This window comes from Mucilaginibacter limnophilus (assembly GCF_004005815.1).
Taxonomy (GTDB): Bacteria; Bacteroidota; Bacteroidia; order Sphingobacteriales; family Sphingobacteriaceae; genus Mucilaginibacter; species Mucilaginibacter limnophilus.
Window position 1 is genome coordinate 57672 of record NZ_SACK01000010.1, and the last position, 49125, is coordinate 106796.

General features: G+C 42.7%; 50 protein-coding genes and 1 pseudogene (1 of these 51 cut by a window edge). 34 read left to right on the top strand and 17 right to left on the bottom strand.

The features are described 5' to 3' along the window. On the bottom strand, window positions 1–254 hold the start of the coding sequence (locus EOD41_RS18390) for a lysophospholipid acyltransferase family protein (RefSeq protein WP_127707698.1). Its footprint begins 478 nt before the window's first position; the window shows 254 of its 732 coding nt (coding positions 1–254); the start codon lies at window positions 252–254; the stop codon falls past the left edge of the window. A 38-nt stretch (window positions 255–292) separates the two neighbouring features. Here EOD41_RS18390 and trpS point away from each other — a divergent pair, with 38 nt between their 5' ends. The 9 genes from trpS (at window position 293) to EOD41_RS18435 (ending at window position 10978) form a co-directional block, all read left to right on the top strand. Continuing rightward, on the top strand, window positions 293–1288 hold the full coding sequence (gene trpS / locus EOD41_RS18395) for a tryptophan--tRNA ligase (protein ID WP_127707700.1): 996 nt from the start codon (window positions 293–295) through the stop codon (window positions 1286–1288). A 130-nt stretch (window positions 1289–1418) separates the two neighbouring features. Beyond that, a complete protein-coding gene (locus tag EOD41_RS18400; protein ID WP_127707703.1) occupies window positions 1419–2033 on the top strand; it encodes a deoxynucleoside kinase in 615 nt (204 codons plus the stop codon). 45 nt (window positions 2034–2078) lie between these two features. Beyond that, the gene (gene kdsB, locus EOD41_RS18405) at window positions 2079–2873 is read left to right on the top strand and encodes a 3-deoxy-manno-octulosonate cytidylyltransferase (RefSeq protein WP_127707705.1); all 795 of its coding nucleotides are present in this window, start codon (window positions 2079–2081) and stop codon (window positions 2871–2873) included. 11 nt (window positions 2874–2884) lie between these two features. Then, on the top strand, window positions 2885–3430 hold the full coding sequence (locus EOD41_RS18410) for a hypothetical protein (RefSeq protein ID WP_127707707.1): 546 nt from the start codon (window positions 2885–2887) through the stop codon (window positions 3428–3430). Between the two features lie 65 nt (window positions 3431–3495). After that, on the top strand, window positions 3496–4827 hold the full coding sequence (locus EOD41_RS18415; RefSeq protein WP_127707709.1) for a M23 family metallopeptidase: 1332 nt from the start codon (window positions 3496–3498) through the stop codon (window positions 4825–4827). A 278-nt stretch (window positions 4828–5105) separates the two neighbouring features. Continuing rightward, entirely contained in the window at window positions 5106–6716 is a 1611-nt protein-coding gene (locus EOD41_RS18420; RefSeq protein WP_127707711.1) for a CTP synthase, read from the top strand. An 18-nt stretch (window positions 6717–6734) separates the two neighbouring features. Further along, window positions 6735–8558: a membrane protein insertase YidC gene (gene yidC, locus EOD41_RS18425; protein ID WP_127707713.1), complete on the top strand. Its 1824-nt coding sequence runs from the start codon at window positions 6735–6737 to the stop codon at window positions 8556–8558. A gap of 183 nt (window positions 8559–8741) precedes the next feature. Next, the gene (locus EOD41_RS18430; protein WP_127707715.1) at window positions 8742–10145 is read left to right on the top strand and encodes an exonuclease domain-containing protein; all 1404 of its coding nucleotides are present in this window, start codon (window positions 8742–8744) and stop codon (window positions 10143–10145) included. 296 nt (window positions 10146–10441) lie between these two features. Then, window positions 10442–10978 (top strand): pyridoxamine 5'-phosphate oxidase family protein, encoded by a 537-nt coding sequence (locus EOD41_RS18435; RefSeq protein WP_127707717.1) that lies wholly within the window; start codon window positions 10442–10444, stop codon window positions 10976–10978. A gap of 90 nt (window positions 10979–11068) precedes the next feature. Here the strand turns inward: EOD41_RS18435 and pyrF are convergent, their stop codons facing one another. Continuing rightward, a complete protein-coding gene (gene pyrF, locus EOD41_RS18440; RefSeq protein WP_127707796.1) occupies window positions 11069–11899 on the bottom strand; it encodes an orotidine-5'-phosphate decarboxylase in 831 nt (276 codons plus the stop codon). Between the two features lie 256 nt (window positions 11900–12155). Here pyrF and rho point away from each other — a divergent pair, with 256 nt between their 5' ends. From rho to purS, 3 genes are all read left to right on the top strand, one after another. Continuing rightward, window positions 12156–13772 (top strand): transcription termination factor Rho, encoded by a 1617-nt coding sequence (gene rho / locus EOD41_RS18445; protein ID WP_127707719.1) that lies wholly within the window; start codon window positions 12156–12158, stop codon window positions 13770–13772. Between the two features lie 88 nt (window positions 13773–13860). Next, on the top strand, window positions 13861–14586 hold the full coding sequence (gene pssA / locus EOD41_RS18450; RefSeq protein ID WP_127707721.1) for a CDP-diacylglycerol--serine O-phosphatidyltransferase: 726 nt from the start codon (window positions 13861–13863) through the stop codon (window positions 14584–14586). After that, window positions 14567–14821 (top strand): phosphoribosylformylglycinamidine synthase subunit PurS, encoded by a 255-nt coding sequence (gene purS, locus EOD41_RS18455; RefSeq protein WP_205780592.1) that lies wholly within the window; start codon window positions 14567–14569, stop codon window positions 14819–14821. The genes pssA and purS overlap by 20 nt, the downstream gene beginning before the upstream one ends. A 6-nt stretch (window positions 14822–14827) precedes the next feature. On the opposite strand, the gene EOD41_RS18460 is transcribed toward purS, so the two are convergent. Continuing rightward, window positions 14828–15196 carry an Hpt domain-containing protein gene (locus EOD41_RS18460; protein ID WP_127707723.1) on the bottom strand — a complete coding sequence of 123 codons (369 nt, stop codon included), beginning with the start codon at window positions 15194–15196 and terminating at the stop codon, window positions 14828–14830. A 37-nt stretch (window positions 15197–15233) separates the two neighbouring features. Then, window positions 15234–15713 (bottom strand): 2-amino-4-hydroxy-6-hydroxymethyldihydropteridine diphosphokinase, encoded by a 480-nt coding sequence (folK, locus tag EOD41_RS18465; RefSeq protein ID WP_127707725.1) that lies wholly within the window; start codon window positions 15711–15713, stop codon window positions 15234–15236. Between the two features lie 88 nt (window positions 15714–15801). On the opposite strand from folK, the gene sppA reads away from it, so the two are divergent. The 10 genes from sppA (at window position 15802) to EOD41_RS18515 (ending at window position 25190) form a co-directional block, all read left to right on the top strand. Further along, entirely contained in the window at window positions 15802–17589 is a 1788-nt protein-coding gene (gene sppA / locus EOD41_RS18470) for a signal peptide peptidase SppA (protein WP_127707727.1), read from the top strand. Window positions 17590–17658: 69 nt separating this feature from the next. Continuing rightward, on the top strand, window positions 17659–19332 hold the full coding sequence (locus EOD41_RS18475) for a helix-hairpin-helix domain-containing protein (protein ID WP_127707729.1): 1674 nt from the start codon (window positions 17659–17661) through the stop codon (window positions 19330–19332). Window positions 19333–19348: 16 nt separating this feature from the next. Next, entirely contained in the window at window positions 19349–20332 is a 984-nt protein-coding gene (gene rfaE1 / locus EOD41_RS18480) for a D-glycero-beta-D-manno-heptose-7-phosphate kinase (protein WP_127707731.1), read from the top strand. 1 nt (window position 20333) lies between these two features. Beyond that, window positions 20334–20888, top strand: a complete 555-nt coding sequence (locus tag EOD41_RS18485; protein ID WP_164849982.1) for a D-sedoheptulose 7-phosphate isomerase — start codon at window positions 20334–20336, stop codon at window positions 20886–20888. Between the two features lie 18 nt (window positions 20889–20906). Then, window positions 20907–21416 (top strand): D-glycero-beta-D-manno-heptose 1-phosphate adenylyltransferase, encoded by a 510-nt coding sequence (gene rfaE2, locus EOD41_RS18490; RefSeq protein ID WP_127707735.1) that lies wholly within the window; start codon window positions 20907–20909, stop codon window positions 21414–21416. Window position 21417: 1 nt separating this feature from the next. Beyond that, entirely contained in the window at window positions 21418–22395 is a 978-nt protein-coding gene (locus EOD41_RS18495) for a glycosyltransferase family 9 protein (protein ID WP_127707737.1), read from the top strand. 71 nt (window positions 22396–22466) lie between these two features. Further along, window positions 22467–23204, top strand: a complete 738-nt coding sequence (locus tag EOD41_RS18500) for a porin family protein (RefSeq protein WP_164849983.1) — start codon at window positions 22467–22469, stop codon at window positions 23202–23204. Between the two features lie 38 nt (window positions 23205–23242). Beyond that, a complete protein-coding gene (locus EOD41_RS18505) occupies window positions 23243–23962 on the top strand; it encodes a porin family protein (protein WP_127707741.1) in 720 nt (239 codons plus the stop codon). A gap of 44 nt (window positions 23963–24006) precedes the next feature. Continuing rightward, window positions 24007–24651, top strand: a complete 645-nt coding sequence (locus tag EOD41_RS18510; protein WP_127707743.1) for a porin family protein — start codon at window positions 24007–24009, stop codon at window positions 24649–24651. Window positions 24652–24710: 59 nt separating this feature from the next. Next, on the top strand, window positions 24711–25190 hold the full coding sequence (locus EOD41_RS18515; protein ID WP_127707745.1) for a SixA phosphatase family protein: 480 nt from the start codon (window positions 24711–24713) through the stop codon (window positions 25188–25190). Here EOD41_RS18515 and dprA read toward each other — a convergent pair. Then, window positions 25182–26279, bottom strand: a complete 1098-nt coding sequence (gene dprA, locus EOD41_RS18520) for a DNA-processing protein DprA (protein ID WP_127707747.1) — start codon at window positions 26277–26279, stop codon at window positions 25182–25184. The genes EOD41_RS18515 and dprA overlap by 9 nt on opposite strands. A gap of 130 nt (window positions 26280–26409) precedes the next feature. Between dprA and EOD41_RS18525 the strand changes: the two genes are divergently transcribed. Both EOD41_RS18525 and EOD41_RS18530 read left to right on the top strand, forming a co-directional pair. Next, window positions 26410–26787, top strand: coding sequence for a BlaI/MecI/CopY family transcriptional regulator (locus tag EOD41_RS18525; RefSeq protein ID WP_127707749.1), 378 nt, complete (start codon window positions 26410–26412; stop codon window positions 26785–26787). After that, window positions 26784–28094: a M56 family metallopeptidase gene (locus EOD41_RS18530; RefSeq protein WP_127707751.1), complete on the top strand. Its 1311-nt coding sequence runs from the start codon at window positions 26784–26786 to the stop codon at window positions 28092–28094. The genes EOD41_RS18525 and EOD41_RS18530 overlap by 4 nt, the downstream gene beginning before the upstream one ends. Window positions 28095–28096: 2 nt before the next feature. On the opposite strand, the gene rsmG is transcribed toward EOD41_RS18530, so the two are convergent. The 3 genes from rsmG to EOD41_RS18545 are packed head-to-tail and all read right to left on the bottom strand — an operon-like array spanning window position 28097 to window position 30427. Further along, window positions 28097–28723, bottom strand: a complete 627-nt coding sequence (rsmG, locus tag EOD41_RS18535) for a 16S rRNA (guanine(527)-N(7))-methyltransferase RsmG (protein WP_127707753.1) — start codon at window positions 28721–28723, stop codon at window positions 28097–28099. After that, window positions 28713–29318 (bottom strand): RNA polymerase sigma factor, encoded by a 606-nt coding sequence (locus EOD41_RS18540; protein WP_127707755.1) that lies wholly within the window; start codon window positions 29316–29318, stop codon window positions 28713–28715. The genes rsmG and EOD41_RS18540 overlap by 11 nt, the downstream gene beginning before the upstream one ends. Continuing rightward, entirely contained in the window at window positions 29309–30427 is a 1119-nt protein-coding gene (locus tag EOD41_RS18545) for a glycosyltransferase (protein ID WP_240663491.1), read from the bottom strand. Before EOD41_RS18545 ends, EOD41_RS18540 begins: the two co-directional genes overlap by 10 nt. Window positions 30428–30539: 112 nt before the next feature. Between EOD41_RS18545 and tgt the strand changes: the two genes are divergently transcribed. From tgt to EOD41_RS18560, 3 genes are read left to right on the top strand one after another with little or no spacing between them, the layout of a single operon-like run. Continuing rightward, window positions 30540–31670, top strand: a complete 1131-nt coding sequence (gene tgt, locus EOD41_RS18550) for a tRNA guanosine(34) transglycosylase Tgt (RefSeq protein WP_127707759.1) — start codon at window positions 30540–30542, stop codon at window positions 31668–31670. Then, window positions 31671–32777 carry an LptF/LptG family permease gene (locus EOD41_RS18555; RefSeq protein ID WP_127707761.1) on the top strand — a complete coding sequence of 369 codons (1107 nt, stop codon included), beginning with the start codon at window positions 31671–31673 and terminating at the stop codon, window positions 32775–32777. It begins immediately after the preceding gene. Then, a complete protein-coding gene (locus EOD41_RS18560) occupies window positions 32778–33683 on the top strand; it encodes a DMT family transporter (RefSeq protein WP_127707763.1) in 906 nt (301 codons plus the stop codon). A gap of 604 nt (window positions 33684–34287) precedes the next feature. On the opposite strand, the gene EOD41_RS18565 is transcribed toward EOD41_RS18560, so the two are convergent. Next, the gene (locus tag EOD41_RS18565) at window positions 34288–34521 is read right to left on the bottom strand and encodes a hypothetical protein (protein ID WP_127707765.1); all 234 of its coding nucleotides are present in this window, start codon (window positions 34519–34521) and stop codon (window positions 34288–34290) included. On the opposite strand from EOD41_RS18565, the gene EOD41_RS18570 reads away from it, so the two are divergent. After that, window positions 34520–34798 (top strand): hypothetical protein, encoded by a 279-nt coding sequence (locus tag EOD41_RS18570; protein ID WP_127707767.1) that lies wholly within the window; start codon window positions 34520–34522, stop codon window positions 34796–34798. The two genes, EOD41_RS18565 and EOD41_RS18570, sit on opposite strands and share 2 nt — an antisense overlap. A 6-nt stretch (window positions 34799–34804) precedes the next feature. Beyond that, entirely contained in the window at window positions 34805–35695 is an 891-nt protein-coding gene (locus EOD41_RS18575; protein WP_127707769.1) for an NAD(P)-dependent oxidoreductase, read from the top strand. A gap of 127 nt (window positions 35696–35822) precedes the next feature. On the opposite strand, the gene ispE is transcribed toward EOD41_RS18575, so the two are convergent. Then, window positions 35823–36626: a 4-(cytidine 5'-diphospho)-2-C-methyl-D-erythritol kinase gene (gene ispE, locus EOD41_RS18580; protein ID WP_127707771.1), complete on the bottom strand. Its 804-nt coding sequence runs from the start codon at window positions 36624–36626 to the stop codon at window positions 35823–35825. A gap of 6 nt (window positions 36627–36632) precedes the next feature. Further along, window positions 36633–36866, bottom strand: coding sequence for a hypothetical protein (locus EOD41_RS18585; RefSeq protein ID WP_127707773.1), 234 nt, complete (start codon window positions 36864–36866; stop codon window positions 36633–36635). 6 nt (window positions 36867–36872) lie between these two features. Here EOD41_RS18585 and EOD41_RS18590 point away from each other — a divergent pair, with 6 nt between their 5' ends. The 4 genes from EOD41_RS18590 to EOD41_RS18605 all read left to right on the top strand — a co-directional run bounded on the left by EOD41_RS18590 (window position 36873) and on the right by EOD41_RS18605 (window position 42848). Next, window positions 36873–37694 (top strand): thymidylate synthase, encoded by an 822-nt coding sequence (locus EOD41_RS18590; protein WP_127707775.1) that lies wholly within the window; start codon window positions 36873–36875, stop codon window positions 37692–37694. 204 nt (window positions 37695–37898) lie between these two features. Then, window positions 37899–38381, top strand: coding sequence for a dihydrofolate reductase (locus EOD41_RS18595; RefSeq protein ID WP_127707777.1), 483 nt, complete (start codon window positions 37899–37901; stop codon window positions 38379–38381). Window positions 38382–38499: 118 nt separating this feature from the next. Further along, window positions 38500–41442 (top strand): protein translocase subunit SecDF, encoded by a 2943-nt coding sequence (gene secDF, locus EOD41_RS18600; protein WP_127707779.1) that lies wholly within the window; start codon window positions 38500–38502, stop codon window positions 41440–41442. Between the two features lie 89 nt (window positions 41443–41531). After that, on the top strand, window positions 41532–42848 hold the full coding sequence (locus tag EOD41_RS18605) for an NAD(P)/FAD-dependent oxidoreductase (RefSeq protein ID WP_127707780.1): 1317 nt from the start codon (window positions 41532–41534) through the stop codon (window positions 42846–42848). A 199-nt stretch (window positions 42849–43047) separates the two neighbouring features. On the opposite strand, the gene EOD41_RS18610 is transcribed toward EOD41_RS18605, so the two are convergent. From EOD41_RS18610 to fbaA, 3 genes are all read right to left on the bottom strand, one after another. Continuing rightward, window positions 43048–43479, bottom strand: coding sequence for a GNAT family N-acetyltransferase (locus tag EOD41_RS18610; RefSeq protein WP_127707782.1), 432 nt, complete (start codon window positions 43477–43479; stop codon window positions 43048–43050). Next, window positions 43439–43957 carry a low affinity iron permease family protein gene (locus tag EOD41_RS18615; RefSeq protein WP_127707784.1) on the bottom strand — a complete coding sequence of 173 codons (519 nt, stop codon included), beginning with the start codon at window positions 43955–43957 and terminating at the stop codon, window positions 43439–43441. Before EOD41_RS18615 ends, EOD41_RS18610 begins: the two co-directional genes overlap by 41 nt. A gap of 87 nt (window positions 43958–44044) precedes the next feature. Continuing rightward, window positions 44045–45124, bottom strand: coding sequence for a class II fructose-bisphosphate aldolase (gene fbaA / locus EOD41_RS18620; protein ID WP_127707786.1), 1080 nt, complete (start codon window positions 45122–45124; stop codon window positions 44045–44047). Between the two features lie 236 nt (window positions 45125–45360). Between fbaA and accD the strand changes: the two genes are divergently transcribed. Continuing rightward, on the top strand, window positions 45361–46206 hold the full coding sequence (accD, locus tag EOD41_RS18625) for an acetyl-CoA carboxylase, carboxyltransferase subunit beta (protein ID WP_127707788.1): 846 nt from the start codon (window positions 45361–45363) through the stop codon (window positions 46204–46206). Between the two features lie 172 nt (window positions 46207–46378). On the opposite strand, the gene EOD41_RS18630 is transcribed toward accD, so the two are convergent. The 3 genes and pseudogenes from EOD41_RS18630 to EOD41_RS18640 all read right to left on the bottom strand — a co-directional run. After that, window positions 46379–47020 carry a hypothetical protein gene (locus EOD41_RS18630; protein ID WP_127707790.1) on the bottom strand — a complete coding sequence of 214 codons (642 nt, stop codon included), beginning with the start codon at window positions 47018–47020 and terminating at the stop codon, window positions 46379–46381. A gap of 118 nt (window positions 47021–47138) precedes the next feature. Then, window positions 47139–48278 (bottom strand): cysteine desulfurase family protein, encoded by a 1140-nt coding sequence (locus EOD41_RS18635; protein ID WP_127707792.1) that lies wholly within the window; start codon window positions 48276–48278, stop codon window positions 47139–47141. Between the two features lie 98 nt (window positions 48279–48376). Next, window positions 48377–49125 (bottom strand): annotated as a pseudogene (locus tag EOD41_RS18640) (phosphoglucosamine mutase); the annotation flags it as partial.

Genomic DNA, 49125 nt, shown 5'->3' on the forward strand with positions numbered 1-49125 from the left:
TCGAGGTTTGAAGTATGGTTTGGGCAAATTATGTAGGCTTTGCTCCAGTCGATACGCTGTTCGTAGTCAATATTATATGTAATACCGGCCACCATTGAACTAATAAAGCCCCATACCCGGCGTACCTTGTTCATGCTTTTGTAACGACCAGGGTTACGCGAATAGTAATACAAAAACGGCCAGAAAATGAAGTAAAAAAGACCGACGCTATACCTGTAAATCTGGGTGTGGACCTTTTTCAATATCAATTTCATCGGCACCAAAAATATAAAAAATACTTACTTTCGCCCCTATGGAAACAGTTGTTAGTGGTATCCGGTCGACCGGAAATTTGCACTTGGGGAATTATTATGGCGCTATACAAAACTTTATAAAAATGCAGCATGAGTATAACTGCTACTTTTTTATAGCCGACCTGCATTCGCTTACCACACATCCTACTCCTGCCAACCTGCACAACAATGTAAAGCAGGTGCTTATTGAATATCTTGCCGCGGGTATCGACCCTGAAAAGGCCACCATATATGTACAAAGCGACGTTCCGGAAATATCAGAGCTTTACCTGTACCTGAACATGAACGCATACCTGGGCGAACTTGAGCGCAGCACATCTTTTAAAGATAAAGTGCGCGCAAATCCTGAGAACGTAAACGCCGGCCTGCTTACTTACCCGGTTTTAATGGCTGCCGATATCATTATTCATAAAGCTACCAAAGTACCTGTTGGTAAAGACCAGGAACAACACCTGGAAATGGCCCGCACTTTCGGCAACCGTTTTAACCGATTGTATAACCATGAATATTTCCCTGAACCGTATGCATTTAGTTACGGCGAAAGCCTGGTAAAAATTCCGGGGCTTGATGGTAAAGGCAAGATGGGAAAATCGGAAGGTGAAGGCAACGCCATCTTTTTAGCTGATAGTCCTGAAGTGATCCGCAAAAAAGTAATGCGCGCCGTTACTGATAGCGGCCCGACTACGGAAAACCAGACCAAACCCCAGGAGATACAAAATCTGTTCGATTTAATGAAGGTGGTATCGTCAGAAGATACCGTAGCACACTTCGATAACCTTTACAACACCATGCAGGTACGTTACGGCGATCTTAAAAAACAACTTGCCGAAGACATGATCATCGCCACGGCCCCTATCCGCGACCGGATAAACGACATTGCCAACGATGCCGAATACCTGCGTAAAGTAGCTAAACTGGGTGCTGAAAAAGCCCGGGAAAGCGCGTCGAAAACGCTGAGGGAAGTAAGGGAGATCATCGGGTTCAGGAGTTTTTGATTGGCTTATAGTTGATAGTTCATCGTTCATGGTGTATATTAGCTGTCCATGGTTGATATTTCGTAGTTCATAATTAAAAACAAGAATTGAGCGGCCATGAACTATCAACAATTAACCATAAACCCAAAATATGCACATAGCAATTGTAGGCAATATAGGCGCTGGCAAAACTACTTTAACCGAACTGCTGGCAAAAAATTACGGTTGGGAACCGCTGTTCGAAGCGGTTGATAATAACCCCTACCTTGAAGACTTTTACAGCGACATGAAACGCTGGAGCTTCAACCTGCAAATATATTTTTTAAATAGCCGCTACCGTCAAATCATCGAGATACAAAAAAGCGGGCGCAATGTGATACAGGACCGTACCATTTACGAGGATGCCTACATTTTTGCCGAGAACCTGCACGATATGGGTTTGATGACCACCCGTGATTATCAAAACTATCAGTCGATTTTTGACAATATTACCTCGTTCATAAAACCGCCTGATCTGTTGATATATCTTAAGGCTTCGGTACCAACGCTTGTAAATAACATACAGCGCCGCGGCCGCGAATATGAAAGCGGCATCAGACTTGATTATCTTTCAAAGCTGAACGAAAAATACGAGAAATGGATAAAGGGCTACAAGCTGGGTAAGCTGCTTATTATTGATAAAGACAACCTTGATTTCGCTAACAATCCTGAAGACTTAGGTAACATTGTTCAGATGATTGAACGGGAAATACACGGGTTGTTTTAACCCCACCTAACCCTCCCTAAAGGATAGGGGCTTTATAATTATTGTATGGTGGATAACACAATATCAAATATATCTCTCCCCTCTGGGGAGATCAAGAGGGACATCCTCGGCATCATTCCGGCCCGCTATGCCTCAAGCCGTTTCCCCGGCAAGCCCTTGGTCGACATCGGCGGTAAAAGCATGATACAGCGCGTGTATGAGCAGGCTAAAAAATGCACCTCGCTGGCGAAGGTTGTTGTAGCTACTGATGACGAGAGGATTTTTAACCATGTAACAACTTTTGGCGGCGAAGCGGTAATTACAGGTGAGCACCACCAAAGCGGCACCGACCGTTGTGCCGAGGTAGCAGCCGTGCACCATGAATATAATATTATCATCAATATACAGGGCGATGAACCTTACATCGATCCGGCACAGATTACCAAACTCGCCGGTTGTTTTGCAGATGGCAATACTGAGATAGCCACTTTGATAAAGCAAATAAAAACGCCTGAAGACTTGCTGAATACCAATTCGCCCAAGGTAGTGGTGAATGTTCTTAATGAGGCGATATACTTTTCAAGATCACCCCTGCCCCATTATCGCGGCGAAGAAATAACTAACTGGCTTGAGCATCACACTTATTATAAACATATTGGCATATATGGTTACCGCGCCGATGTATTAAAGCAGATAACCCAACTCCCTGTATCATCATTGGAAACGGCCGAAAAGCTGGAGCAGCTTCGCTGGATTGAAAATGGCTACCACATAAAGGTTGCCGAAACCGTGCTGGAAACACATGCTATAGATACGCCGGAAGATTTGCAATTGCTGTTTAAAAAGCAATCAGATAATTAATCAACAGAACGATGAAAATAGGGCGCCGCTTCAATCAGCTAACATTTAATGAGTATCTGCTCTGCATTGATAACTATAAAAAGTACTCAAACTTTAATACCCTTGGGTTGTATCGTTCTCTTTTAGAAAATGAAAATCTAACAATTGCCGAAAAAATTGAAGTGCGGGATTATGCACACAAAACATTTAAGAAAGCATTTAATTTTTTTCAATTAAAAGACCCACAAGTATATGTTGAAGTTTCTACCCTGGGCGAAACAATAACAGAAGGTGATAAGGAAAAACTTTGGGCTGACATCCGCAAAAACCAGCAGCAGATATTAGGTGACAAACGAATCAGGCACCGTAATTTTGGCACTTACTCTAAACATAATTGTCCTTATAATGACTGTATTTTTAATGGTATCATGATCAGGCAAGGGTCGGTGCTTTCACATGGCGGTATGCATTTTTATAGCGATAGAAGCAAGTATGGTCGGGAAGCAAAATTCCAAAAAAGGAAATTGGACAGGAAACAAAAAAGGCAAATTATTAACCACCACCTGCTTACCGAATAAAAGCACAAAGCATCATCAAACCATTAGCTTTACATATAGTTAAGTAGAAAAACACATTGCAGATAATGGCTGGCAAAAAAATTTACTATTTAGCTTTCACCTTACTTTCAATATCTGTACTGCTTGCCTCGTGCAGCGAGCAGGGTGGTATGGGCATATTCAAAAAACAATCGCCGCACGAGGCTTATGGCGATAAGCTAAAGAATGCCGGCCTCGACCGTACAGCCATGGGCAGCAAATGGTTTTTCAATGCTAATGATGTGTTGACCAAAACGCTTAACATCACCATCCCATATCGTGAAACAGGTTACTTTGCCGCCGATAAACCCGGGGTAACCGCTTTGCGCTTTGATGCCAAACGCGGCCGCAAGATCAGCATCAACCTGGTAAAAAAACCGGCGGTTAACTTTAGTATTTATGTTGATCTGTTTGAACTGAAAACTAATAACGAAACCAAGCTACTTGCATCAGCAGATACCACCGGAACCTTGCTTGAATACGAGATAAAAAAAGATGGCAGATACATCATCCGCCTGCAACCTGAGTTACTGCAAAGCGGTGAATATACACTTACCGTTTCAGCCGGACCGTCGTTGGCGTTCCCCGTATCGTCATCGGGAAAGCCTTACATAGGCAGTATCTGGGGCGACGCTCGTGACGCAGGCATACGCCGGCATGAAGGCATTGACATTTTTGCGCCGAAGCTTACGCCTGCCTTAGCAGCCGCAAACGGCACCGTGAGCAATGTAACCGAGAACGCCCTGGGAGGCAGGGTTGTATTCTTTCATCCTAATAATGCCGACTATACCCTGTACTACGCCCACCTTGATGTGCAATCTGTACAAGCCGGTCAGCAACTGCGCATAGGCGATACAGTCGGACTTGTTGGCAATACCGGCAACGCACGTAATACACCGTCGCACCTGCATTTTGGCATATATGCAGATGGTGGGGCAATAAACCCTTTAGCTTTTATCGAAAAAGAATCTGCCCAACCACCCACACTTACCGCCCCACTGGTTAACCTGAATGCTACCGTACGTACTTCAAACATTATCAATAAATTGTATGACAGTCCGGCAGAAAAAGGCCAAACGTTGTTAAACCTGCCTAAAAATGCCGCCCTTACGGTAGAAGCTGCGTCGGCATCGTTTTATAAAGTAAAACTGCCGAACGGCTTAAGCGGCTACATAAGCGCCCGGGCTGTCGACCCGGTAAGTACTTTGCGCACCATAACTTTAAAAAGTGAACAGCGTTTGCTTGAAACCCCGGATACATTAACTGCGCCAAGTAAAAAACTGCTGGCGGCTGGCAATAAAGTTGATGTGCTGGCGGCTTTCAAAAATTATTATCTGGTGAATGATGATGGGGTTACGGGATGGGTGCTGGCTGAGTAAGATTTTAGCTTCGTCATGTCGAACAAAGCACTTGATGGGCATATATCTTCATATCTGAAGATGACAAAAGAAAATCAGCGCAATCATCAAATCACAAAAATCAGGTTTAAACAACTACTTAACTACCACTGCTACAGCCACTGCCACTGCTCTCCTCTTTCCACATTCACTATTTTCTCAACAACACCGCAAAGCCTGAAATTTTTTCTTACTTTTGTACCCCGTACACAAACATTTGGCATCGGCTTTAAACCGCTTGTCAAAATTCAAAAAACAACATGACCAAGTATATTTTTGTTACGGGCGGCGTTACTTCGTCGTTAGGGAAAGGCATTATTTCCGCATCATTAGCTAAACTTTTACAGGCGCGCGGCTACCGCGTAACCATCCAAAAGTTCGACCCTTATATCAACGTCGATCCGGGAACGCTTAATCCTTATGAGCATGGCGAGTGCTATGTAACCGAGGATGGTGCCGAAACCGACCTTGACCTTGGCCACTACGAGCGTTTTTTGAACACGCCTACCTCGCAATCAAATAACATTACCACCGGACGTATTTACCAGAATGTGATCACACGCGAGCGTGAGGGTGCTTTTTTGGGTAAAACGGTACAGGTTGTTCCGCATATTACTGATGAGATAAAACGCAACTTCCGCATACTTGGTGAAAACGGCGAGTACGACATCGTGATAACCGAAATTGGCGGTACCGTAGGTGACATCGAGTCGCTGCCGTTTGTTGAGGCTGTGCGCCAGTTCAGGTGGGAAATGGGTTCGAGCAATTCACTGGTTATACATCTTACGCTTATACCTTTCCTTGCTGCGGCGGGCGAGTTGAAAACCAAGCCGACGCAACACTCGGTTAAAATGCTATTGGAATATGGTATTCAACCGGATATTCTGGTTTGCCGTACCGAGCATCACATTAATCAGGATATCCGTAAAAAGATCGCCTTGTTTTGTAACGTGAATATCAACGCGGTTATCGAGTCTATCGATGCGTCGACCATATACGATGTTCCCCTGCTGATGCTAAAAGAGCAGTTAGATAAAACTGTATTAACTAAATTAAAGCTTCCGCTTAAACATGAGCCTGATCTGGAAAGCTGGAAGGACTTTCTTGGCCGCCTGAAGAACCCTACGTCAGAAGTACGCATTGGCTTAGTAGGCAAGTATGTTGAATTACCTGACGCTTATAAATCAATCACTGAGGCATTTATACATGCCGGCGCTAAAAACGAATGCAAGGTACGTGTAGAGTTTATCCATTCGGAGCAGTTAACGCCGGGCAATGCGATTGAGCGCCTTAAAGGCCTGCATGGCGTATTGGTAGCGCCGGGCTTTGGCGAGCGTGGTTTCGAAGGGAAGATTGAGGCTATTCGCTATGTGCGCGAAAACAACATTCCATTCTTCGGTATATGTCTGGGTATGCAGTGCGCTGTAGTTGAATTTGGCCGTCATGTATTAGGCTTTGAAGATGCCAGCAGTACCGAAATGAATCCTGATACCAAGCACGCGGTGATCAGCATGATGGAAGAGCAGAAAAAAATCACTGCCAAAGGCGGCACTATGCGTTTGGGTGCTTACCCTTGCGATATTAAAAAAGGCACAAAAGCAGCCGCCATATATGGCAAAACCCACATTACCGAGCGCCACCGCCATCGTTATGAGTTTAATAATGAGTTTTTAAAGGATTATGAAGCCGCGGGAATGATACCATCGGGTATTAACCCGCAAAACAACCTGGTTGAGATAGTTGAGCTTAAAAATCACCCATATTTTGTGGGTGCACAATTCCACCCCGAATTAAAATCAACAGTTGCTAATCCGCATCCACTTTTTATTAACTTTGTCGCCGCTTCGCTGGCTTATGCCCGCAAGAATTAATTTGTTCGAATAATAAAAATGGATAGAAATACATTCACAGGGTTGTTCCTGATCATGATCATCCTTGTTGCGGGCTTCTATATCATAAGGCCATCGGCAGATGATATAAAGAAAGCCCAGGAAACGGCACATGCCGATTCGGTTAAAAAAGGCCTCATTAAAACTCCCGGTGATGCTGTAAAAACAAATCAAACAGCTAAAGCCGATACAAATCAAACTATTGATTCAGCCGTATTAAAAACACCTTTTGGTGCGGCTACCATAGGCAAACAGAATATTGTTGTTTTAGAGAACAGCGATATTAAAGTTAACCTTAACACACTGGGTGGTAAAGTACAAGCCGTTGAGCTTAAAAACTATAAAACCTTCGATAAAAAGCCGCTGGTGTTGTTTGATGGTGACGGCAATAAGTTCGGTTTCAGCTTTGCCGCAGCAAATAAGGATATTAATACCAACAACCTGTATTTTACGCAGGTTGCCACTTCTGATACTTCGATTACGCTGCGTTTAACTTACACTCCTCAGCAGTATATCGATTATGTGTACACCCTGCCTGCAAACGGCTTTAAACTTGGTTTAACCGTTAAAGCAACCGGGCTTGATAATATTATTGCCAACAGCAAGTCGCTTAACCTGCAATGGGCTGCCAGTCTGCACAAACAGGAAAAGGACATGAAGCAGGAACGCGAGTTTTCGACTGTATATTATAAATATGCCAACGATAACGTTGAACACCTGACGGTTAATGGCGACGAGCAGAAAGACGCCACCGACAAAGAAAAAAAGGTACAGTGGATATCATTTAAACAGCACTTCTTTTCAAGCGTGCTGATTGCTAAAAACGGCGTTGAAAAAACCAATGTTGAAGTTAAAACTGATGTAAACAGCCTGACTGACGTTAAGAATATGACCGCGAATGTTACGCTTATGCGTGATGCTGGTGGCGCTATTCCGCTGGAGTTTTACTTTGGCCCAAACCAGTTCAGCATCCTTAAAAAACAAGGATATGACTTGCAGGACCAGGTTGACATGGGCTGGGGGCCGCTTAAATACATTAACCGTTTTGTTGTATTGCCGGTATTTAACTTCCTTAACCAGTTTAACTGGAACTATGGTATAATTATCCTGGTACTTACCATTTTGCTTAAACTGGTATTATCGCCGCTTACCTACAAGTCGTACCTGTCAATGGCGAAAATGCGTGTGCTTAAGCCGGAGATGGATGAGATTAAGGCGAAAGTTGGTGAAGAAAACCCTACCCTGCTACAACAGGAATATCTGAAGCTGTACAAAAAAGCCGGTGTAAATCCGCTGGGCGGGTGTTTGCCTTTGGTATTGCAAATGCCAATCGTTATCGCTTTCTTCCGCTTTTTTCCAAGCTTGTTTGAGCTTAGAGGCGAGAGCTTCCTGTGGATGAAAGACCTGTCTACTTACGATGCAGTGATTACCTGGGGTTCAACCATACCGGTATTTGGTAACCACATCAGTTTAATGTGTTTACTGATGACCATTTCGACACTGATCTATACTTATTTCAACAATCAGGTATCGGGCGCTACAGGGCAAATGAAATATATCGGTTATATTACCCCGCTTATTTTCTTTGGTATGCTGAACAGCTACCCTGCCGGTTTGAACTATTACTACTTCCTGGCCAACATGTTAACTTTCGGTCAGCAGTACCTGATCAGGCTGATGGTTGATGACAAAAAGATCCATGCTAAAATCCAGGAAAACAAACAAAAACCTGAAGATCCTAAAAAGAAAAAATCAGGCTTTGCCGCTAAAATGGAAGAAATGATGCGCCAGCAACAACAAGCGCAGCAGGGAAAGAAGAAGTAGGTTAGAGGTTGGAGATTACTAATCAGAGGTTAGTTTCTGTTACAATAATTAAAGTCCGCATTACAATGCGGACTTTTTTGTTAAAGCGCTTTTTCTCAAAATTCTTAATCTCTAATTACTGACCTCTAATCTCAATTTTCAAAAAAATCGCTAACATAATTAGCAAATCGCTACATTTGAATTATGTATGCGATAGTGGATATTGAAACGACGGGTGGGCATGCCAATGCCAATGGCATAACTGAAATTGCTATATGCATACATGATGGGATGCAGGTTGTTAAACGCTACGAAACGCTTGTAAATCCACAGAAAGATATCCCCGTATATATTCGCGCGCTTACCGGTATCAGTAACGAGATGGTGCAGGAAGCACCGCTTTTTAAAGATGTCGCGCATGAAGTTTTTCAGTTATTAAGCGGAAAGATATTTGTAGCACATAACGTAAATTTCGATTACTCCTTTCTGCGTTATCACCTGGCGCAAGCCGGTTACGACCTTAACTGTAATAAGCTTTGTACCGTAAGGCTTGGCCGTAAAATAATGCCGGGCTTTCCATCGTATAGTTTGGGTAAGCTGTGCGTACAACTGGGCATCGAAAACCTGAGCCGCCACCGTGCCGCCGGCGATGCCGAGGCTACCGCGAAATTGTTTGGCATGTATGTCGCGGCTGATAAGGACGGGCATATCACTAAGGCGCTTAAGCAAAATTCAAAAGAGCAGTTGCTGCCGCCAAACCTTTCTAAAAAGGATATTGAACAATTGCCGTACATGCCGGGCGTATATTACTTTCATGATAACAAAGGCAAAGTAATTTATGTAGGCAAGGCCAAGAATCTTAAGAAACGTGTTTGCAGCCACTTTACCGGCAACAACCCGGGCAGGCAGCGGCAGGAGTTTTTGAAAAATATTTACAGCATTACCTACCAGCTTTGCGGCACCGAACTAATTGCCTTTGTGTTGGAAGCAATTGAAATAAAACGCCTGTGGCCAAAATATAACCGCTCACTTAAACGCTTCGAGCAAAAGTATGCACTGTATGATTATATAGATCAACGAGGATATGTGCGCCTGGCTGTGGATAAATATCACAAGCATCAGCAGCCTTTGTACACTTGCAATACCTTGTACGAAGGTTACACACTGGTAAACCGGCTGATTGAAAACTTTGGTCTATGCCCGAAACTTTGTTTTATACAAAAGGGGCTGAGTACGGTATGTAATGGAGTTCATGGTGAGAACTGCGCCTGCACCGGTACTATGCCGCCCGACAAGTATAACGAACTGGTAAATAACGCGGTTGAGTCGCTTAATGAGGCGCTGCCAACCTTCGCAATACGCGATGAAGGCCGTACGTTTGACGAGCACAGCTGCATACTGATAGAAAAAGGCCGCTTCTATGGCATGGGTTATGTGTCGCACTACTTTCAGGCTGATGGTATTGACCACCTGAAAACCCATCTTACCCCCTACCCAGGAAATGATTATATCCGCAATATTGTGTCAAACTACGCTGCCCGTTATCCGGAAAGGATGATGATGTTTGATACGAGGCTGGTTTCTGAACCTCTGATTGATGTGATTTAATGATCGATATGATTTAAATCTGCATCAGCGTAATCACCAAATCACATCAATCAGCGGTTCAACAAACTGCGTTAGGGATAACAGTGGATACCGGCCCTGTGGCTAAGGCCCTGCAGGCGTATGAATGTATAGCCCGACCCGAAGGGAACGTCCAAACCACTTTATGTCCTGACTGACACCTAAACAAGTTAGGTGATGACGCTGAATTTTAGGTAGCGTTTGCCAAATCCAAAATTCCTCCAACAATCTCCGCACCTGTTGGTTATTCATAATCATTACCTATAAAAAACATTATTATGGATAGCATAAATGCAAATCAACCGGAAGATAACATTGAGAACCTTGAAGGCAACGAAGCCTGGAAAAAACTAAAAGAATTGGCCGAAAAAGCCGATACCTGCTTTTTTTGCAGCAATATTAAAACCGGCCTGCCTTTTTCAACACGACCAATGTCGCCGCAAAAAATTGATGATAACGGCGACCTTTGGTTCCTAAGCTCGAATGACAGCCACAAAAACGACGAAATCAGCCACGACCCGTTTGTGCAGTTGCTGTTTCAAGGTTCAAGCTACTCGGGCTTTTTAAATATTTATGGCATTGCCGAAATCAGCGAAGACAAAGCCAAGATTGATGAGCTTTGGGATCCGGTTTTAAAAGTATGGTTTACCGAGGGTAAGGATGATCCGCGCATCAGCGTGATAAAAGTATCACCGACTCAAGGTCACTATTGGGACAACAAGCATGGCAACGCCATTGCTTTTGTTAAGCAGGTAGCGGGCGCTATAGTTGGTAAAACCTTTGATGATTCAATTGAAGGAGACTTAAAAGCGTAGTTTTTTTATTTCGAATTTCGAATGTCCAATTTCGAAGGTAACCATGTGGTTAAAATAAATCCGAAATTGAACATTCGAAATCCGAAATCATTATATCACTCCCGCTTTCTCCAACTCCGCTTGCATTTGCTGCTGTAATTTCAGTGCTTCGGCGCGGGCTGCTTCAGCGAAGTCTTCTCCGTTTGAAGCATAAATTATTCCTCGGGACGAGTTAACCAACAGGCCACACTCTTTAGTAATGCCGTATTTGCATACTTCTTCAAGGCTTCCACCTTGTGCACCTACTCCGGGTACCAGCAAAAAGTTATCAGGGGCATATTTGCGTATATCGGTAAACTCGGTGCTTTTGGTGGCGCCTACCACAAACATGAGCCTGTCGGCACCTGCCCAGGTATTGGCCTTTTTAATTACTGCTTCATATAATGTGCCTTCGGGGGTTCCGAGATATTGAAAATCCTTACTACCCACCGATGATGTAAGCGCCAGCAGGATGATCCATTTCCCTTCGAATTTCAAATATGGCGTTACGCTATCATTACCCATGTAAGGTGTTACGGTAATGGCATCGAACCCCATACCTGATGCTTCCTCATCAAAAAACGCGCGGGCATACATGTCAGACGTATTGCCAATATCGCCGCGTTTAGCGTCAATTATACTTAATATATTTTTTGGTATATACTTATAAGTATCAATAAGGCTCTGCAGTCCTTTCACACCGCGGCTTTCATAAAAGGCGGCATTGGGCTTGTAGGCCACGCACAGGTCAGCAGTGGCGTCGATTATCCGCTTGTTGAACTCGAAAACCGGGTCGGGATATTCTTTTAAAAACTCGGGGATCTTAGTGATATCGGTATCAAGGCCGACACATAAAAACGACTTTTTTTCTTTTATCTGCGCGATGAGGCTGCTGCGTGAGATCATTAAAAATAATTTTTTCGTCAAAAATATAATAAATAGCTGTGCCCGGGCCGATAAATATTTATATTAATTTGAAAATTAAAATTAAATAGGTAACATTGCAGTGTTATCCTTTTTGAAATTTTCTTGTACCAAAGAAATTTTTAAAATTCCCGTTATCTTTTTATAACAATTACGCAGTTTATATGTTGTATATGGGAATCCCGGACGACAGTCTTTCAAATAATAATTCTGTTTTTGAACTATAATCCAACACATGTCTGATACTATTGAATTGAACGACAAACTCGTTTCAGAGTTGCGCGAAATTGCAAAAAGTTTAGGTATTGAAGAAGCTGACGAATTGCGCAAGCCGCAACTTATAAGCCGCATAAAAGAGCAGCAGCAACTCATTGAGTTTGCACGCGCCCAGCAAGATACCGTTGAACAAGCTTATGCTGAAAAAAATAAACCGGCAGCTACCGAAGGTGGAGATAAACCCCGTAAAAGAACCCGTTCTGTAAAACCAGCACAACCGGTTTCACGCCGTCCTGAAGTTCCGCTTGACGATACTAAATTATTCGACCTGCCTGATGAAGAGCAGGTTTCAAACGAAGATACTGATGAAGCACCTGCTGAAATTGCTCCTGCACCTGTAGCTGAAGCACCTGAGCAACAACAACGCCCCGAACCTCCGGCAGAAACACGTCCGCAAAAATTTGAACGCCGTAACCCGCAAACACAGCAAAAAGCCCAGGAACCGGCAATCAATCTTGATTTTGATAATGTTATTGTAAACGAAGGTGTACTTGAAATTATGCCTGATGGCTATGGCTTCCTGCGCTCGTCTGACTATAATTACCTTACTTCGCCTGATGATATTTACGTATCACAATCGCAGATAAAACTGTTCGGCCTTAAAACCGGCGATACTGTGCGCGGCAGCATACGCCCGCCAAAAGAGGGTGAAAAATATTTTCCGCTGGTACGTGTTGAAGCCATTAATGGCCGGATACCTGCCGAAGTGCGCGACCGCGTACCATTTGACCACTTAACGCCGCTTTTCCCGTCGGAAAGATTGAACCTGTTTACGGACCCGAACAACTATTCAACCCGTATAATGGACCTGTTTTCACCTATTGGTAAAGGTCAGCGTGGTTTGATTGTTGCACAGCCAAAAACAGGTAAAACCATGTTGCTTAAGGACGTGGCTAACGCTATCGCGAAAAATCACCCCGAAGTATATCTGATCATCCTGCTGATTGACGAACGCCCTGAGGAGGTGACTGATATGGCCCGCAGCGTACGCGCCGAAGTGGTTTCATCAACTTTTGATGAGCCTGCCGAGCGTCACGTAAAGATCGCCAACATTGTACTTGAAAAAGCAAAACGCATGGTTGAATGCGGTCATGACGTAGTGATCCTGCTTGATTCAATTACCCGCCTTGCCCGTGCTTACAATACTGTAGCGCCTGCATCAGGTAAAATATTATCGGGTGGTGTTGATGCTAACGCATTGCACAAGCCTAAGCGTTTCTTTGGTGCAGCCCGTAACATTGAAGATGGCGGCTCACTTACCATCATTGCTACAGCGCTTACCGAAACCGGCTCGAAAATGGACGAGGTTATCTTTGAAGAATTTAAAGGTACCGGTAATATGGAGCTTCAGCTTGATAGGAAGCTGTCTAACAAACGTATATTCCCTGCTATTGATATTACCGCATCGAGCACACGCCGCGATGATTTGCTGCTTGATCGCGATGCCCTGCAGCGTATATGGATATTGCGCAACCACCTTGCCGATATGAACTCACAGGAATCGATGGAGTTTCTGCAAAGTCAGATTCGTGGCACTAAAACCAACGAGGAATTCCTTATTTCCATGAATTCTTAATACTTTCGTATCGCAGCGTTACAGTTTAGCATAATGTTAACCTGTAACGCTGTAATACTTAATAAACCCCTCATAACTTCATCCGTAAATGAAGAAACGAGTAAGAAAACATTTGCCCAATTTTATCACCTGCGCCAACTTGTTTAGCGGCTGCATAGGCATTGTACTTACTTTTACCAACGATGATCTGATACTTGCTTCGTACGCTATTTTCCTGGCGGCGATATTTGATTTTTTTGACGGATTGGCCTCACGCGTATTGCAATCATACTCAGGTATTGGTAAAGACCTTGATTCACTGGCCGACATGGTAAGTTTCGGCGTGTTGCCTTCGGCGATATTATATGAACTGTTTTTACAGGCCCCGCAAATTGACAAAGTTGGCAGCTATCTTAGTTTTATAGCCTTTCTGATACCTGTATTCTCGGCGTTAAGGCTGGCTAAGTTCAATGTTGATACGCGCCAGTCGGAAAGTTTTATTGGTCTTCCAACTCCTGCAAATGCTATCCTTATCGCTTCGTTTCCATTGATATTGCAACAGCATGGCACCATTTCACAGTACATATTAAACCCATACATTCTTACTGTTTTTGTTTTGGTGATGTGTACGCTGCTTGTGGCTGAGTTGCCCATGATGTCGCTGAAATTTAAGAACCGCGACTTCAATCAAAATATTTACCGCTATTTACTGCTGCTGTTTTCGGCAATATTGATACTATTTTTTAAATTTGCCGCAGTTCCGGTGGTGATATTGATATACATCGCCCTATCTATAATCCAATTCAAAATAGCACATGATAAAGTTCCAGGCTGAAATAGATGTAATGCCCAAAAAAGAAATACTTGACCCTCAAGGAAAAGCCGTAACCGGCAGTATGAAAAACCTGGGCCTTGCCGAAATACAAAACGTACGCATTGGCAAGCATATTACATTAGAGCTTGAAGCTGAAAGCGAAGAAGCTGCACATAACAAGGTTGACGAAGCTTGTAAAAACCTCCTAGCTAACCTGATTATGGAAAGCTATACCTTTACAATACAGCAGGCTTAATTAAAATTAAAGTTCCGCTTCTTTTTCCTGCTTAATTCTTTCCAGCTCGGCAAGGCTGCTGGTAAGTAATTGCTTTACAGCACCAAACTTGTTGCTAACCTCTGCAGGGTTGGGTGAACCTGTTTTGCTCATCATTTCTACGTCCTGCAACAGGGCCTGGCTGTTAAGCATCCCAAAAAAACCAAGGTTGGGCTTTAGTTTATGTGCGGCCGAAGCTGCGGTTGACCAATCTTTAGCTTGTATGGCCGTATCAACCATTTGCAGCAGTTCGGGAGTCTGCTGCAGAAACATGGTAATTGATTCTACAATAAACTCGTTGCTGCCATCGGCTATTTCATATAAGAACGAAAGATCCAGATCGTTGGTGTCAGACATATCAGGGCTTGCTAAATAAGAGGTTGCAATCACAAAACTATAACTTTTTAACAATTAAATTATCTTTCAATAAAGTTTTCAGTTGCGAAATTGTTTTGCCAAAAATGGGGTGTACAAAGTGTGTGGCTATCTCATCCAGCGGCTCAAGGGTAAACCGCCGCTCGTGCAGGCGGGGATGAGGTACATGTAATCCGGGCTGCTCAATTATTTCGTCTCCGTAAAAAAGGATGTCAATATCTATCACCCTTGCGCCCCATCTTTCACGCCGCTCTCGGCCCATTTCCCGCTCAATAGCTAAAATTTTATCAAGGATGGCTTTTGCAGGTTCCTCTGTATCAATTAACACCACCTGATTAAGGTAATCCGGCTCATCAGTTTTTCCCCACGATTGTGTTTCATATACCGACGAAACCCTTTGCACAGGCGCTATTTCATTTGAAATTAACTGAATAGCCTGTTTTAAAAGCGCTTCCCGCTCACCCAGATTGCTTCCCAGCAATAAAAAGACCTCTTTCATGTAACAAATTAAATTACAGGCGCTCTTATGTAAGATAACGCTGCTGATTGATTAAGTTTGCGCATAGATAAAAGTTTAAAAATTCTTAATGAAACAATTCTTCAAATTTGTTCTGGCTACTGTAGTCGGTATAATTGTATCATCTATCATCCTTATCGTTATTTTTATAGGTATAATTGGCGGCATCATATCTTCAGCCGAGGACGATGTAACCGTAAGCGCCAATTCAGTGTTGAATCTTGAATTTAAAGGTCCAATCGGGGAACGTACACCGAATAATCCGTTAGCCGAATTAAGTTTTCTTGGTTTTGATAAGGAGAAAAATATTGGTTTAAACGACATATTGGCTAACATAAAAAAAGCCAAAACCGATGACAACATAAAAGGCATATTCCTTGATCAAAGTTATCTGGAAACCGGGCAGGCCACCACTGAAGAGATACGCAACGCGCTTATCGACTTTAAAAAAACCGGCAAATTTGTAATAGCTTACGCCGAAGTTTATACGCAATCGTTCTACTATCTCGCCTCCGTTGCTGATAAAATCTATCTTAACCCTAACGGTTATTTCGACCTGAGCGGCTTCAATTCGGAAGTTACCTTTTTTAAAGGAACGCTTGATAAGTTAGGCATCGAGGCACAAATCATAAAAGTGGGCACTTATAAAAGTGCTGTTGAGCCATATTTCCTTACAGAAATGAGCCCGGCTAACCGCCTGCAGGTAAGCTCTTACTTGAATTCGATGTATAACCATTTCCTTACCGGGATAAGCAAAAGCCGCAGCATCAGTCGCGATTCACTGTATAGCTATGCTAATAAACTAAAAATTCAATATCCTCAGGATGCGCTTAAACTGAAACTGGTTGATGCTTTGAAATACAAGGATGAAGTGCTTGTCGAATTGAAAAAACGTACAGATGTTGACCCGGATGACGACCTGAACAGCGTTTCAATAGCTGAGTACACCCATAGCAACGGCAGCAAATCAGATGATAATGGTGCGGAAGAGGGTTCATCGCGCAACCGTATTGCCATGATCTACGCCAGCGGCGAAATTGTAGGCGGAGATGGTGACAATGAAACCATAGGTTCTGATAAGCTGTCTGAAGCTTTGCGTAAGGTAAGACTCGATAATAAGGTAAAAGCTGTAGTACTGCGTGTTAACTCACCGGGTGGCAGTTCGCTGGCATCGGATGTGATATGGCGCGAAGTGGCGTTAACCAAAAAAGTAAAGCCTATTATTGTATCAATGGGTGATGTAGCGGCTTCGGGCGGTTACTATATTTCGTGCGCCGCCGATTCTATCTTCGCACAGCCAAATACAATCACCGGTTCTATTGGTATTTTTGCAGTGCTGCCTAACATGCAAAAGTTTTTTAATGACAAGCTGGGGATCACCTTTGATAATGTAAAGACCGGTCAGTACGCCGACCTTGGGGATATATCACGCCCCCTTACTCCTGCCGAGCGCGGTATATTGCAAAATCAGGTAAATCATGGCTACAGCATATTCACTAAAGTGGTTGCCGATGGCCGCAAAAAAACTCAGGCGTATGTGGACAGCATTGGTCAAGGCCGTGTGTGGACAGGCGAACAGGCAATGAAAATTGGCCTTGTCGACCGTTTGGGTAACATTAATGACGCGGTAAAATCAGCTGCAAAAATGGCTAAACTTAAAAATTATAAGTTAGTGACTTATCCTGAACAGGAAAGCGTTTGGGGGCAGCTTGGTGCAGGGCTTAGCGCTGAAGTAAAACAAAGCATGCTGAAATCAGAACTTGGCGACAACTATGCTTATTATGAACAGATAAATAGCCTGAAAAGCATGATGCGTGTGCCGCAGGCGAGATTGCCATTTAATGTGGTGATAAAATAAACAAAACAATTTAACACTAAGCCGCCTTCATAAAAGGCGGCTTTTGTATTTTTACGGCTAACTGATTCAATGGAAAATAAACCTATATCCCGCACGCTTCGCCTGCTTTCGCAATTAATGGAACTTCATAACGAGAATACCTTCAAGGTACGCTCAGTTGCCAACGCGGCTTTTAAAGCTGATAAGCTGCCTTTTAAAATGGAGGGTAAAAGCTTTGACGAACTATCAAAAATTGATGGTTTTGGTAAAAGCATAGCCGGTAAAGTAATTGAACTGCTGGAAACCGGCACCATTGCCGAACTGCAGGAACTGTTGGCAAAAACGCCTGAGGGCATTGTAGAGATGATGGGCATTAAAGGTATAGGCCCGAAAAAGATTGCTATAATTTGGAAAGAACTGGGTATTGAAACTATTGGTGAATTGTTTTATGCCTGTAACGAGAATCGCCTGATAGAAGCAAAGGGATTCGGACTAAAAACTCAGGAAGAAATACTTAAAGCTATTGAATACCGCATGGCCAGCAATGGCAAGTTCCTTTATGCACAGGTTGAAAAAGAGGCTCACCAGTTTTTACAGGAAATAAAGGCAATGTTCCCTGAGGCGCTGAAAAACTTTGCGGGTGAATTCCGCAGGTATAATGAAGTTATAAGTGAACTGGTGGTTATTGTTGGCAGTAATGATCAGCAAGTGGCGCTTAACAGCATTGCCAATTCAGGTTTGTTGAAAAATGCTACTGTAATTAATAATCATGTTAATGGCGAACTGGAAAATGGTTTACTGGTTGATGTAATTTGTACTACCAAAGGTGACTATTACGAAGAACTATTCAATAACACAGGAAGCGACAAGCATATTGAGGCGGTTATAGAACGCATTTCTGGAACTTTAGAAGAGCCTGAAAGTGAAGAGCTGATCTATAAAAAAGCCGGTTTGGCCTGGATACCGCCCGAATTGCGTGAAGGTGATACTTATATTGAAAAGGCGGCTAACAACAAACTGCCAACGCTTATTACTTTCCACGACCTGAAAGGCTGCCTGCATAATCACAGTACCTGGAGCGACGGTGTACACACTATTGAAGAAATGGCCGCTTATTGCCGTGACGAGTTGAAACTTGAATATTTAGGCATATCCGACCATAGCCGGACCGCCGCTTACGCCAAAGGCTTAAGCATTGAGCGGGTGTTACAGCAGCATGAAGAGGTGGAACACCTGAATAAAAAGCTGGAAAACTTCCATGTATTTAAAGGAATCGAATCAGATATATTAAGTGACGGTTCGCTTGATTACCCCGAGGAAATACTGCAGCGCTTTGATTTTATAGTAGCATCGATACATGCCAATCTTAAAATGGATGAAGAAAAAGCTACTACCCGTTTAATAAAAGCTATCGAAAATCCTTATACAAATATACTGGGCCACCCTACCGGACGGTTGCTGCTAAGCCGCAAAAGCTACAGCATCGATCATAAAAAAGTAATTGACGCCTGCGCGGCTAACAACGTGGTCATCGAAATCAACTCAAATCCGCTGCGTTTAGACATGGACTGGCGTTGGCATCAATATGCGCTCGACAAGGGCGTTTGGCTGTCAATAAACCCGGATGCTCATCGTAACGAAGGCTTTTTAGATATGCATTGGGGTATAAACGTTGCCCGGAAAGGTGGTTTATACAAAGAAAGATGTTTAAATGCCTTATCATTGCAGGAAATTACGGCATTTTTTAAACAAAAAAGGGCCTGATTAACTTTGAGTGTTAATGCTTACAGAAAAAATTGACGCGCTGCAGCAAAAAGGCAGCAAACCCAATATACTGGTGATAGGCGATCTGATGATTGACCATTACATTACCGGTGGCGCATCACGGCTATCGCCCGAAGCGCCGGTACCTATTGTTAACCTGAAAAGTGAAACTAATACGCTTGGCGGCGCGGGCAACGTAGTGCAAAACCTGGTATCGCTTGGCGCTAACGTAATGGTTGGCGGTGTAATTGGCGATGATATTTATGGGCAGCAGCTATGTGCTATTCTTGATCAGGAAGGTGTATCAGCTGATACCATACTGGTTGACAATACCCGCACAACAACTGTTAAAACAAGAGTTTTAGCCGGAAGTCATCAGTTGCTGCGTATCGACCGGGAGGTTACGGCTAACCTTTCGGCAGAAATGGAAGATGAGCTGTTTGCTAAGCTTAGCCCATCAATTGAATCGGCTGATATAGTATTACTGAGCGACTACAACAAAGGATTGTTTTCACGGGCGCTCACACAGCGGATCATCAACTTCGCTAATAGCAAAAATAAAAAGGTGATTATCGACCCGAAGGGACTTGATTACACCAAATACAAAGGCGCCTATTTGATAAAACCAAACCGTAAAGAGCTTGGTGAAGCGGCAAAAGCCGAACGCATTGATACCTTTGAAGCAGTGCAGCAGGCGGCAAAAGTTATATTTGCACAAACGGAAACCGAATACCTTGTAGTTACCTTATCTGAAGAGGGCATGGCGGTGATAAGTGAACTGGCTTACAAACTGTTACCTGTAAAAGCAACCGCTGTGTTTGATGTAACAGGCGCAGGTGATACGGTACTGGCTACCGTCGCATACTTTTTGGCTTCAGGCTTTGAAATAGACGAAGCCTGCGAACTGGCTAACCACGCCGCAGCAATAGTAATTAAAGAAATAGGCAGCGCTACTACTACTATAGATGCCATTAAACAACACATACTTAACCGTGAATAATATGGTTATTGAAGATTTATTAGAACACCAGCAAACCCTTCAAAAGGTTATTGATACGTTACAGGATGACATAAAAGCCGGTTGTGAACTTATAACGTCGGTAATTAAAACAGGAAATAAAGTATTGTTAGCCGGGAACGGTGGCAGCGCTGCCGATGCTCAGCATATTGCAGCAGAACTTACCGGCCGCTTTGTAAAAGAACGTAAACCTTTGGCAGGCATTGCTTTAACTGTAGATACTTCGGCGCTTACAGCTATTGCTAATGACTATGGTTACGATCATGTTTTTTCGCGTCAGGTATCAGGTCTTGCCCACCCGGGCGATCTGTTTATCGGGATCTCAACAAGTGGTAATAGTCAAGGCATACTAAACGCGTTTGCGGCAGCTAATGACATTGGTTGTAAAACATTGGGACTTTCTGGTCGTGATGGTGGAAAAATGAACGGTATTTGCGACTTGAATATTGTTGTGCCGAGCAACACCACCGCCCGCATTCAGGAGATGCACATACTGATAGGCCATATCCTCTGCAAAGCGGTTGACGAACTTTTTTAATTAATTCAGCTATTTAACATGCGCACCAACCTCGAACAAACGCTTGTAAACAAAATATGTGATTGGGATAAAGCAAAACAACTTGTTGACACCTGGAAACAGGAAGGCAAAAAAGTAGTGTTTACCAATGGCGTGTTCGATTTGCTGCATATCGGGCATATTACCTACATGGCAAAAGCTGCCGATGAAGGCGACAAACTGATCATCGGCCTGAATAGTGACAGTTCGGTTAAACGTATTAAAGGCGAAACCCGTCCGGTTAACGATCAGAATAGTCGCGCCGCTATTTTAGCTGCACTGTTTTTTGTTGATGCCATAGTTATTTTTGAAGAGGATACCCCTTTGAATTTGATATCTGCACTGTTACCCAACGTACTTATCAAAGGCGCCGACTACACCATTGATAACATAGTGGGTGCTAAAGAAGTAATTGCCAATGGCGGCGAAGTAAAAACTATTACTTTTGTTGAAGGCTATTCATCTACATCCATAATTGAAAGGATAAGGAAACAAAACCAGCCGGGTTAACATGAAAATACTGGTTATCCGCTTTAGTTCAATGGGCGATATTATCTATACAACGCCCGTTGTACGCTGCCTCAAACAGCAGTTGCCGGATGCCGAGATACACTTTCTTACCAAGCCAGTCTTTAAATATATTTACGAGGGTAACCCCTATGTTGATAAGCTGCTCCTGCTGGAGGATACGCTTTCAGCTACAATTGCAGCAATAAAAGCCGAACGTTACGCTCATATTGTCGACCTGCACAATAATCTGCGCACTACCATAATTAAGCTGCGTACGGGTATTAAATCATCAACCTACAACAAGCAAACCATACGCAAGTGGCTGAGCTTGAAGCTTAATGTTAAGCTGGTACCACCTGTGCATCTGGTTGACAGGTACATGAAGGCGGTGGCGGTACTTGGCGTACAAAATGATAATCGTCCTATAGATTATTTTATCAAAGGAAATCACTCACTTGAACAGCTAGTACCTGTTAGCCATCAAAATGGTTATATCGCATTCGTTATTGGCGCAACACACTTTACCAAGCGAATGCCAAATGACAAGATCATAAGCATCTGCTCGAAATTAAACGCTCCGGTGCTGTTATTAGGCGGGAATGATGTAGCCGCCAACGGCGATATCATTGCCGCTTCAAACCCCAATAAAATTTATAATGCCTGCGGCAGAACTTCGCTTGATGAGTCGGTTTTCCTGGTATCGCAGGCAAACAGTATTATCGGCTTTGATACCGGCCTAACCCATATCGCCGAAGCATTTAATAAACCTATTGTATCTGTTTGGGGCGGTACCGTACCCGAACTTCTTGGCGTACAGCCATATCATGTTAAAGAATCACTGGTAGCAGGCATTGAACTCCCCTGCCGGCCGTGCTCAAAATTTGGGTTGCCAAAGTGTCCGCTGGGACATTTTAAATGCATGTATGATCAGCCTGAAGCATTAATTACAAATTTTGTTAATAGTTTAAGCAACCGTTAACAAATTGTTTTAGCATTGCAGATTTCAATTTATTGGATATCTTTACAGGCGATTTCAATCTTATCACAAACTTGAAAAAATCTTTACTCATTATCTGCCTTGCGGCAGCTTCGTTAATTTCCTACGCACAATCTCACAACGATCATAAATCAACTATCACTTTTGGTATAAAGGGTGGCGGCAACTTACTTAGGTTTCAAGAAACATTTGACAACTCATCAGGTAAAACCAAAAGTTACAATCAATATGGCTTTCATGCCGGCATATATGTGAATATTAATTTAGATGACCATTTAGCTGTACAACCACAAGTATTATATACTAATAAAGCTGGTAAATTAAGGTTTCTACAAAACTCTGTAGATAGAGATTTGGAACCCATAATATTTTCAGGTGATCAGAAATTCACTTTAAATTACTTACATCTACCTATTGATGTTATTTACAAAATACCTGTTAGTAATAATAAATTCTTCTTTGGTGTAGGTCCGTTTATTAGTTATTGTTTAAACGGCAAAGCGAAAGCAAAAATATATAACTATACGGGGAGCAATAGATATTTAAGTGCAGGATATGATGGTAAAGCCACATTTAGGTATGAACCCGGTAGTGTTAAACGTTTTGATTATGGCATAAACGCGATTGTTGGATTCAAACTTCGTCAAGGCTTTGTAGTAAGCGCGAACTATGATTTAGGTTTAGCTGAAATTCAGAAAGATCTTAATTATGAACTTTTTGCCTATCCACCCAACCCTGAAAATAATATTAAAACCCGTGTTGCCAGTTTATCAATTGGATATGAATTTTAAAGTTGATTAATAACATATTCCACCATAATTATCACGCAATGAAAAAAGCATTACTTACCATCTGCCTTGCAGCAGCATCATTAACTTCATTTGCACAGTTTTACGGCGACTATGAAGCGCCGGTAACTTTCGGTATAAAAGGCGGCGCAAACTTTGCCAGCTTCCAGCAATCTGTAGAAGGCTTAGAAGGATCGGCATCAAGTGGTAGTGTAATTGGCTATCATGCGGGCGTATACGCTAATTTTAATATCGATTATTATTTTGCTATTCAGCCCGCATTACTGTTCACCGTTAAAGGCAGTAAATTTAAATATAGTGAGAGCACTGAAATTGAAGACATAGGAACAGTATCTGTTTTATCAGATGACAAGGCCACTTTAAACTACTTACATTTCCCTGTTAACCTAATATATAAGGTACCTACCGGTGATAATAAGTTCTTTTTTGGTGCCGGACCATTTATTAGCTATGGCTTAAGCGGCAAAGCAAAAACAAAACAAACCGGAACATTAATGGATGAAACATTTACCAATGAGGTTGAAGGCGACGTCACTTTTGGTAATGAACCAGGTAATGTAAAGCGTTTTGATTACGGCGCAAATGCACTTGTGGGATTTAAATTTTATGGCGGTTTTGTTATAAGTGCAAACTATGATTTTGGCTTAGCTGAAATTCAAAATAACACAGATGACGAAACCGGAATTACTACCAAAGTAAAAACCCGCGTTATCGGCTTATCAATTGGATACGAATTTTAAGCCATTCAAATAAGCAATTTTATCCATCACAAATATATTTTTTTATGAAAAAAGTTCTATTAACTATCTGCCTTGCGGCAGCAACATTAACCACATTTGCACAAGCCCCTACCTTTGGTATAAAAGGCGGTGTAAACTTTGCTAAACTTCAAATCTCTGCTGAAGGTACTGACATGACTGCCAGTTCAGGCAACAATACCTTATTTAATGCAGGTGTATTTGTTGATTTTAAGTTTGATAAAGTATCTGTTCAACCGGGTCTTTTTGCTACTGCAAAAGGTGGAAAGTTTTCATCAAACCTTATGGATGATGAAGGCAATGCACTTCAGGATGCATCAGCTAAATTCAATTTACTATATCTGCAAGTACCTGTAAATGTTGTATATCACGCACCTGTAACCGGCGGAGAATTTTTCTTTGGAGCAGGGCCGTTTGTAGGTTATGGCATATCTGGAAAAGCTACCGCTAATGACGGATCGTCAAGTCAAAGTGAAGACGTAAATTTTGGTGATGATGGAGAATTTAAAACCATTGATGCAGGTGTGAACGGTATTGCAGGCTTTAAGTTTGCCAATGGCTTCCTATTAAACCTAAATTACGATCTTGGCTTAACCAATATTGCAAACAATAGCGGCGACGGCAGAATCAAAACAAGGGTATTCGGCATATCAGTTGGTTACCAGTTTTAACAAACAATACTTCAATAAAACAGTTAAAAGAGGAGTATACACTCCTCTTTTTTTATGCTATGAAAAGACTTTTGCTTATACGTCATGCCAAAGCTACCCACGAAAGCGGTTATATAGATTTTGAGCGACCGCTTACGCCGGAAGGTGTTGAAGATGCGTCTTACATGGCTGAGCGTGTAAAAGAACAAAATATTGTACCCGATATACTGATATCAAGTCCGGCTTTGCGCACATTGGCAACGGCTAATATCTTTTCACAGCACCTAGCTGGAAGAAAGCCTGAAACAAATAAGGATATTTATGATGCCAGCGAACAAACACTGTTAAAAGTGATCAACAATTTCCCTGACAATGTGGATTATATTGGCCTGGTAGGTCATAACCCGGGTATAAGCCAGATATTGTATTACCTGACGGGCAAAGTGCAAGAAATGGATACTTCAGGGATAGCGCTAATTGAATTTAAAGTCGACAGTTGGACTGAAGTAAGTGGCGAAACAGGTACGCTTATCAGCTATGATTCACCTAAATCAGCTTAAACGATAGGTTTTGCCTGGTAATGACGTGACATAACCATGCATTTCAAGATTTAATAAAGCCATAGCCAGCTGGCTCATTGGCATATTGGTTTTAATGGTCAATTCGTCTATTGAAAGCGGCGACTTATGTTGTAACATAATGTCGAACACCAATCGTTCAGCAGGTTCCAGGTCAATAGGCAATAGCATTTGCTCGCGTGGTTTTGCATCACCGGGCTTTTCCCAGCCAAGGCTATAAGCAAGATCGGCAGCGCATGTAAGCAGCATGGCTTTATTATGCCGTATCAGAAAATTACATCCTTCCGAAAACTCATCCCCTAACCTGCCGGGAAAGGCAAATACGTCACGATTATATGAATTGGCGATCTCGGCAGTGATAAGCGCGCCGCCTTTTATACTCGCTTCTATAACAACTGTTGCGTCGGCCATACCTGCTACTATCCTGTTTCGGGCAGGAAAGTTTTCCCTGTCAGCCTTAGTTTCAGAAGCATACTCGGTTAACAATCCGCCGTTCTCAAGCATTTTTTGCGCCGTGCTGCGGTTAGCCGCCGGGTAGAAAGTATCTAATCCATGCCCAAGTACACCAACTGTGGGTAAGTTTAGGCGTAATGCTTCCTTATGTGCGGCAACGTCAATACCATGAGCAAGTCCGCTCACTATCAAAACACCATACTGCTGCAGGTCTTCAACCAGTTGTTTGCATAGCTGCCTACCATAATCGGTAGCATTACGTGTGCCTACTATACTGATAACATGACGATTATTAAGATCAGCATTACCTCTGCTATACAGCAGTATAGGCGCATCAACACAATTTTTTAACCGTTTAGGATACCTTGAATCACTATAAAACAGCACATCGATATTGTTCTTTTCAACAAACTTCACCTCCTGCTCAGCACGTTTCAGGGCTGCATCAAAGTTGAGTGATTTAACTGTTTTTTCACCAATACCGGGTACCTGCATCAGCCTTGACGGGCTTGCATTGAATATCTTTTCGGCATCGTCAAAGTAAGTAATGAGTGCCCGGGCAGTTACGGGGCCAATGTTTTTTACAAGGGATAAGGCGATTTGATGTAGTAAGGACATAAGGTTCTAAAATAAATAATTCCCTCCTACACTACATCATCAAAGCAAAATAAACAAAACTATAAAAATAGTTTGCAAACTATAAAAATAGTTGTATGTTTGTTCTACCAAACTATAAATATAGTTTAATATGAATGTAAAAGAACTTACAAAAGCCGAAGAGCAGGTAATGCAAATACTTTGGCAGCTTAAAGAAGCCATTGTTAAAGATATAATTGAGAAAATGCCCGCGCCAAAACCGGCTTACAACACCGTATCAACAGTTGTGCGTGTGCTTGAAGGTAAAGGCTTTATCGACCATAAAGCCTATGGTAATTCGCATGTGTACTTCCCACTGGTGAGCGAAGCTGAATACAAACGCTTTACGGTTAACAAGGTGATGACCAATTATTTTGACAATTCATACAAAAGCCTGGTATCATTTATTGCTGATGAAAAGAAGCTCAGCATAAAAGAACTTGACGAACTTTCGGCACTTATTGAAAAACTTAAATCTGAGAAAAAATGAACTGGCTGTATTACCTGCTTGAAGCAAACATTTATTTAAACGTGTTTTATCTGGCGTATTACCTGCTTTTAAGCAGAGATACGCATTACAATCTTAACCGTGCTTACCTGCTGTGCATATGCTGCGTGGCGCCGATACTACCATTACTGCAAATTGGTGTATTAAAGCCTTTTCAAGAGCAAAGCGTAACCACTTCATACATAAATCAGGCAACAAGCCTTGCTGATATACGACCACCGGCAGTGCATTCTTTCAACTGGCAGGATACTATTCTTTACTTGTACGTAGCAGGCGTTGTTGTTACTATAGCGTTACTCGCCATTAAATTGATTAGACTATATCAGCTAAGCGCGGTTAATGTTCATCATACAGGTAACGGTTATAAAATAGTGTATCTGGAAAGCCAGAATACTGCGTTTTCATTTTTTAATAACCTATTTATCAGCACGCAAGTAACTGATATCAATACAATCATACAGCACGAGCAAGTACACATAAGGCAGAAGCACTCGGTGGATATTTTATTTACCGAGATAATAAAAATTGTGTTTTGGTTTAATCCCTTGGTGTATCTACTCCAAAACAGTCTTAAAATTCAGCACGAATACATTGCAGATGAGGAAACCGCAGGTAACGATAACCTTGCTTACTCAACTTTCCTGGTTAATAATGCTTACGGACTAAGTGGCGGCGCGGTTACTAATTCATTTTTTAATTATAAACTTCTAAAAAAGAGGATAATCATGTTAAACAAACAACGTTCGGGTAAGTTAGCCAGGCTAAAGTACCTACTGACAGTGCCGCTGTGCGCGGGCATGCTGTGTGCATCAACACTGTCTTTCAGCAAAAATTATGGGGTGGATTTGCTGCCGCGACAAGTAAAGGCAATTAAGGCAGCTCCGGCATCACCTGATACCGTACCTCAACCACCAACGGTTACATCAGTAAGGCGTAGCGATAAGCCGCTTAATGAATTATTTAATCACATTGCCAAAACTGTAACATATCCGGCACAGGCACGGGAAAAAAAGGTAGCCGGAACTGTTTGGGTAAAGTTTTCGCTGAGCAGCGAAGGTGTAATTCGGGACATCAAAATTGATAAAAGTGTAGGCAGCGGTTTAGATGAAGCGGTAATAAAATCAATGAAAAGCTTTACCGGCATTATTGCTAAAAAATCGGGTCCGGTTACATTTCCGGTAACATTCAAATTAATGAATAAAGATAACAAACCAGTTGGCGAATCAAAATCTGAACTATCCGAAAATGACCAATATAGCGGTGTTGTTGTGGTTGGCTTTGTAAAATAACCCTATCCCTTTACATATATAACCTGCTTAGTCTCGAAGAAATCTTCGCCGAAGTAATCTTTGAGATGGTATTGCCGTACGGTTAAACCCGATTCGGCAATTTCTTGTTCAAGGTCGCCCCCTTTTAAATACAGTATTCCGCTGGGCAAGGTATTACCGGTACTTTTGCTAAACTTGTTTTTCACCCAGGGATAGAACTCCCCTAACCGCGTTACCGCCCTTGATACTACAAAGTCGAACTTTTCTTTTATGTCTTCAGCACGTGCGTGTGATGCTTTAATGTTAGTTAAGCCTAAAGCGGTGGCCACTCCGGTTACTACTTTTATCTTTTTCCCAATAGAGTCAACCAAATGAAACTGCGTTTCGGGGAACATAATAGCCAGCGGAATACCCGGGAAGCCACCGCCTGTACCCACATCAAGCACCTTTTCGCCCGGCTTAAAGGTCATAACTTTTGCTATGCCAAGTGAGTGCAGCACATGCCGCTCAAGCAACTGGTCGATATCTTTACGTGATATTACATTGATCTGGCTGTTCCAGTGTTCGTATAAGGCAGGCAGCTGATCATATTGTGCCAGCTGTTCTTGTGTAAGTTGAGGAAAGTATTTGGCTATCAGTTCAGATGTCATCCCTGTTATAACGGTTTATAATGTTACCCAGCAGGTAACGTGCGCGGAAAAGCTGTGCCTTAACAGTACCCAAAGGCAGGTCGAGGTGCTGGGCAATTTCCTCGTACGATAACTCGTCAAAATAGCGCAGCGTTATCAAATTCCGGTAGCGCAGAGGCAACCCTTCTATCAGGCTACGCAACTCTTTGGTTTGCTGTTTTTTTATTGACGTTTCTTCAGGATTAAGCGTGTCCGATTTAATTTGTAATGGCAATTCGTCCCCGTCATCATCCATCATGCCGTGTATCGACATGGTGTTGAGCTTTTTTTTGCGGATAAAATCAATACAATTATTAGTAGCCACCCTGAACAGCCATGTACTGAAAGCGTAGTCAGGTTGATATTTGTCCAGCTTTTCGAAGGCTTTTGCAAAGGTTTCTACCATGATATCCATGGCGTCTTCTTTGTTATTCACCATCTTCAATATCATAAAATAGATAGAATCTTTATACCTGACCATCAGATCGGCATAAGCCTTTTGGTCGCCCTGCCTTGCACGAAGTACCAGTTGGAAATCGTTCTTCGCATTCTCGGTAAAATTGGAGTTTATTTCCATCGGGTAGTTTTTATAAATGATCCGATAAGCCCAAAGACATTCAGATAAACATAGTATATCAGGTCTAACAATGGTAAATAAAACAACAAATCTTTACCCCCGATGGTTTTAAAAGCTTTGTTATATATAAATAGCTGCGTTAAAAGCCTTATAAGGTACAACCCAATCGCCAATATAGGCTCAAATTTGAAAATAAGGCAAAGCGCAAGCAAAATATAAAATAAAAATCCACTTAGTGCCTCCCAGCTGAGCATCCGGCGGTGATGGTTTTTATATAATCTGCCTACACCCATGTGCCTTGTTTTTTGCCGGTACCAGCCGCTCCAGGTGGTTTTGGCATGGGTGTACATAAAGCTTTCGGGGTGTACTTCTACAACCGTATTGGTGCTTGTTGTATTCTGATTAACGAAAAGATCATCGTCACCTGACAGTACATGCATATGCGCTGCAAAGCCCTTATTAGCAAAAAACAGCGTTTTAGTGTAAGCCAGATTCCGCCCTACGCCCATGTAAGCATCGCCGCCCATGGCTGCAGAAAGATAGCTTATGGCCGTTTTAAGTGTCTCGAAACGACTAAAGCCATTGAGAATTCCCTTAACCTTATAAAATGGTGAATACCCTAAAATTATTTGTGTAGATGCTGTAAAGTTAGCCGCCATACGGGCTATCCACTTATCTGACGCGGGTGTACAATCAGCATCGGTAAATAACAAATGTTCATTTTTTGCGGCTTTTATTCCTAAGGTAAGGGCGAACTTTTTACCGGTTTTAAAGCGGACATGCTCAGTAATAGTTACTACTTTTAAGTGTGGATACCTGCCCTGCATCTCTAAAAGCAGCAGATCTGATTCATCAACCGAGCAATCATTCACTACAATTACTTCAAAATCCGGGTAATCCTGCTCAAGTATCAGCGGCAAATTATACTTCAGATTGTTCTCCTCATTACGTGCGCTGATGATGACTGAAACCGGGATATCTGCCTTTTGCAATTGCTGTACGGGCTTATACCAGGCCAGCCGGCCATGGTTGTTAGCGATATAATACAGCTGACTTATAAAACAAATTTGAAAGAAAAGAAATAAAGCGTCGTAGAGATACGTTTCCAAGTAAAAAAATTTACCCGCAAAGTTGCTAAAATCCGTCCGCATTAGCTAAACCGACTTGAAAATAAACCCAACGTATAGCCGGACTAATTTCTTAATTTTGCGGTCTTTATAAATGAAATTCAGTTTAACAGCACAGGATAAATTATCCAAAGCCCGCGCAGGCGAAATAACCACCGATCACGGCACTATTAAAACCCCTATTTTTATGCCTGTTGGCACCGCCGGAACAGTAAAGGCTGTACACCAGCGCGAACTTGCCGACGATATAAAAGCACAAATTATATTAGGCAATACCTACCATTTATACTTACGCCCGGGTCTCGACATAATTGAACAAGCGGGCGGCCTGCATAAATTTAACGGCTGGGACAAACCTATACTTACCGACAGCGGCGGTTATCAGGTGTATTCGCTTACCGAAGTACGTAAAATAAAGGAAGAAGGCGTTACTTTCCGTTCGCATATTGATGGCTCCAAACACTTTTTTACGCCTGAAAATGTAATGGATATACAGCGTATTATTGGCGCTGATATCATTATGGCATTTGACGAGTGTACGCCTTACCCGTGCGAATATAACTACGCCAGAAGGTCAATCGAAATGACTCACCGCTGGCTTAAACGCTGCTGCGACAGGTTTGACAGCACCGAGCCGAAATACGGTTACAGCCAAACACTTTTCCCCATTGTACAGGGGTCGGTATATAAGGATCTGCGTGTACGTTCGGCGGAAGTTATTGCTTCTTTTGAACGTGAAGGCAACGCAATCGGCGGCCTATCAGTAGGCGAACCGGCTGAAGAAATGTATGCCATGACAGAGATTGTATGCAATATATTACCCGAGCAAAAACCGCGATATTTAATGGGTGTAGGCACGCCGGTTAATATATTGGAAAATATAGCTTTAGGTATTGATATGTTTGATTGCGTAATGCCAACCCGTAACGCTCGCAATGGTATGCTGTTCACCAAGAACGGTATCATAAACATGCGCAACAAAAAATGGGAGAATGATTTTTCGCCAATTGAAGCCGACAGCGACCTGTTTGCCGATAAAGCATACACAAAAGCGTACCTGCGGCATTTAATTCATTCGGGCGAAATACTTGGTGCACAGATAGCAACGTTACATAACCTGCACTTCTATCTTTGGCTGGTTAACGAAGCCCGTGAAAAGATAATTGCCGGCGAATTTTACGCCTGGAAAGAAAAAATGGTAAAACAGCTTGGACAAAAACTGTAAATGAAAAAGCTTCTGCGCAAATACTTACCGGTTATTGACAGGTATATTATTGGCAAATACCTCGGTACGTTTACGTTTACATTGATGATTTTCATTGTGATAACGGTGGTATTTGACATCTCCGAGCATATTGATAACTTCCTGCAATCGGGCCGCTCGGTTAGTGAAATTGCTACCGAATATTACGGTGGTTTTATTCCGTTTTACATGAATATGCTGTCGCCGCTTATCAACTTTTTAGCGGTGATCTTCTTTACGGCAAAGATGGCCAATCAAACAGAGATAGTGCCCATACTTACCAGTAAAGCCAGCTTTAACCGCTTTTTAAGGCCATATTTCATATCGGCGACTATTGTTTTCATCGTATCATTTTACGCCAACGTTTACCTGATACCATATACCAACAGGCTAAAAATTACCTTTGAAAACGAGAATGGTTTTAACGGAAATGACGACCCTACCCGCAGCGAGGTACACATGCAGATCAGCAAAAACACCTACGTTTACCTGCAAAATTTTGATAAAACCATTAACACCGGCTACACTTTTGTACTGGAAAAATTTGACGGCGATCAGCTGCGTGAGAAGCTGACATCAGACAGGATTGTGTACGATTCACTGAAGAAAAAGTGGTCAATAATGAATCCTGATATACGTTATGTAAATGGTTTAAAGGAAAGTTTGGTACAGCGCGGGATGCAAAAAGATACCGCTTTAGACATGCATCCAACCGACTTTATCAAGATTGATAACGAGTATACGGCCATGCCGCTGCATGAAATTAATGCCACAATTGAGAAAGAAAAGCTGCGTCGGCCCGAGGTTTTACCATCAATTTACTACGAAAAATACCGCCGGTTTGTGTACCCTTTATCTACTTATGTACTCACTTTAATAGGCGTCGCACTGTCGTCACGTAAGGTTCGCGGGGGTGTTGGACTACCTTTGGGTATAGGCATTTTCCTGTGTTTTGCCTACATAGTGGTTGATAAATTTGCTACGGTTTTTGCTATTCAGGGCGGCGTTCCGGCGCTTATAGCGGTGTTTATACCTAACGTTTTGTTCGGCCTTCTGGGCTATTACCTGCTTGTAAAAGCACCTAAATAAATGATCGATAAACCTCAATCAACAGGCATAAACAGCAACCTGCTGGTGCTACATTTCACCGTTTTTATCTGGGGGTTTACAGGCATTTTAGGAGCGCTTATCACCTTGCCTGCGGTGCAGTTGGTATGGTACCGTTTGCTTATTGCGGTGGTGTCATTATTTCTTTATTTCAGGTATAACAAAACTATTTTTAAAGTAGATAAACGATCACTTTTAACACTGTTTTTTACAGGCGCGTTAGTGGGCGGACACTGGATATTATTCTTCGGAGCAATCAAACATTCCACCGTTTCGGTAGGTCTTGTATGCCTGTCATCGGTTACTTTATTCACCGCAGTACTGGAGCCGCTGATTAATAAAAAGCGTATCTCAAAACTTGAAATCGTCGCCGGTATTTTTATAGTAGTCGGGATTCTGACAATATTCAAATTTGAAACTCAATACACTAAGGGCATTGCAATGGGATTACTTAGCGCCCTTTTTGCAAGCCTGTTTTCCATCATCAACTCAAAACAGGTGCAGAAACATGACGCTCCGGTAATAGCATTTTACGAGCTTTCGGGCGCTTTTGTGTGGCTGTCATTATACATGGTTTTCACTGGCGGATTCAATAGCCAGATGCTGATCGGCATATCTGACCTGAGTTATTTATTAATACTTGGCACCATTTGCACATCGCTTGCATACGTGGCCGGGGTATCAGTTATGCGCGAAATTTCGGCGTTCAAAGTAGCGCTTATTACCAACCTCGAGCCTGTATATGGCATCCTTTTGGCGTTTGTTATTTTTGGCGATATGAAGAAAATGACCGCCGGTTTTTGGGTAGGGGCCGCTATTATTTTATCCACTATTTTCTTGTTTCCGTTGGTGCGCAAGCAACTGTATGAGCGCCGCCGTACACGTTAATTCTCATCTTTATTTTGTGATAACCTATAGGGTAGGGGATTTTTAGCATCCGCTACAACCTACTTTTTAGCTCCTGTACGCTCTTCAAATATTTAGACATACAAAACCTCGTTGTAATCTATTTTCATACAACACAGCCAAAATTTCAAAATTGGCTTAGTGTTTGATTGTATTTTAGGTATGTGCATAAACTCACACCAAAAATCTGCTTTTTTGTTGGCACAAATTTTTTAAAATACATAAATTAAAATACTTTTAAATATTTAATAATCAGCGTAGTACAAATTATATCTTTAGTTTAAATACAACTTAATTAAAATTATCAATATCGCCAATTACTAATAATTTTAGCATTCATTAAAATCAGACCCATTTACGATGCATAATAAACTAATAATCAAAAACATTTAATTTGTAATCAAAATAAATACTTTGGATTGGATTCTTCAGATAAGAAAAAAGGTTAGTGTAATAAACATCAAATTTTAGAATTTAAAATTTAGACGCCGGTAGTGACATTTGTATACGCACTGCTGAAAATTGGTCTTGAGAAACCAAATTTTCGATGACGTTTTTTTCAATATTTTCGTCGGTCTAAACCTCTTCAAACAACGCGGACACCTTCTATGGAAATTGACATAAGCCAATAATCTTGCCAATTTTCATGATCAATTTTTGCGATGTAAAACCACCGGCTCGCTCTTACCCGCCACACCCCCATCACAACCATCTTAAAGACATCAACAGCTCCCGCCATCCGCCTTACACGTACCGCTCCCATTTTTAATACACACATAAATTGCGGATATTGGTTATTCAATAAAACCACATTTGTCATGAGTGTAAAAACCATCATCGCTATTATTATTGCCGTGCTCATTACCATTGTTATTATGCAGAACAATGACGAGGTACCTTTCACTATTTTATTCACCAAAACTTACGCGTCAAAACTTATCGTACTGGCCGGCATCGCCGTAGCGGCATTTACCCTGGGCGTAATTGTTGGCCGCCCCAAAAAAGTAAAATATGATATCGAACAATTTCACGACAGCCAATATCAAAAAGAGAAACCCGATACACTAAGTGACGAAGACAGAGATTACATCAGTTAATTAATTATGGAAAAAAGAATAGGCTTTATAGGCCTCGGGAACCTTGGTATCCCCATGGCCAAAAACTTAATAACCGACGGCTACCACCTGCAGGTTTATAACCGTACAACCTCAAAAGCCAAGGAGCTTGAACAGGGCTCTATCACCGTTTGCAGCACACCCGCCGAGGCCGCCAGAAATGTTGATTTTGTGATTACCATTTTATCTGAGGATGAGGTGGTGAAGGATGCAGTATTGGGTGATAACGGCTTTTTAAAAACCATGCGTCCGGGTGCGCTGCACATCTCCATGAGCACCATTTTGCCCGACACCTCTGAAGAGCTTTTAGCCATCCATAATGATGCCGGCAGCCGATATCTGGCAGCCCCGGTTTTTGGCCGACCGGAAGCCGCGGCCGCACGCAAACTTTGGATATGCACATCCGGCGCAGCCGATGTGAAAGAAGCCGCCAAACCGGTGCTGGAAAGTTTGGGCCAGGGCATTATTGATTTTGGTGAAACCACCGGCGGAGCAAACGTGGTAAAGCTTACCGGAAATTTTATGATCATGGCAGCGCTGGAGACAATGGCCGAGGGCTACACCATTGCCGAGAAAAGCGGCCTCGACCGCAAGCAGGTGGCCGACTTTTTCAGCTCGACACTTTTTGCCTGTCCGATATTTCAGAACTACGGGAAATTTATTTCGGCAAAGCAATATGAGCCGGTAGCCTTTAAGGCGAAGCTTGGTTACAAAGACGCGCGCCTGGCCCTGAAAGTTGCGCAACAAACCGAAACCCCTGCCCCATTGGTTTCACTGGTGCACAACCGTCTGCTTACATCAGTAGCAAAAGGCAACGGAGACAACAGTGATTGGATTGCCGCGTTCGGCAAAGGTGTGAGTGATGAGGCCGGGGTGTGACCCGTTAATTCAAATTATGTCATTTCGAACGACAGAGAGAAATCTTCTGAAAGCAGCCGGATAGTTTTTATGTTGCAGAAGATTTCTCCTCGTTCCTCATCGAAATGACAAAAAGAGAAATTTCTCATCACACATCATAAAATACCTCGTTTTCCCCTTCCAAGTGCGAAAGGTTTGGCAACTCATTAAAAATCCCGAATACCGACGCGCCACTGCCGCTCATACTGGCGTATAACGCACCTGCATCATACAGCGCAGCTTTTACGCCACGGATATCAGGATGATTTTTAAATACAGATTCTTCAAAGTCGTTTTTGATGTGATGTTTCCACTCGGTAAGAGGAAGCGTTACCAGTTCCTGTAACGATTGATTAACGGGCTTAGGCCTTACGCCGCGATAGGCTTCTCCGGTTGACACATGTGCGGGCGGCATTACCAAAACAATCTTGTATACCGACAGGTCGAGCGTCACGGGTTTAAACTCGTCGCCCTTGCCATGTGCAAAGACGGGCTTGTTTTGAATAAAGAAAGCACAGTCGGCGCCCAGCTGTCTTGCATAATTCTCCATTTGCTCAACCGAAAGCTTTAGCCCAAATAAATCACTCACTAATTTGATAAAAAACGCTGCGTCGGCCGAGCCGCCACCCAGGCCTGCTCCTATCGGGATATGTTTATGCAGATGTATTGCGACAGGTGGAATATCATAATCGTGCCGCAAAAGCTCGTACCCCTTCACACACAGATTATCTTCCATTCGGCCGGGTATTGGTATCCCAGATGAAGAAAAACTCAATTGAGGGGCTGTAATAACCTCAAGCGCGTCTTTAATCTTTACAGGATAAAAAACGGTTTCAAGATTATGGTAGCCATCGGCCCGGCGTTCGGTAATGTTCAGGCCAATGTTTATTTTTGCGTTTGGAAAATTCAACATAAAGTGTCAACATACGGTTGTATTTATACACATCCGTAGGAAACCAAAAATAGAATATTTTTCTTTGTGAATGACGGCAAGATGGATGGCGGTTGGCGCAAGGCGCAATCCTGTTGCAAGGCGGGAGGCGGTTGGCGCGGAATATATTACCGTTTGTAGCTGTCGGGAATCGGTGTAATAAGAATAATTAGCATCGGCAATCGGTGCAATCATAAAAAATAAATCGGTGTAATCACCCACTCAACAATGAAACAGTATTTAGATTTAATGCGGCATGTAATGGAGAACGGCGCCCAAAAACACGACCGCACCGGAACAGGAACGCTTAGTGTGTTTGGCTACCAGATGCGTTTTAACCTGCAGGAAGGCTTCCCGATGGTGACCACCAAGAAACTGCACCTGAAATCGATAATACACGAGCTGATTTGGTTTTTGAGCGGTGATACCAACATTAAATATTTAAAAGATAACGGCGTGCGCATATGGGACGAGTGGGCGGATGCCGATGGAAACCTTGGTCCGGTTTACGGCTACCAATGGCGTAGCTGGCCTACGCCCGATGGCGGCCATGTTGATCAGATAAAACAGATCATTGATCAGATTAAGAATAACCCTGATTCCCGCCGCATCATGGTTTCGGCATGGAACGTGGCTGACGTAAACAAAATGGCGCTTCCACCCTGCCACAGCCTGTTCCAGTTTTATGTGGAGCCCCCTAACGCGCAAAAAGGAGAAACAAAAGGTAAGCTGTCGTGCCAGCTATATCAGCGCAGCGCCGATATATTTTTGGGTGTGCCGTTCAATATAGCGTCGTATGCGCTGCTTACTATGATGGTGGCACAGGTATGTGATTTAGATTACGGAGATTTTATTCACACTTTTGGCGACGCACATATTTACAACAACCACCTCGAGCAAGCCAACCTGCAACTAAGTCGTGAGCCAAAGCCGCTGCCAACCATGCGCATTAATCCGGAGGTAAAGGATATCTTCAGTTTTAAGTATGAAGATTTCACTTTGGAGAATTACGAGGCATGGCCGCATATAAAAGGCATTGTGGCGGTCTGAACCGGAATTTGAAGAATTTTTGAATTAGCAAAATTTTATGAACAAGAAAGAAATGCCTGAAAACAAAAAAAAACCCTTCTTCCAAAGAAGGCCCTTAAATTATTAAAACGAATAATCGTTGAAGATGAGACGTTATTAAAACGGCTTGCTAATTCCTAATCCATTCTGTAAATTCTTAAATCCTATAAATTCAGGTTCAGACAAATGACCACCTCCATTATTGTAGCTATTTCCCAAAACTACGCCATAGGCAAAAACAACCAACTGCTGTGGCACATGCCACACGATCTTAAGCATTTTAAGGAAACCACCAGCGGCCATACCGTGATAATGGGCCGTAAAACATTTGATTCGGTAGGTAAGCCGTTACCGCGCCGCAGGAATATCGTTATTACACGTCAGCATATAGAAATAGCAGGTTGCGAAGTGGTAAGCTCGATTGATGATGCTATTGAACTTTGCAAAGACGAAGAAGAAGTGTTTATTGTTGGCGGTGCCGAAATATACCGTCAGAGCATGGGCATTACCAACCGTATCTACCTTACCATTATTCATCACATTTTTGAGGCTGATACTTTTTTCCCTGAAATAGACTATTCACAGTGGAAAGAAATCAAGCGTGAAGACTATCCGGCCGACGAAAAAAACGCTTATTCATACTCCTTTATCACACTCGAGCGAGCTTAACAACGAGGCATTTATTTTGTTTTAATTTAAAATTCCTTGCTTAGGAAAATTTATTAGATTTGCCGTCTTATTTAAAAAAGCTACTTACTAATTATACATACATAAGTTATACTTCACGATGCAAGGCAAAGGGATAATTAAATTTTTTGCAATAGTGCTGGTCTTGATCGGCCTGTATTATTTTTCGTTCACATGGGTTGTACAAAAGGTTCAAAACGACGCCAGGGAATACGCTAAAGGTAATCCTGACAGAGAAAAAGCATATCTCGACTCAATTGCTGATCAACCCGTTTATCCTGTTTTAGGGCACACCTACCGGTTCTGCACAAGCAAAGAGCTGGCCCTGGGCCTTGATTTGAAAGGTGGTATGAACGTAACCATGCAGGTATCTTTGCGCGAACTGGTACGCTCGTTATCAAACAACAACCCCGACCCTTCTTTTAACCAGGCGCTCACAAGGGCTGAAGAAGCACAAAAAACCAGTCAGAAAGATTACATTACCCTTTTTGTTGAAGAGTACGAGAAACTGAACCCATCAGGCAAACTGGCGGCTATCTTCTCAACACAAGACAACCAGGCAAACCTGAAATTTAACGCCACCAACAGCCAGGTAAAAACCTACCTGCAAGATCAGGCTAACGCAGCCGTTAAACAGGCCTATACCGTATTAAATACACGTATCGACCAGTTTGGTGTTGCACAGCCTAACATTCAGCTACAACAAGGTACAAACCGTATCCTAATCGAGCTTCCGGGTGTGAAAGATGCTGAGCGTGTACGCCACCTGCTGCAAGGTTCGGCAAAGCTTGAGTTTTACAAAACCTTTGACAACACCGAAGTTTACCCCGTACTTGTTAACGTTGATAAAATATTAGCAGCAAAACAAAAATCTACTGCCGATACAGCTAAAATAACTGCTACCGCCGCTGCTGCAAAAGACACTGCCAAAAAAGGCGACAACTCGTTGCTTGGCAAACTTGAAAAGAACGCTAAAGACAGTGCAGGTAAAAACAGCCAGTTGAAAAACAATGCTAACCCACTATTTAGCATATTAACGCCAAGTGTTTATCAAGGCCAGCAAGGCATGCAGCTTGCCCCAGGCCCTGTTGTTGGTATGGCTGAAGCGAAAGATACTGCTAAAGTAAACTCATACCTGCAAAGCGCGGAAGCTAAAGGCAACATGCCGCAAAACCTTAAATTCTTGTGGGATGTAAAACCGCATGACATTAACGGCAAAAAAGCCTTCTCGCTATATGCTATTAAATTATCAGGCGCCGAAAACGGTCCGGTGTTAACCGGTGACGTTGTTACCGATGCCCGTAACGACGTTGACGAAAGAGGCCGCCCTGAAGTGCGCATGGTGATGAACTCTACCGGTGCACAACAATGGAAAAACATAACCGCTGAAGCAGCGCCATCAAAAAGCGCCATCGCTATTGTGCTTGACGATAATGTGTACTCTGCCCCTACCGTTCAAAACGAGATTTCTGGCGGTATATCATCTATATCAGGCAGCTTTACCAGCGACGATACAAAAGACCTTGCAAACGTGTTAAAGGCCGGCCGCTTGCCTGCCCCCGCACGTATTGTTAACGAAGCTGTTGTAGGCCCCTCATTAGGTCAGGAAGCTATCAGCGCAGGTTTACTTTCATGCATACTTGGTTTTGTGGTAGTACTTATTTTCATGGTGGTTTATTACAACCGTGCAGGTACTGTAGCGGTAGTTGCCGTGTTAATTAACGTATTCTTCCTGATGGGCGCACTTATCAGCATCGGCGCTATCTTAACCCTTCCGGGTATAGCAGGTATCGTGCTAACACTGGGTATAGCGGTTGATGCCAACGTACTGGTGTATGAACGTGTGCGTGAGGAAATGGCGCTCGGCAAGTCGATCAAACAGTCTATCAGCGATGGCTTCAAACATGCCTTATCATCAATATTAGATGCTAACGTAAGTACTTTCCTTACCGCTACCATCCTGTTAGTGTTCGGTTCGGGCCCTATCAAAGGTTTTGCTACTACATTAATGATCGGTATCATCACCTCATTGTTCTGCTCGCTGTTAATCTCAAGATTAATATTCGAGTGGATGCTTGAAAAAGGCTGGGATATCAAATTCTCATACCCATGGAGCTCTCATACCTTCAAGAACGCAAACTTTGCTTTCGTTAAAAACAGGTTTAAGTTCTACGCTTTCTCTGGCTTGTTCATCCTTGCAGGTTTAATATCAATCTTCACACAGGGCTTTAACTATGGTGTGGATTTCCAGGGCGGACGTAACTACACAGTGCAGTTCCCTGATAAAAAGGTTGACGCTGAGCAGGCACGTGAAGCGGTAGTAAAATATTTAGGTATTGGCAAAGCAGAAGTTAAAACCTTTGGTGCCGACAAGCTTGCTATTACTACCAACTACCTGATTGATGACCGTGACGAAACTGCTGACGTTAAAGTTGAGGAAACCCTTAAAAAAGGACTTAACGAACTTGGCACTAAGTATAACATTGTACAAAGGTTAAAGGTAGACCCAACCATATCAAACGACCTGAAAACATCAGCAAGTTTAACTGTAATATTCGCCATCCTGGTGATATCAGCTTATATCCTGATCAGGTTCCGTAAATGGCAGTACAGCTTGGGTGCATTGGTTGCTACCGCGCACGACGCCTTGCTGGTACTTTCGTTCTTCTCATTGTTTAAAGACGTACTTCCGTTCTCTCTGGATATCGACCAGGCATTTATTGCCGCAGTGTTAACTGTTATCGGTTACTCAATTAACGATACTGTGGTTGTGTTCGACCGTATCCGTGAGTATCTAACCCACAGCACTAAAGAAGAAGATACCAAAACAGTTATTAACAAGGCGATTAACAGCACGCTAAGCCGTACTATTATTACTTCGTTAACTGTACTATTTGTATTGATAGTATTGTTTATCTTTGGCGGAGATGTTATCCGGGGCTTCTCATTCGCCCTGTTAATCGGTATCACTTTTGGTACATACTCGTCCATCTGCGTGGCAACACCGGTGATCATCGACTTTGGGAAAAAAGGTCTGAAATAAAAATTTATAGATTTTTAAAAAGCCCCAAAGAACATTTGGGGCTTTTTTGTTTTAATACTTAAACAGTAACAACTAAACTCACCATATAAATGGATTTCGCATATAACACAAAGTTTCCTTTAGTAGTAATTATCGGCGGTGGCTTCGGCGGTATAGAGGCAGCTAAAAAGTTTAAAAACAAGCCGGTTAATGTTCTTATGCTCGACAAGAATAACTACCACGGCTTTTGGCCCCTGCTTTATCAGGTAGCCATGGGTAGTTTAGAGTGCGAATCCATCGCTTTTTCGCTTCGTAAAAAATTCGATAACCAAAAGAACTTCCGTTTTCGTGTGGCCGAGGTTAAAGGCGTTAACCCTGTAGGAAAATACGTGGAAACCAGCATTGGCGACATTGCTTACGACTACCTTGTTATTGCTACAGGTTCAACAACCAATTTCTTTGGTAATAAAGATATTGAGCGTTATGCCATGCCGATGAAAACCATACCTGAAGCATTAAATATCCGTTACCTGATATTGCAGAATCTTGAGGCAGCCGTACTAAAAGCATCTAAAGAAGAACGTGAGCCCTACCTGAATTTTGTACTTGTGGGTGCCGGCCCTACCGGTGTTGAGCTTGCAGGTTCACTGGCCGAGATACGCAACCACATCCTCACTAAAGACTACCCTGAGCTTAAAAAAGAAGAAATGAAGGTTTACCTTGTTGACTTCCTTCCCAAAGTACTTGGGCCAATGTCTGAGGAAGCGTCAAAGGCTGCTGAGAAGTTCCTTCGCGGTATGGGCGTTGAGTTGCTGCTTGGTACCAAGGTAGAAAGTTACGACGGTGAGACCATTGTGTTTGAGGGCGGCAAAAGCATCCGCACTATGAATGTAATATGGTCGGCAGGTGTAATGGGGCAGATACCTGCAGGCATCGATAAAGAAAAGATTGTGCGTGGCAACCGTATCAAAACAAACGTGTATTGCCAGGTTGACGGCTTTACTGATATCTTCGCTATTGGCGACGTTGCAGCCAGCATTACCGAGAAAACCCCTAACGGACACCCGGGCGTGGCGCAGGTGGCCATGCAACAGGGCGTTAATGTTGCCGAAAACATACTGAACATTATCGAAAACAAGCCGCTGGAAGCCTTTAGCTACTTTGATAAAGGATCAATGGCTACCATAGGCCGCAACAAAGCGGTGGCTGATATTGGCAAGATTAAGTTCCAGGGCTTCTTCGCCTGGCTTACCTGGATGTTTATCCACTTAATTTCGCTTATGGGGGGCCGTAACCGATGGATAGTATTTATTAACTGGGTCGCCAGTTATGTAAGTTATAATGGCGGTAACAGGCTTATAATACGCAAATTTGTAAAGGAAACAGCAGACGCACAGAAAAACGCTGTGACGAAGGCGGATCAGTAGGGAATAGAATCAAGAACCAAGAGTTAGGATTCAATTTCATAATATATTTTAAGGGTAGACAACTTTTTAAAGTTGTCTACCCTTTTGTTTGTTTAAGCATGTCATTTCAACGAGGTACGAGGAGAAATCTTCTGCGAGATCTAAGTTCCGAAATTTCCGTACTGAGAGAATTTTCCCACGGTCGAAATGACAACTATTGCTATTCTTTCACCATTTTAAAATGCTGTATCCCCGCTTCTTCAAACTGAGGACCGGTTGGCACAAAGCCCAGCTTGGCATACACACCCATGGCTTGTACCTGTGCATGTAAGTATATATAGCCGGCATCAGCAGGCAAATCATTTAATACCGCTTTAATAAGCGCCTTGCCTACGCCTAAGCCCCTGTATTGCTTTAGTACGGCAAAGCGCTCCAACTTATATCCTTTATCAGTTTTACGCCAGCGTGAGACCCCTGCAGGCTCGCCGTTTACGATGGCTAAAAAATGTGTCGACTCATCCTCATATTCCCACTCTAGTTCTGGCGGGCAATTTTGTTCAACTACAAACACCTCGCGGCGTATAGCAAATACCGTTTCAAGGGTTTGTGGGTCATTTACTTTGTTTACTGCTATTTCGCTTTGCCCTTGCATCGGTATAATGTTTTTTAGACTTTAAGTTACTTAATTTGATTTCGTGGTTCTCAGTTGCAGCGTCAATGGAGTGCGTGCAAAGAATATCGTCTTCCTCTTCTGCCAGGTCCGACAGCTTTTCATAAAACTTATGCAACTCATTCAGTTCGTCTTCGCTAAGGTCTTCCAAATCAACCATGCGGTTGCTGGCGCCCTGGTGCGAAGCTATGAGTTCGTTCAGCTTTAAGTGTATCGCTTTCGAGTCTTTATTTTGTGTTTTCTGAATCAAAAACACCATCAGAAATGTAACAATGGTAGTACTTGTATTGATCACTAATTGCCAGGTATCTGAATAACCGAATACCGGACCGCTTATGGCCCATACTATAATAACACCCACAGCTATAATAAATGCTGCTGAACTGCCTGTAACATTTGTAGCCCAGTTAGCAAAGCGTTCAAAAAAATTAAGTTTCTTTTTATTCTTATTAGCGGCCATAACAAAAAAAGGATTAAGTAAATAAGAATAAACGAAAAAAGAGCGCCAATGTTTAAACCGGCGCTCTTCAGATCATGTTACATCTTATTATAGCTTGCTATTCGCGTCTATACAGTTCAGATCGCGGAAAGCTTCGGTAAGGCGTTTAACAAAGTTTTCTTCGCCTTTGCGCAGCCATACACGCGGATCATAATATTTTTTGTTTGGAGAATCCGGTCCTTCAGGGTTACCAATCTGATCTTGCAGATAAGCTTCTTTTGATTGATAGTAATCCTTAATACCTTCCCAGAAAGCCCATTGCATATCGGTATCAATGTTCATTTTGATAGCACCATATGAAATAGCCTCACGGATTTCTTCCTGGCTTGAACCAGAACCACCGTGGAATACAAAATTGATAGGTTTTTCAGCAGTTAAACCGTGTTTCTTTTTCAAATACTCTTGTGAGTTATGCAGGATGATTGGCTGTAATTTAACGTTACCTGGTTTGTAAACACCGTGTACGTTACCAAAAGCAGCCGCAACTGTAAAGCGGTGGCTTACTTCTGATAGTTTCTCGTATGAGTAAGCAACGTCTTCGGGCTGGGTATAAAGTTTTGAGCTGTCAACATCGCTGTTATCAACGCCGTCTTCCTCGCCGCCGGTTACACCAAGTTCAATTTCAACGGTCATGCCCATTTTGGCCATGCGCTCAAGATATTTTGCAGATATTTCAATGTTTTCTTCGATAGGCTCCTCAGAAAGGTCAAGCATATGTGATGAGAAAAGCGGTTTGCCGGTTTCAGCAAAGAATTTCTCACCATGATCAAGCAGTCCGTCAATCCATGGAAGTAATTTTTTAGCGGCATGGTCGGTATGCAAAATAACTGCTACGCCGTAATGTTCGGCCAGCAGATGTACGTGCTTAGCAGCCGATACGCCACCTAAGATACAGGCTTGCAGCTTTGAGTTATCAAGCGATTTGCCGGCGTAAAACTGCGCGCCGCCGTTTGATAGCTGAATGATAACAGGTGAGTTAACCGCTTTAGCGGTTTCCATAACTGCGTTAATGGTGTTGGTACCAATAACGTTTACCGCAGGCAAAGCAAACTGATGCTTTTTTGCCGCTTCAAATAGTTCCTGCACCTGATCGCCGTGCAAAACCCCTTTGTAATCTTTTAAACTCATTAATAAAATACGTTTGGTTTGGGCTCCTAAGGTAGCAATATTTTGACGTAATTACCTTAAATATATCATGTTTTTTAAAACAATTGTGTAAAATATACACTATGTAATTTTTGTACCTATTAAAGATTGTTACATTACCGGGTAAAGCAAACCGTCAAAACTATTGTTACTGTAAAAGATTACAGAAAAATTTGTTTCTTTGCACTCTTATTTTTGCAACAGATTTTTGAAACGATATGGCGTGGTTTAAAAGAGAAGTAAAAGGTATTATCACAACTACTCAGGAAAAAAAAGAAGCACCTGATGGTATCTGGAACAAATGCCCGGAGTGTAAAAAGCCCCTTCATTACTCTGAACAAGTTGAAAACCAATATGTTTGCCACTACTGCGGATATCATCTGCGTATAGGTTCAAAAGAGTATTTTTCGATATTGTTTGACAATAACGAATTTACCGAACTGTTTACCAATCTGCGCTCAGGCGACCCGCTGGAATTTGTCGACACAAAAAAATATACCGACCGTATTAGCGAAACCACCCGCAAAACCGGCCTGAAAGACGCTATACGTTCGGCGCATGGTAAAATTGAAGGCCATGACCTTGTTGTGGCCTGTATGGATTTCAATTTCATAGGCGGCTCAATGGGATCAGTTGTGGGTGAAAAGATCGCCCGTTCTATTGATTACTGTATCGAGCATAAAATTCCTTTCCTGATGATCTCAAAATCAGGGGGAGCACGTATGATGGAGGCAGCTTTCTCACTTATGCAAATGGCTAAAACATCTGCAAAACTTGCATTGTTAGGTCAGGCAAAAATCCCATACATTTCACTGCTTACCGACCCTACTACAGGTGGTGTAACTGCATCATATGCTATGCTTGGCGACGTTAACATTGCAGAACCCGGTTCGCTTATAGGCTTCGCAGGTCCGCGCGTTATTAAAGAAACCATTAAAAAGGATCTTCCAAAAGGCTTTCAAACTGCCGAGTTTGTATTAGAGCACGGCTTCCTTGATTTTATTGTTGATCGCCGCGAAATGAAAGAAAAACTCGCATCATTTATTAAGATGTTGGCTGCTTAAGTGAGCCAGGAATCAAGAGACAAGAATTAAGATATTAACTAAAAAGGAGCAATGGGTTATCCCAATGCTCCTTTTTAGTTAATATGATATGTCATATCATGAAAGAGATTTCTCCTTCGCCGAATTGACGTATTCTCTTAATTCCTGAATCTTAATTCTTGACTCTAATAAATTAAATCCCTTCAGTGCCCGGCTCATGGCCTATCATACGGCCGGTTGTGCGTCCATGATTACGTGATTCAAAATCAGTTTTAGGTGATCCTTCAGCAGGAAATTCGTGCTGGTTTGGTGGCGTAACGTCAGTTTGCTCACTAAACGAAGCATCGTTGCCTTCCTGAGGCTCGTTATACTCGCGTGATGGTGAATAACCTGAACCTTCCTGTTCTGACTCTTCCTTTTCAGGTATTTCGTTCGGATCAGGGTCTACCGACTCTGGCGCCAAATGAGCTTCAAAGTCTTTATCCTCGTCAAAGCCATTTCCTTGGCTTTCATCATACTGCCTGTCAAAAGCAATATCGTCGCCTAAAGTGTTAGTATAGGCAGGACCGTCGTTATTATCATTCAAAAAAGAATCGGTTGCGTCTTCATCCTCATCATCATCAACCTCAACAAACTCGTCGTTTTCAAGATCTTCGTCGCCAATTGCCAGGTCGTCCTCATCATCAAGCAGTTCGTCATCATCTTCCAAACCATCATCTTCCAGTTCGTCGTCTTCGCCGCCTAAATCATCATATTCCGGGGTATTAACGTTCATGTTCGTGTATTCCTGTTGATCCTCCCGATCATTCCAGTTCATTTCATTTGCAGTTATCATAGGTATTTAGTTTATATGGTAATGAACAAAACCTATACCAACAAGACGGATGAACCTTATTAGCTTAGTATGCTGTAAAGAAGTGTGGCAATTAAAGAAACGTGTGTCCTTTTTTATATTACACCTTTGCCAGGCATATCTCACGTATCTTGTTAACCGCGAAGTCAACGTCCTCTTTTGTATTATACTTTGAGAACGAAAAACGTACTGACGGACGTGAAGGATTGGCGCCGATAGCCGTTAATACATGCGAACCAATATCCGTACCCGAACTGCACGCGCTGCCGCCTGAAGCCGAAATACCTGCTATATCAAGGTTGAACAACAGCATATCCGCCATGTCCATTTCGGGGAAAGATACGCTTAACACAGTGTACAAACTTTTATCAGGATCGGTTTCACCGTTAAAATGCAGGCCCGGTATTTCATTTTTCAGTCTGTCCATCATATAGGTTTTAAGCCCCTGTATGTGCTGCTGATGATCATCCATCTCGGTATAAGCAATTTCAAGCGCTTTAGCCAAACCGACAATACCATAAACGTTCTCAGTACCGCCGCGCATATTACGCTCCTGTGAGCCGCCGTATATCATCGGCTTTATTTTGATGCGATGATTTACGTGCAGAAACCCCACCCCTTTTGGCCCATGTAGCTTATGCGCTGCACAAACAAGGAAATGCACTTTAAGCTTACTTAAATCGTGCGGATAGTGCCCCATGGTTTGCACCGTATCGCAATGGAAAATGGCGTTATATTGTTCGCAAAGGTCGCCTACACGTTCAATATCGGTAAGGGTACCTATCTCGTTATTGGCGTGCATTAATGACACAAAGCTGCGCTCGTTATTTTGCAGCAACTCTTCAAGATGATTGTAGTTGATATTGCCTTTGTTGTCGGTATCAACAAAGCTCAGTTTTATGGTACCGGCCTTCTCCATCGCCTCAAGGGTGTGTATCACCGCATGATGTTCTAAACGACTGGTTATAGCATGCGTTATGCCATGATCAATAATACCACAGCGAATGGCAGTATTATCGGCCTCGGTACCGCCGCTGGTAAAAAATATCTCAGCAGGCGATGTATGTAGTAAATTAGCAATGGTTTTACGTGAACGCTCAATAAGCGTGCGTACCTCACGTCCGTGCGCATGTATAGACGAAGGGTTACCATATTGGGTTTCCATCACTTTATACATTTCTTTCAGCACCTCCGGATCTAAAGGAGTAGTTGCTGCATTATCGAGGTATACGCGGCTCATTGTTTAATATCAGTTATTTATCTGGCAGATGTCCTGTTCTGCCTGTATATATTATCACATATAGCGATGGTTTTAAACCCATCGCTAACAAGTATTTATTAAATTCCCAGTATTTTCTTCATATCGCCAATCAGCTTATTCGCCAAAGCGTTGGCTGCTTCTTCCGACCGGCTTTCTGAATATATCCTGATGATAGGCTCGGTGTTCGACCTGCGCAAATGTACCCATTCCTTACCGAATTCTATCTTCAGCCCGTCAATGGTTGAATATGGCTGTTCTTTGTACTTTTCTTCGACTTTTGATAGCAAAGCGTCGATATCCATAACCGGCTGCAGTTCTATCTTGTTCTTCGAAATGAAGTATTCAGGATAGCTTGCCTTTAGCTGTGAGATGCTGGTGTTCTCTTTTGCCAGATGTGTCAGGAACAAGGCGATGCCTACCAGTGCATCCCTGCCATAGTGCAGTTCCGGGTAGATCACCCCGCCATTGCCTTCACCGCCTATCACCGCATTGGTTTCCTTCATCTTCGTCACTACGTTCACCTCACCTACCGCGGCCGCGTTGTAAGTACCTCCTTGTAGTTCGGTTACATCCCTTAGTGCACGGGTTGACGACAGGTTGGATACCGTATTGCCTTTGGTATGTTTCAGTACATAATCAGCTACTGCTACCAGTGTATATTCTTCACCGAACATCGTTCCGTCTTCATTTACAAAGCAAAGCCTGTCTACATCAGGGTCGGTTACGATGCCCAGGTCGGCTTGTTTTTCTTTGACCACTTTGGCTATTTCCGTCAGGTTCTCCGGCAGTGGCTCGGGATTATGCGGAAAGTGGCCGTTGGGTTCGG

Coding starts and splice junctions, on each gene's coding strand:
- rfaE1 (WP_127707731.1), top strand. CDS start 19,349: ATGCTTACAGAAAAAATTGACGCGCTGCAGCAAAAAGGCAGCAAACCC.
- kdsB (WP_127707705.1), top strand. CDS start 2,079: ATGGTGGATAACACAATATCAAATATATCTCTCCCCTCTGGGGAGATC.
- pssA (WP_127707721.1), top strand. CDS start 13,861: ATGAAGAAACGAGTAAGAAAACATTTGCCCAATTTTATCACCTGCGCC.
- EOD41_RS18575 (WP_127707769.1), top strand. CDS start 34,805: ATGGAAAAAAGAATAGGCTTTATAGGCCTCGGGAACCTTGGTATCCCC.
- EOD41_RS18510 (WP_127707743.1), top strand. CDS start 24,007: ATGAAAAAAGTTCTATTAACTATCTGCCTTGCGGCAGCAACATTAACC.
- EOD41_RS18430 (WP_127707715.1), top strand. CDS start 8,742: ATGTATGCGATAGTGGATATTGAAACGACGGGTGGGCATGCCAATGCC.
- EOD41_RS18540 (WP_127707755.1), bottom strand. CDS start 29,318: ATGGAAATAAACTCCAATTTTACCGAGAATGCGAAGAACGATTTCCAA.
- EOD41_RS18560 (WP_127707763.1), top strand. CDS start 32,778: ATGATCGATAAACCTCAATCAACAGGCATAAACAGCAACCTGCTGGTG.
- EOD41_RS18485 (WP_164849982.1), top strand. CDS start 20,334: ATGGTTATTGAAGATTTATTAGAACACCAGCAAACCCTTCAAAAGGTT.
- EOD41_RS18460 (WP_127707723.1), bottom strand. CDS start 15,196: ATGTCTGACACCAACGATCTGGATCTTTCGTTCTTATATGAAATAGCC.
- EOD41_RS18590 (WP_127707775.1), top strand. CDS start 36,873: ATGAAACAGTATTTAGATTTAATGCGGCATGTAATGGAGAACGGCGCC.
- EOD41_RS18475 (WP_127707729.1), top strand. CDS start 17,659: ATGGAAAATAAACCTATATCCCGCACGCTTCGCCTGCTTTCGCAATTA.
- folK (WP_127707725.1), bottom strand. CDS start 15,713: ATGAAAGAGGTCTTTTTATTGCTGGGAAGCAATCTGGGTGAGCGGGAA.
- EOD41_RS18605 (WP_127707780.1), top strand. CDS start 41,532: ATGGATTTCGCATATAACACAAAGTTTCCTTTAGTAGTAATTATCGGC.
- EOD41_RS18525 (WP_127707749.1), top strand. CDS start 26,410: ATGAATGTAAAAGAACTTACAAAAGCCGAAGAGCAGGTAATGCAAATA.
- purS (WP_205780592.1), top strand. CDS start 14,567: ATGATAAAGTTCCAGGCTGAAATAGATGTAATGCCCAAAAAAGAAATA.
- EOD41_RS18410 (WP_127707707.1), top strand. CDS start 2,885: ATGAAAATAGGGCGCCGCTTCAATCAGCTAACATTTAATGAGTATCTG.
- EOD41_RS18555 (WP_127707761.1), top strand. CDS start 31,671: ATGAAAAAGCTTCTGCGCAAATACTTACCGGTTATTGACAGGTATATT.
- EOD41_RS18615 (WP_127707784.1), bottom strand. CDS start 43,957: ATGGCCGCTAATAAGAATAAAAAGAAACTTAATTTTTTTGAACGCTTT.
- EOD41_RS18400 (WP_127707703.1), top strand. CDS start 1,419: ATGCACATAGCAATTGTAGGCAATATAGGCGCTGGCAAAACTACTTTA.
- rho (WP_127707719.1), top strand. CDS start 12,156: ATGTCTGATACTATTGAATTGAACGACAAACTCGTTTCAGAGTTGCGC.
- EOD41_RS18630 (WP_127707790.1), bottom strand. CDS start 47,020: ATGATAACTGCAAATGAAATGAACTGGAATGATCGGGAGGATCAACAG.
- fbaA (WP_127707786.1), bottom strand. CDS start 45,124: ATGAGTTTAAAAGATTACAAAGGGGTTTTGCACGGCGATCAGGTGCAG.
- EOD41_RS18505 (WP_127707741.1), top strand. CDS start 23,243: ATGAAAAAAGCATTACTTACCATCTGCCTTGCAGCAGCATCATTAACT.
- EOD41_RS18515 (WP_127707745.1), top strand. CDS start 24,711: ATGAAAAGACTTTTGCTTATACGTCATGCCAAAGCTACCCACGAAAGC.
- sppA (WP_127707727.1), top strand. CDS start 15,802: ATGAAACAATTCTTCAAATTTGTTCTGGCTACTGTAGTCGGTATAATT.
- EOD41_RS18420 (WP_127707711.1), top strand. CDS start 5,106: ATGACCAAGTATATTTTTGTTACGGGCGGCGTTACTTCGTCGTTAGGG.
- EOD41_RS18595 (WP_127707777.1), top strand. CDS start 37,899: ATGACCACCTCCATTATTGTAGCTATTTCCCAAAACTACGCCATAGGC.
- ispE (WP_127707771.1), bottom strand. CDS start 36,626: ATGTTGAATTTTCCAAACGCAAAAATAAACATTGGCCTGAACATTACC.
- trpS (WP_127707700.1), top strand. CDS start 293: ATGGAAACAGTTGTTAGTGGTATCCGGTCGACCGGAAATTTGCACTTG.
- EOD41_RS18415 (WP_127707709.1), top strand. CDS start 3,496: ATGGCTGGCAAAAAAATTTACTATTTAGCTTTCACCTTACTTTCAATA.
- rfaE2 (WP_127707735.1), top strand. CDS start 20,907: ATGCGCACCAACCTCGAACAAACGCTTGTAAACAAAATATGTGATTGG.
- EOD41_RS18530 (WP_127707751.1), top strand. CDS start 26,784: ATGAACTGGCTGTATTACCTGCTTGAAGCAAACATTTATTTAAACGTG.
- EOD41_RS18635 (WP_127707792.1), bottom strand. CDS start 48,278: ATGAGCCGCGTATACCTCGATAATGCAGCAACTACTCCTTTAGATCCG.
- tgt (WP_127707759.1), top strand. CDS start 30,540: ATGAAATTCAGTTTAACAGCACAGGATAAATTATCCAAAGCCCGCGCA.
- EOD41_RS18435 (WP_127707717.1), top strand. CDS start 10,442: ATGGATAGCATAAATGCAAATCAACCGGAAGATAACATTGAGAACCTT.
- rsmG (WP_127707753.1), bottom strand. CDS start 28,723: ATGACATCTGAACTGATAGCCAAATACTTTCCTCAACTTACACAAGAA.
- secDF (WP_127707779.1), top strand. CDS start 38,500: ATGCAAGGCAAAGGGATAATTAAATTTTTTGCAATAGTGCTGGTCTTG.
- EOD41_RS18570 (WP_127707767.1), top strand. CDS start 34,520: ATGAGTGTAAAAACCATCATCGCTATTATTATTGCCGTGCTCATTACC.
- yidC (WP_127707713.1), top strand. CDS start 6,735: ATGGATAGAAATACATTCACAGGGTTGTTCCTGATCATGATCATCCTT.
- accD (WP_127707788.1), top strand. CDS start 45,361: ATGGCGTGGTTTAAAAGAGAAGTAAAAGGTATTATCACAACTACTCAG.
- EOD41_RS18610 (WP_127707782.1), bottom strand. CDS start 43,479: ATGCAAGGGCAAAGCGAAATAGCAGTAAACAAAGTAAATGACCCACAA.
- EOD41_RS18495 (WP_127707737.1), top strand. CDS start 21,418: ATGAAAATACTGGTTATCCGCTTTAGTTCAATGGGCGATATTATCTAT.
- dprA (WP_127707747.1), bottom strand. CDS start 26,279: ATGTCCTTACTACATCAAATCGCCTTATCCCTTGTAAAAAACATTGGC.
- EOD41_RS18565 (WP_127707765.1), bottom strand. CDS start 34,521: ATGACAAATGTGGTTTTATTGAATAACCAATATCCGCAATTTATGTGT.